Annotated in this window: 56 protein-coding genes and 1 other RNA gene (1 of these 57 running past the window's edge); 36 read left to right on the top strand and 21 right to left on the bottom strand. The window is 74.1% G+C overall.

What is annotated here, in order from left to right; genetic code table 11:
* The 4 genes from AB0C99_RS28655 to AB0C99_RS28640 all read left to right on the top strand — a co-directional run.
* Positions 1-1,208, top strand: the 3' portion of a protein-coding gene (locus tag AB0C99_RS28655) for a glycosyltransferase family 4 protein (RefSeq protein ID WP_362480920.1). The gene continues 136 nt to the left of window position 1, outside the view; only the last 1,208 of its 1,344 coding nucleotides appear in the window; the start codon falls outside the window, past its left edge; its stop codon occupies positions 1,206-1,208.
* Entirely contained in the window at positions 1,202-2,032 is an 831-nt protein-coding gene (locus AB0C99_RS28650; protein WP_362480917.1) for a class I SAM-dependent methyltransferase, read from the top strand. The genes AB0C99_RS28655 and AB0C99_RS28650 overlap by 7 nt, the downstream gene beginning before the upstream one ends.
* Positions 2,029-3,105, top strand: a complete 1,077-nt coding sequence (locus tag AB0C99_RS28645; RefSeq protein WP_362480914.1) for a prenyltransferase — start codon at positions 2,029-2,031, stop codon at positions 3,103-3,105. Before AB0C99_RS28650 ends, AB0C99_RS28645 begins: the two co-directional genes overlap by 4 nt.
* 110 nt (positions 3,106-3,215) lie before the next feature.
* Complete coding sequence (locus AB0C99_RS28640) at positions 3,216-4,097, top strand: DUF2690 domain-containing protein (protein ID WP_362480912.1); 882 nt, start codon at positions 3,216-3,218, stop codon at positions 4,095-4,097.
* Between the two features lie 259 nt (positions 4,098-4,356).
* On the opposite strand, the gene AB0C99_RS28635 is transcribed toward AB0C99_RS28640, so the two are convergent.
* On the bottom strand, positions 4,357-5,202 hold the full coding sequence (locus AB0C99_RS28635; RefSeq protein WP_362480909.1) for a helix-turn-helix transcriptional regulator: 846 nt from the start codon (positions 5,200-5,202) through the stop codon (positions 4,357-4,359).
* Between the two features lie 283 nt (positions 5,203-5,485).
* Between AB0C99_RS28635 and AB0C99_RS28630 the strand changes: the two genes are divergently transcribed.
* Together AB0C99_RS28630 and AB0C99_RS28625 are read left to right on the top strand one after the other, a co-directional pair.
* Positions 5,486-6,055, top strand: coding sequence for a hypothetical protein (locus tag AB0C99_RS28630; RefSeq protein ID WP_362480906.1), 570 nt, complete (start codon positions 5,486-5,488; stop codon positions 6,053-6,055).
* A 104-nt stretch (positions 6,056-6,159) separates the two neighbouring features.
* Positions 6,160-6,813 carry a flavin reductase family protein gene (locus AB0C99_RS28625; protein ID WP_362480903.1) on the top strand — a complete coding sequence of 218 codons (654 nt, stop codon included), beginning with the start codon at positions 6,160-6,162 and terminating at the stop codon, positions 6,811-6,813.
* A 53-nt stretch (positions 6,814-6,866) separates the two neighbouring features.
* On the opposite strand, the gene AB0C99_RS28620 is transcribed toward AB0C99_RS28625, so the two are convergent.
* The 3 genes from AB0C99_RS28620 to AB0C99_RS28610 form a co-directional block, all read right to left on the bottom strand.
* Positions 6,867-7,874 (bottom strand): LLM class F420-dependent oxidoreductase, encoded by a 1,008-nt coding sequence (locus AB0C99_RS28620; protein WP_362480900.1) that lies wholly within the window; start codon positions 7,872-7,874, stop codon positions 6,867-6,869.
* 104 nt (positions 7,875-7,978) lie between these two features.
* On the bottom strand, positions 7,979-8,827 hold the full coding sequence (locus tag AB0C99_RS28615) for a hypothetical protein (protein WP_362480897.1): 849 nt from the start codon (positions 8,825-8,827) through the stop codon (positions 7,979-7,981).
* Between the two features lie 197 nt (positions 8,828-9,024).
* Positions 9,025-9,945, bottom strand: a complete 921-nt coding sequence (locus tag AB0C99_RS28610; RefSeq protein WP_362480894.1) for an N-acetylmuramoyl-L-alanine amidase — start codon at positions 9,943-9,945, stop codon at positions 9,025-9,027.
* A gap of 114 nt (positions 9,946-10,059) precedes the next feature.
* On the opposite strand from AB0C99_RS28610, the gene AB0C99_RS28605 reads away from it, so the two are divergent.
* Positions 10,060-11,859 carry a hypothetical protein gene (locus AB0C99_RS28605; RefSeq protein WP_362480892.1) on the top strand — a complete coding sequence of 600 codons (1,800 nt, stop codon included), beginning with the start codon at positions 10,060-10,062 and terminating at the stop codon, positions 11,857-11,859.
* A gap of 101 nt (positions 11,860-11,960) precedes the next feature.
* Complete coding sequence (locus AB0C99_RS28600) at positions 11,961-12,959, top strand: arginine deiminase family protein (protein WP_362480889.1); 999 nt, start codon at positions 11,961-11,963, stop codon at positions 12,957-12,959.
* Here the strand turns inward: AB0C99_RS28600 and AB0C99_RS28595 are convergent.
* Both AB0C99_RS28595 and AB0C99_RS28590 read right to left on the bottom strand, forming a co-directional pair.
* Positions 12,946-13,590, bottom strand: a complete 645-nt coding sequence (locus AB0C99_RS28595) for a class I SAM-dependent methyltransferase (RefSeq protein ID WP_362480886.1) — start codon at positions 13,588-13,590, stop codon at positions 12,946-12,948. The two genes, AB0C99_RS28600 and AB0C99_RS28595, sit on opposite strands and share 14 nt — an antisense overlap.
* Before the next feature lie 50 nt (positions 13,591-13,640).
* The gene (locus AB0C99_RS28590) at positions 13,641-13,997 is read right to left on the bottom strand and encodes an ATP-binding protein (RefSeq protein WP_362480883.1); all 357 of its coding nucleotides are present in this window, start codon (positions 13,995-13,997) and stop codon (positions 13,641-13,643) included.
* 137 nt (positions 13,998-14,134) lie between these two features.
* Between AB0C99_RS28590 and AB0C99_RS28585 the strand changes: the two genes are divergently transcribed.
* Genes AB0C99_RS28585 through AB0C99_RS28575 form a run of 3 tightly spaced genes read left to right on the top strand, consistent with a single transcriptional unit; the run spans position 14,135 to position 15,635 of the window.
* Positions 14,135-14,974: a helix-turn-helix transcriptional regulator gene (locus AB0C99_RS28585; protein ID WP_362480880.1), complete on the top strand. Its 840-nt coding sequence runs from the start codon at positions 14,135-14,137 to the stop codon at positions 14,972-14,974.
* Positions 14,943-15,215 carry a DUF397 domain-containing protein gene (locus AB0C99_RS28580; RefSeq protein WP_362480877.1) on the top strand — a complete coding sequence of 91 codons (273 nt, stop codon included), beginning with the start codon at positions 14,943-14,945 and terminating at the stop codon, positions 15,213-15,215. Before AB0C99_RS28585 ends, AB0C99_RS28580 begins: the two co-directional genes overlap by 32 nt.
* Positions 15,216-15,221: 6 nt before the next feature.
* Positions 15,222-15,635: a hypothetical protein gene (locus AB0C99_RS28575; RefSeq protein ID WP_362480874.1), complete on the top strand. Its 414-nt coding sequence runs from the start codon at positions 15,222-15,224 to the stop codon at positions 15,633-15,635.
* On the opposite strand, the gene AB0C99_RS28570 is transcribed toward AB0C99_RS28575, so the two are convergent.
* On the bottom strand, positions 15,597-16,019 hold the full coding sequence (locus tag AB0C99_RS28570) for a DUF4259 domain-containing protein (protein ID WP_362480986.1): 423 nt from the start codon (positions 16,017-16,019) through the stop codon (positions 15,597-15,599). The two genes, AB0C99_RS28575 and AB0C99_RS28570, sit on opposite strands and share 39 nt — an antisense overlap.
* Before the next feature lie 113 nt (positions 16,020-16,132).
* Here AB0C99_RS28570 and AB0C99_RS28565 point away from each other — a divergent pair, with 113 nt between their 5' ends.
* Positions 16,133-16,486 (top strand): hypothetical protein, encoded by a 354-nt coding sequence (locus AB0C99_RS28565; protein WP_362480871.1) that lies wholly within the window; start codon positions 16,133-16,135, stop codon positions 16,484-16,486.
* A gap of 18 nt (positions 16,487-16,504) precedes the next feature.
* Here the strand turns inward: AB0C99_RS28565 and AB0C99_RS28560 are convergent, their stop codons facing one another.
* The gene (locus AB0C99_RS28560; protein ID WP_362480868.1) at positions 16,505-18,682 is read right to left on the bottom strand and encodes a DUF4157 domain-containing protein; all 2,178 of its coding nucleotides are present in this window, start codon (positions 18,680-18,682) and stop codon (positions 16,505-16,507) included.
* Between the two features lie 311 nt (positions 18,683-18,993).
* Between AB0C99_RS28560 and AB0C99_RS28555 the strand changes: the two genes are divergently transcribed.
* From AB0C99_RS28555 to AB0C99_RS28540, 4 genes are all read left to right on the top strand, one after another.
* Positions 18,994-21,174: an acyl-CoA dehydrogenase gene (locus AB0C99_RS28555; protein WP_362480866.1), complete on the top strand. Its 2,181-nt coding sequence runs from the start codon at positions 18,994-18,996 to the stop codon at positions 21,172-21,174.
* A 23-nt stretch (positions 21,175-21,197) separates the two neighbouring features.
* Positions 21,198-22,388, top strand: a complete 1,191-nt coding sequence (locus AB0C99_RS28550; RefSeq protein WP_362480863.1) for a lipid-transfer protein — start codon at positions 21,198-21,200, stop codon at positions 22,386-22,388.
* A gap of 76 nt (positions 22,389-22,464) precedes the next feature.
* Positions 22,465-23,919 carry an MFS transporter gene (locus AB0C99_RS28545; RefSeq protein ID WP_362480861.1) on the top strand — a complete coding sequence of 485 codons (1,455 nt, stop codon included), beginning with the start codon at positions 22,465-22,467 and terminating at the stop codon, positions 23,917-23,919.
* Positions 23,916-24,386: a hypothetical protein gene (locus AB0C99_RS28540; protein WP_362480858.1), complete on the top strand. Its 471-nt coding sequence runs from the start codon at positions 23,916-23,918 to the stop codon at positions 24,384-24,386. Before AB0C99_RS28545 ends, AB0C99_RS28540 begins: the two co-directional genes overlap by 4 nt.
* A 10-nt stretch (positions 24,387-24,396) precedes the next feature.
* Here AB0C99_RS28540 and AB0C99_RS28535 read toward each other — a convergent pair whose 3' ends face one another.
* Together AB0C99_RS28535 and AB0C99_RS28530 are read right to left on the bottom strand one after the other, a co-directional pair.
* The gene (locus AB0C99_RS28535) at positions 24,397-25,029 is read right to left on the bottom strand and encodes a response regulator transcription factor (RefSeq protein ID WP_362480984.1); all 633 of its coding nucleotides are present in this window, start codon (positions 25,027-25,029) and stop codon (positions 24,397-24,399) included.
* A gap of 60 nt (positions 25,030-25,089) precedes the next feature.
* Positions 25,090-25,398 (bottom strand): DUF6225 family protein, encoded by a 309-nt coding sequence (locus AB0C99_RS28530; RefSeq protein ID WP_362480855.1) that lies wholly within the window; start codon positions 25,396-25,398, stop codon positions 25,090-25,092.
* Positions 25,399-25,463: 65 nt separating this feature from the next.
* On the opposite strand from AB0C99_RS28530, the gene AB0C99_RS28525 reads away from it, so the two are divergent.
* From AB0C99_RS28525 to AB0C99_RS28505, 5 genes are all read left to right on the top strand, one after another.
* Entirely contained in the window at positions 25,464-25,688 is a 225-nt protein-coding gene (locus tag AB0C99_RS28525) for a hypothetical protein (protein WP_362480853.1), read from the top strand.
* Positions 25,689-25,764: 76 nt separating this feature from the next.
* Complete coding sequence (locus AB0C99_RS28520; protein ID WP_362480850.1) at positions 25,765-26,082, top strand: hypothetical protein; 318 nt, start codon at positions 25,765-25,767, stop codon at positions 26,080-26,082.
* A 104-nt stretch (positions 26,083-26,186) separates the two neighbouring features.
* Positions 26,187-27,356, top strand: a complete 1,170-nt coding sequence (locus tag AB0C99_RS28515) for a hypothetical protein (protein ID WP_362480848.1) — start codon at positions 26,187-26,189, stop codon at positions 27,354-27,356.
* A 58-nt stretch (positions 27,357-27,414) separates the two neighbouring features.
* Complete coding sequence (locus AB0C99_RS28510; protein WP_362480845.1) at positions 27,415-28,695, top strand: hypothetical protein; 1,281 nt, start codon at positions 27,415-27,417, stop codon at positions 28,693-28,695.
* A gap of 17 nt (positions 28,696-28,712) precedes the next feature.
* Positions 28,713-30,026: an MFS transporter gene (locus AB0C99_RS28505; RefSeq protein WP_362480842.1), complete on the top strand. Its 1,314-nt coding sequence runs from the start codon at positions 28,713-28,715 to the stop codon at positions 30,024-30,026.
* Positions 30,027-30,676: 650 nt separating this feature from the next.
* Here AB0C99_RS28505 and AB0C99_RS28500 read toward each other — a convergent pair.
* Positions 30,677-30,805: a hypothetical protein gene (locus AB0C99_RS28500; protein WP_362480839.1), complete on the bottom strand. Its 129-nt coding sequence runs from the start codon at positions 30,803-30,805 to the stop codon at positions 30,677-30,679.
* 20 nt (positions 30,806-30,825) lie between these two features.
* Here AB0C99_RS28500 and AB0C99_RS28495 point away from each other — a divergent pair, with 20 nt between their 5' ends.
* A complete protein-coding gene (locus tag AB0C99_RS28495; protein ID WP_362480837.1) occupies positions 30,826-31,116 on the top strand; it encodes a hypothetical protein in 291 nt (96 codons plus the stop codon).
* 11 nt (positions 31,117-31,127) lie between these two features.
* On the opposite strand, the gene AB0C99_RS28490 is transcribed toward AB0C99_RS28495, so the two are convergent.
* From AB0C99_RS28490 to AB0C99_RS28480, 3 genes are read right to left on the bottom strand one after another with little or no spacing between them, the layout of a single operon-like run.
* Positions 31,128-32,270, bottom strand: a complete 1,143-nt coding sequence (locus tag AB0C99_RS28490; protein WP_362480834.1) for a sensor histidine kinase — start codon at positions 32,268-32,270, stop codon at positions 31,128-31,130.
* A 36-nt stretch (positions 32,271-32,306) separates the two neighbouring features.
* On the bottom strand, positions 32,307-33,029 hold the full coding sequence (locus AB0C99_RS28485) for an ABC transporter permease (RefSeq protein ID WP_362480832.1): 723 nt from the start codon (positions 33,027-33,029) through the stop codon (positions 32,307-32,309).
* Entirely contained in the window at positions 33,026-34,018 is a 993-nt protein-coding gene (locus AB0C99_RS28480; RefSeq protein WP_362480829.1) for an ABC transporter ATP-binding protein, read from the bottom strand. The genes AB0C99_RS28485 and AB0C99_RS28480 overlap by 4 nt, the downstream gene beginning before the upstream one ends.
* Before the next feature lie 341 nt (positions 34,019-34,359).
* Between AB0C99_RS28480 and AB0C99_RS28475 the strand changes: the two genes are divergently transcribed.
* The 3 genes from AB0C99_RS28475 (at position 34,360) to AB0C99_RS28465 (ending at position 37,426) form a co-directional block, all read left to right on the top strand.
* Positions 34,360-35,241, top strand: a complete 882-nt coding sequence (locus tag AB0C99_RS28475; protein ID WP_362480826.1) for a MaoC/PaaZ C-terminal domain-containing protein — start codon at positions 34,360-34,362, stop codon at positions 35,239-35,241.
* A 45-nt stretch (positions 35,242-35,286) separates the two neighbouring features.
* Positions 35,287-36,363, top strand: coding sequence for a Zn-dependent alcohol dehydrogenase (locus AB0C99_RS28470; RefSeq protein WP_362480824.1), 1,077 nt, complete (start codon positions 35,287-35,289; stop codon positions 36,361-36,363).
* A gap of 118 nt (positions 36,364-36,481) precedes the next feature.
* A complete protein-coding gene (locus AB0C99_RS28465; protein ID WP_362480821.1) occupies positions 36,482-37,426 on the top strand; it encodes a 3-oxoacyl-ACP reductase in 945 nt (314 codons plus the stop codon).
* Between the two features lie 107 nt (positions 37,427-37,533).
* On the opposite strand, the gene AB0C99_RS28460 is transcribed toward AB0C99_RS28465, so the two are convergent.
* Both AB0C99_RS28460 and AB0C99_RS28455 read right to left on the bottom strand, forming a co-directional pair.
* Entirely contained in the window at positions 37,534-37,665 is a 132-nt protein-coding gene (locus AB0C99_RS28460; RefSeq protein WP_362480818.1) for a hypothetical protein, read from the bottom strand.
* A gap of 49 nt (positions 37,666-37,714) precedes the next feature.
* Positions 37,715-38,926, bottom strand: coding sequence for a hypothetical protein (locus AB0C99_RS28455; RefSeq protein WP_362480815.1), 1,212 nt, complete (start codon positions 38,924-38,926; stop codon positions 37,715-37,717).
* Between the two features lie 250 nt (positions 38,927-39,176).
* On the opposite strand from AB0C99_RS28455, the gene AB0C99_RS28450 reads away from it, so the two are divergent.
* The 4 genes from AB0C99_RS28450 (at position 39,177) to AB0C99_RS28435 (ending at position 43,596) form a co-directional block, all read left to right on the top strand.
* Entirely contained in the window at positions 39,177-40,217 is a 1,041-nt protein-coding gene (locus tag AB0C99_RS28450; protein ID WP_362480813.1) for an iron-siderophore ABC transporter substrate-binding protein, read from the top strand.
* Positions 40,218-40,351: 134 nt separating this feature from the next.
* Positions 40,352-41,221, top strand: a complete 870-nt coding sequence (locus AB0C99_RS28445) for a Nif3-like dinuclear metal center hexameric protein (protein WP_362480810.1) — start codon at positions 40,352-40,354, stop codon at positions 41,219-41,221.
* Positions 41,218-41,961, top strand: a complete 744-nt coding sequence (locus tag AB0C99_RS28440; protein ID WP_362480981.1) for a C4-type zinc ribbon domain-containing protein — start codon at positions 41,218-41,220, stop codon at positions 41,959-41,961. Before AB0C99_RS28445 ends, AB0C99_RS28440 begins: the two co-directional genes overlap by 4 nt.
* A gap of 12 nt (positions 41,962-41,973) precedes the next feature.
* The gene (locus tag AB0C99_RS28435) at positions 41,974-43,596 is read left to right on the top strand and encodes a bifunctional RNase H/acid phosphatase (protein WP_362480807.1); all 1,623 of its coding nucleotides are present in this window, start codon (positions 41,974-41,976) and stop codon (positions 43,594-43,596) included.
* Between the two features lie 12 nt (positions 43,597-43,608).
* Here AB0C99_RS28435 and AB0C99_RS28430 read toward each other — a convergent pair whose 3' ends face one another.
* Positions 43,609-44,229 (bottom strand): bifunctional 4-hydroxy-2-oxoglutarate aldolase/2-dehydro-3-deoxy-phosphogluconate aldolase, encoded by a 621-nt coding sequence (locus tag AB0C99_RS28430; protein WP_362480804.1) that lies wholly within the window; start codon positions 44,227-44,229, stop codon positions 43,609-43,611.
* A 74-nt stretch (positions 44,230-44,303) separates the two neighbouring features.
* On the bottom strand, positions 44,304-45,071 hold the full coding sequence (yaaA, locus tag AB0C99_RS28425; RefSeq protein ID WP_362480801.1) for a peroxide stress protein YaaA: 768 nt from the start codon (positions 45,069-45,071) through the stop codon (positions 44,304-44,306).
* Between the two features lie 165 nt (positions 45,072-45,236).
* Here yaaA and AB0C99_RS28420 point away from each other — a divergent pair, with 165 nt between their 5' ends.
* The gene (locus AB0C99_RS28420; protein ID WP_362480800.1) at positions 45,237-46,679 is read left to right on the top strand and encodes an RNB domain-containing ribonuclease; all 1,443 of its coding nucleotides are present in this window, start codon (positions 45,237-45,239) and stop codon (positions 46,677-46,679) included.
* Here AB0C99_RS28420 and AB0C99_RS28415 read toward each other — a convergent pair.
* Both AB0C99_RS28415 and AB0C99_RS28410 read right to left on the bottom strand, forming a co-directional pair.
* Complete coding sequence (locus tag AB0C99_RS28415) at positions 46,624-47,460, bottom strand: hypothetical protein (RefSeq protein WP_362480799.1); 837 nt, start codon at positions 47,458-47,460, stop codon at positions 46,624-46,626. The genes AB0C99_RS28420 and AB0C99_RS28415 overlap by 56 nt on opposite strands.
* Positions 47,457-48,200 (bottom strand): MerR family transcriptional regulator, encoded by a 744-nt coding sequence (locus tag AB0C99_RS28410; protein ID WP_362480978.1) that lies wholly within the window; start codon positions 48,198-48,200, stop codon positions 47,457-47,459. Before AB0C99_RS28410 ends, AB0C99_RS28415 begins: the two co-directional genes overlap by 4 nt.
* A gap of 144 nt (positions 48,201-48,344) precedes the next feature.
* Here AB0C99_RS28410 and AB0C99_RS28405 point away from each other — a divergent pair, with 144 nt between their 5' ends.
* The 3 genes from AB0C99_RS28405 to AB0C99_RS28395 all read left to right on the top strand — a co-directional run bounded on the left by AB0C99_RS28405 (position 48,345) and on the right by AB0C99_RS28395 (position 49,790).
* Positions 48,345-48,923, top strand: coding sequence for a Uma2 family endonuclease (locus tag AB0C99_RS28405; RefSeq protein ID WP_362480797.1), 579 nt, complete (start codon positions 48,345-48,347; stop codon positions 48,921-48,923).
* A 30-nt stretch (positions 48,924-48,953) separates the two neighbouring features.
* Positions 48,954-49,352, top strand: an RNA gene (gene rnpB / locus AB0C99_RS28400) — RNase P RNA component class A.
* A gap of 114 nt (positions 49,353-49,466) precedes the next feature.
* Positions 49,467-49,790 (top strand): nuclear transport factor 2 family protein, encoded by a 324-nt coding sequence (locus AB0C99_RS28395; RefSeq protein ID WP_362480796.1) that lies wholly within the window; start codon positions 49,467-49,469, stop codon positions 49,788-49,790.
* 35 nt (positions 49,791-49,825) lie between these two features.
* Here the strand turns inward: AB0C99_RS28395 and AB0C99_RS28390 are convergent, their stop codons facing one another.
* Positions 49,826-50,569 (bottom strand): SDR family oxidoreductase, encoded by a 744-nt coding sequence (locus AB0C99_RS28390; RefSeq protein ID WP_362480794.1) that lies wholly within the window; start codon positions 50,567-50,569, stop codon positions 49,826-49,828.
* Between the two features lie 134 nt (positions 50,570-50,703).
* Between AB0C99_RS28390 and AB0C99_RS28385 the strand changes: the two genes are divergently transcribed.
* From AB0C99_RS28385 to AB0C99_RS28375, 3 genes are read left to right on the top strand one after another with little or no spacing between them, the layout of a single operon-like run.
* Positions 50,704-52,338: an alkaline phosphatase D family protein gene (locus AB0C99_RS28385; RefSeq protein WP_362480792.1), complete on the top strand. Its 1,635-nt coding sequence runs from the start codon at positions 50,704-50,706 to the stop codon at positions 52,336-52,338.
* Positions 52,339-52,370: 32 nt separating this feature from the next.
* On the top strand, positions 52,371-53,666 hold the full coding sequence (locus AB0C99_RS28380; RefSeq protein WP_362480789.1) for a Bcr/CflA family multidrug efflux MFS transporter: 1,296 nt from the start codon (positions 52,371-52,373) through the stop codon (positions 53,664-53,666).
* A 9-nt stretch (positions 53,667-53,675) separates the two neighbouring features.
* Positions 53,676-54,656, top strand: a complete 981-nt coding sequence (locus AB0C99_RS28375; RefSeq protein ID WP_362480786.1) for a small ribosomal subunit Rsm22 family protein — start codon at positions 53,676-53,678, stop codon at positions 54,654-54,656.
* Positions 54,657-54,758: the final 102 nt, after the last annotated feature.

Genomic DNA, 54,758 nt, shown 5'->3' with positions numbered 1-54,758 from the left:
CCCGCGAGCTCGCCCGGCTCGGGCACAGCGTCGAGGTGCTCGGCTCCCAGCCGTACCCGACGCTCGACGAAGGCGTCCCGCTCACCGAGATCGCCAGCCTCGACCTCTACCGCCAGCCCGACCCCTTCCGCACCCCGAAGCGCGAGGAGTACCGGGACTGGATCGACGGCCTGGAGGTCGCCACCATGTGGACCGGCGGCTTCCCGGAGCCCCTGACCTTCTCGCTGCGCGCCCGCCGCGCCCTCGCCGCCCGGCGCGGCGACTTCGACGTCGTCCACGACAACCAGACCCTCGGCTACGGACTCCTCGGCGGCCCGCGCGCCCTCGGCGCCCCGCTCGTCACCACGATCCACCACCCGATCACCGTCGACCGGCAGCTCGAACTCGACGCCGCCGCCGACTGGAAGCGCCGCGCCTCGGTCCGCCGCTGGTACGCCTTCACCCGGATGCAGAAACGTGTCGCCCGCCGCCTGCCCTCCGTGCTCACCGTCTCCGGCACCTCGCGCCAGGAGATCGTCGAGCACCTCGGCGTCCGTGAGGACCGCATCGGCGTCGTCCACATCGGCGCCGACACCGAGCTCTGGTCGCCCGACCCGGCCGTCGCCGAGGTCCCCGGCCGGATCGTCACCACCTCCAGCGCCGACGTCCCGCTCAAGGGCCTGGTCCACCTGATCGAGGCCCTCGCCAAGCTGCGCACCGAGCACCCGGACGCCCACCTCGTCGTCGTCGGCAAGCGCGCCGAGGGCGGCCCGGTCGCCCAGGCCATCGAGCGGTACGGGCTGGCCGGCGCCGTCGAGTTCGTGAAGGGCGTCACCGACGCCGAGCTCGTCGACCTCTACCGCTCCGCCCGGGTCGCCTGCGTCCCGTCCCTCTACGAGGGCTTCTCGCTGCCCGCCGCCGAGGCCATGGCCACCGGCACCCCCCTCGTCGCCACCACCGGCGGCGCCATCCCCGAAGTCGCCGGACCCGACGGCGAGACCTGTCTGGCCGTCCCCCCGGGCGACGCGGGCGCGCTGGCCGCCGCCCTCGGTCGGGTCCTCGCCGACCCCGAGCTCGGCGCCCGCCTCGGCGCGGCCGGCCGCGAGCGGGTCCTGGCGCGCTTCACCTGGGCGCGGGCCGCCCAGGGCACCGCCGAGCTGTACCGGGCCGCGATCGCCGCGCAGGGCGCCCCGGCCTCCCTCCACCGCGAAAGCAGGAACCCGTGCTGACCGTCGACTTCACCCGCTTCCCGCTCGCCCCCGGCGACCGCGTGCTCGACCTGGGCTGTGGTGGCGGCCGGCACGCCTTCGAGTGCTACCGGCGCGGCGCGCAGGTCGTGGCGCTCGACCAGAACGCGGAGGAGATCCGCGAGGTCGCCAAGTGGTTCGCGGCCATGAAGGAGGCCGGCGAGGCCCCGGCCGGGGCCTCGGCCACCGCCATGGAGGGCGACGCGCTCAACCTGCCGTTCCCCGACGAGTCCTTCGACGTCGTCATCATCTCCGAGGTCATGGAGCACATCCCGGACGACAAGGGCGTGCTCGCCGAGATGGTCCGGGTCCTCAAGCCGGGCGGCCGGATCGCCGTCACCGTCCCGCGCTACGGCCCCGAGAAGGTCTGCTGGGCGCTCTCCGACGCGTACCACGAGGTCGAGGGCGGCCACATCCGCATCTACAAGGCGGACGAGCTGCTCGCCAAGATGCGCGGCGCCGGCCTCAAGCCGTACGGCACCCACCACGCGCACGCCCTGCACGCCCCGTACTGGTGGCTGAAGTGCGCCTTCGGCGTCGACAACGACAAGGCGCTGCCGGTGAAGGCGTACCACAAGCTGCTGGTCTGGGACATCATGAAGAAGCCCGCCCTGACCCGGGTCGCCGAGCAGCTGCTCAACCCGGTCGTCGGCAAGAGCTTCGTGGCCTACGCGACCAAGCCGCACGCGCCCGCGCTCCCCGTGGACGCCGCGCCCGTGGACGCCGCCGCCGAGGGCACGTCCTCCGAGGGCACCGCCGCCGAGGACGCCCCCCTGGACGCCGCCTCCGTGGACGCCGTCAAGTGACCTCTCCCGAGCGGATGGCCCAGCACCTGGTGCTGGAGGGCGTGCTGACCGCCGAGGAGGCCGCCGAGACCGTGGCCGGCATCCTCGCCGTGCAGCGCGAGGACGGCGCCATACCGTGGTTCCGCGGGCACCACCTGGACCCGTGGGACCACACCGAGGCCGCCATGGCCCTGGACACCGCCGGGGAGCACGAGGCCGCCGCGCGGGCGTACGCCTGGCTGGCCCGGCACCAGAACGCCGACGGATCCTGGTACGCGGCCTACCGCGACGGCGACCCCGAGGACGTCACCGACCGCGGCCTGGAGTCCAACTTCGTCGCGTACGTGGCCGTCGGCGTCTGGCACCACTACCTCTCCACCGGCGACGACGTCTTCCTCGACCGCATGTGGCCGGTGGTCTACGCGGCCGTCGAGTTCGTGCTGCGGCTCCAGCAGCCGGGCGGCGAGATCGGCTGGAAGCGCGAGCCCGACGGCACGCCGGTGGCCGAGGCCCTGCTGACCGGCAGCTCCTCCGTCCACCAGGCCCTGCGCTGCGCCCTGGCGATCGCCGAGGAACGCGAGGAGCCGCAGCCCGACTGGGAGCTGGCGGCCGGCGCGCTCGGGCACGCGATCCGCAGCCACCCGGAGCGCTTCCTGGACAAGTCCCGCTACTCCATGGACTGGTACTACCCGGTCCTCGGCGGCGCGGTGAGCGGGGCGCGGGCCGAGGCGCGGATCGCGGAGCGCTGGGACGACTTCGTCGTGCCGGGGCTCGGCGTGCGCTGCGTGGTGCCCAACCCCTGGGTCACCGGCGGGGAGAGCTGCGAACTGGCCCTCACCCTGTGGGCGATGGGCCAGTCGGACCGGGCGCTGGACATCCTCCAGTCCGTCCGGCACCTGCGGGACGCCGACGGCGCGTACTGGACGGGGTACGTCTTCGAGGGCGAGAAGGCGGTCTGGCCGGAGGAGCGGACCACCTGGACCGCCGGTTCGCTGCTGCTCGCCGTGGCGGCGCTCGGCGGCGACGAGGCGACGGTCGCGGTCTTCGGCGGCGAGCGCCTGCCGCGCGGACTCGACCCGGACTGCTGCGCCTGACGCTCGCGTGGATCGGTGCGCGGTGCACGTAAAACCGGTTGATCAACCGGCTCTAGTATGTCCACGTCCATGACTGGCATGGACATGCATATCGGGGAGAAACGGCCAAAATGGACCGTGCGGGGTCGAACACGGACCTTGCTGGCGAACTGCTCGCGCTGAAGAAGGCGTCGGGATCGAGCTTCGCCCAGCTCAGCGAGAAGACCCACTACGCCAAGTCGTCGTGGGAGCGGTGGGTCAACGGCAAGCAGTTCCCGCCGAGGGACGCCGTCGAGAGCCTGGCGCGGCTGTGCGGGACCGATCCCGCGCCGCTGCTCGCCCGCTGGGACGCGGAGGAGGCCGCCCGGTCACAGCCGGACACGACGGCGGAGGCCGAGGGCGAAGGCGAGGCGGAGGCCGAAGGCGACGGTGGCGGCGAGACCGGCGAGACCGGCGGTGGCGGCGGCGAGGCCCGGCCCGCCCCGGCCCGCAAGCGCCGCACCCTGTGGGCCTCCCTCGCCCTCGCCGTCCTCCTGGTCGTCGGCGCGTCCGCCTACGGCGTCCTCGCCCTCTCCGGCGGCTCCGGCGAGGCCCCGGCCCCGCCCAAGCCCGTGGTGAAGGTCGCGGGCCCGGCCGCCGGCTGCACGCTCACCGCCTGCGAGGGCAAGGACCCGAAGAAGATGAACTGCGGCGCCGACGCGGTCACCGTCCGCACCGGCTCCATCCCCAAGGACCTCGTCATCGAGCTCCGCTACAGCCGCGCCTGCAAGGCCGCATGGGGCCGTATCTCCTTCGCCGAGGTCGGTGCCACCGTCGTCGTCAACAACTCCGACGGCGCCGCCCAGGCCGACGTCGTCCACTACGACCGGGACGTCTACACCCCGCTGATCGCGGCGCCCGACGACGGCTCGGTCTTCGTCTGCGCCGCCCTCCCGAAGAAGAACGGCAAGGACAGCGTGCCCACCTGCACGGGCCGCTTCATCCCCAGCGCGGAGAAGTCCCAGGAGCCGTAGGCCGGACCCTGGAGCCCCTGGAAGCCCCTGGAGGCCCCGAGATCGTCCGGCGCACCCCTGTAGCGCCGGACGACCCCGCACGCGTACGCGAGTCTCGCAGCGGTCCCCGGCCCGCGTATTGGAGAAATCCGCCGCAGGCGATACGGGAACGGGCGCGGCTACGGGCAGGGATACGGGCACGGATACGGATACGGGCACACGGCTACGGGCACGGGTACAGGCACGGCTACGGGGACGGGCACAGGCCCAGGCCCAGGGCTCACCCCGCGATCCAGGCGCTGGCCGTCCCCCGGTCCGCCAGGAAGCGCCCCGGCGGCAGCCCGGTCATCGCCGTGAACTCGCGGCTCAGGTGCGCCTGGTCGTAGTAGCCGCAGCGGGCGGCGGTGTCGGCGGCCCGCTCGCCGGCCGTCAGGAGCCCGATCGCCCGGTTCAGCCGCAGCACCCGGGCCAGCCGCTTGGGGCCGAGCCCGATCTGCTCGCGGAAGCGGCTCTCCAGGTGCCGCTCGCTCCAGCCGGTCGCCGCCGCCACCTCGTGGACCCGCAGCGCGCCCGCCGACCGCTCCAGCAGCCGCCACGCCTCCAGGACCGCGGGCGCGGGCTCCGCCGCGGCGCCCCGCCGCTCCGCCTCCGCCGACCAGCGCAGCAGCGTCTCGTCGAGCAGCGCGAACCGCTCCGGCCAGCCCGGCGCCTCCGCCAGGGCCTCGGCGAGCGAGCGCACCCGGCCGCCGAGCACCTCCGCCGGGTCCGCGAGGGTGTCGGTGAGCTCGGCGAGCCCGGTGGCGCCGAAGAAGCGCCGGGCCGCCCAGGGGGCCATCGCCAGCTCCACGCCCCGCACGTCCCCGCCGTGCCCCAGCACCCGCGCCCGGGTGTGCAGGCCCGACACCAGGGACGTGTGCCGCCCCTCGGCGTCCGGGACCCGCAGCTCGCCGCCGAAGCCGATGAGCAGCGACACCCGGCCGCTCGGCACCACCAGCCGCTCCTGCGGCACCCCCGGCGCGGCCCGGAACCCCCGGTAGCCGCCGATGCCCCGGCCGAGCCGGGCGTCCGGCGCCCGGTAGAACCACTGACACCGACCGCCACCCGTACACACGCGGTGCCTCACCATCGGACTTCCGTACCTCCCCCGCCCGGAGCCGTCCCGGGCCGCGGATCCACTCTCAGGCGGGCGCGGGGGACGGACCAGACGCGACGGCGTCCCAGGGACACCGTGGGACGTCCCACGGCTCTGACCTGCGAAGACGTACGGAGAAAGGGACGGCGGGCGGGGGTCGGCGGCGGCGCCCGCGCCCCGTACGGGCCCACCCCGGTGGCGGCCCCGGGGGCCCCGGGTGAGGCTGGGCCCTGCCCGGCGGATCAGGCCCGGCGCCCCAGTCCCAGGGAGGTCCCTCGTGCCCAGCCTCGTCCGCGCGCGGCGCGCCCTCGTCGCGCTCTTCCTCTCCGGCGCGCTGCTCGCCACGACCGCCGCGTGCGGCGGCGACAGCTCGCAGTCGATGACGACGAGCGCCGACGCGAGTCCGGCGACCCCGACGAGCTCGGCGAGCTTCGAGCAGCAGAAGCTGGCCAAGACCCGGTTCGTGGCGAACGCGGGCCTGGCGGCGGGGGCGACCTACCAGTGGATCGTGAAGCCGTACCGCGCGGGCAAGTTCAAGAAGGGCGCGAACGGCCGCACCTTCGCGCTGGTCAAGGCCGGCCTCGCGGGCGCCTTCACGTACAACAGGCTCAAGGCGGCGGTGAACAACGCCAAGGGCGACCCGCTCCTGTCGAAGGCGGTGGCACCGCTGAGCGCGGGCATCGAGTCGCTGAAGGAACTCGGCACGAAGCTGCGCAAGGGCGAGGCGACCGACGGCGACATCGGCTCCTTCGACAGCATCATCAACCAGGTGAAGGAAGCGGGAAAGAGCGCGGGCGCCGAGGTCGTCGACAAGGTCCCCAGCACCTCCCAGCTCACCGGCGGCTGAGCGGGCTGCGGCGGAAGCGCGCGTCGTGGTTTCTCGTCGCCGTCCATCGTCCACCGGCGATCCTTCGGTGAGGTCCGAAGTGTCGTCGCCCTACGGTCGACTGCATGGAAACCGCTGCACACAGCACCGCACCCGCCGACACGTCGGCCGCCCATGTGGCCATCGAGCCGAGCATCCTGTACTTCGGCACCCCGGTCGTACTGCTCTCGACAGAGAACGAGAACGGGTCCTTCAACCTCGCGCCGATGTCCTCGGCCTGGGCGCTGGGTCACGTCATCGTCCTCGGGCTGGGCCCCGGGGGACAGACCGCACACAATCTCCGCAGCCGACCCGATCTCGTCATCAACCTCCCTGAGCCCGCCCAGTGGCCGGCGGTGGAGCGGCTGGCGCCCCTGACCGGACGTACCCCGATACCCGAGGACAAGCGCGGCACCTACCGTTTCGAGCCGGACAAGTTCGCCGCCGCCGGCCTGCGACCCGAGCCCTCCGATCTGGTCCGGCCGCCCAGGGCCGCCGAATGCCCCATCCAGTTGGAGGCCCGCGCGGCCCGGGTCCGACCCGATGCCTCCGGGGCGTTCCTCATCGTCGAGGCCCACGTGCTCAAGGTCCACGCCGATCCGCGTATCGTCGTCCCCGGCTCCCAGCACGTAGACCCGGCCTCGTGGAGCCCGCTGATCTACAACTTCCGTCACTACTACGGACTGGGCGCCGAACTCGGCCGCAGCTTCCGCTCCCGGACGCCCCGGCAGACCCGCTGACCGACCTGCGCGCCGCCATCCCCCAGTCAGTCGCCTGCCACGGGGACGCGCTCCTAGCCGTTCAGCTCCGCCAGGACCCGCAGCGTCTCCGGGTCCGGGGCCGTGACCAGGAGGTCGGTGACCGGGCCCGTGCGCCAGGCGGCGAGGCGTTCGGCGATGCGCTCGCGGGGGCCGATCAGGGAGATCTCGTCGGCGAAGGCGTCCGGTACGGCCAGTACGGCCTCCTCGCGGCGGCCGGCGGCGAAGAGTTTCTGGATGTGGCGGGCCTCGTCCTCGTAGCCCATGCGGCCCATGAGGTCGGCGTGGAAGTTGCGGGCGGTGTGGCCCATGCCGCCGATGTAGAAGCCGAGCATCGCCTTGACGGGCAGCAGTCCGGCGGCGACGTCGTCGCAGACCTGGGCGCGGACCATGGGGGCGACCAGGAAGCCCTCGGGGAGCGGGGGCAGGGCGTAGACCTCGGCCCAGCGGGCGGGGGACCAGTAGAGCGGCAGCCAGCCGTCCGCGATCTGGACCGTCTGCGCGATGTTCTTGGGTCCCTCGGCGCCCAGCAGCACGGGCAGGTCGGCCCGCAGCGGGTGGGTGATCGGCTTGAGCGGCTTGCCGAGCCCGGTGCCGTCGGCGCCCGCGTACGGGTGGGAGTGGTAGCGCCCGTCCAGCGCCACGGGCCCCTCGCGCCGCAGCACCTGCCGGATCACGTCCACGTACTCGCGCGTCGCGGTGAGCGGCGAGCGCGGGAAGGGGCGCCCGTACCAGCCCTCGACGACCTGCGGCCCGGACAGCCCGAGCCCGAGCGTCATCCGGCCGCCCGAGAGGTGGTCGAGGGTGAGGGCGTGCATGGCGGTGGCGGTCGGGGTGCGGGCGGCCATCTGCGCGACGGCGGTGCCGAGCCGGATGCGGCTGGTGTGGGCGGCGATCCAGGTGAGCGCGGTGAAGGCGTCGGAGCCCCACGCCTCGGCGGTCCACACCGAGTGGTAGCCGAGCCGCTCGGCCTCGCGGGCCAGGTCGAGGTGGGCGGCGGAGGGGCCGCGGCCCCAGTAGCCGAGGGCGAGTCCAAGGCGCATGACGGGCAACCTTTCTGACGATGTGTCAGATGTGTGGTGGCCTGGACTGTACGACAACGGCCCCCCGCCCGGAAGGGCGGAGGGCCGGTCGCGGGCGGGCGCGGTCAGCCGCGCTGGATGCCCGTGGTGTCCTGGAGGACGCCGCGGCGCCCGTCCTGCGTCTGCGCGACCAGGGCCGGACCGCGCTGGTCCACCGCGAGGTACCAGGTGCCCGGCGCCAGCTCCGCGATGGGCGCCGGCGAGCCGTCCTCCGCGTACAGCGGGCGGGCCACCGGCACGGCGAACCAGAACGGGGCGAAGTCCGAGGGCGCCGGAGCGGCGGCCTGCTGCGGCTGGGGCTGCGGCGCCTGCGGCTGCGGGGCCTGGTGCTGGCCCCCCGGCTGCCCGCCGAAGGGCTGGCCGCCGTGCGAGGGGTCCGGCTGCGCGCCGTACGGCTGCTGCGGGGCGCCCGGGTAGCCGTAGCCGCCGGGGACGCCCGGCTGGCCGGGCTGCATCCCGTACGGCTGCGGGGCCTGCGGCCTCGGGGCGCCGACCAGCGGGGCCTTCAGGGCCGGGACGAGCGGGGTGGCGACGGCCGCGCCGGCCAGCACGAGGGCGGCGATCAGGCCGAGGATGAGGCCCGCGCCCGCGTTGTCCGACTCGAACATCCACATCAGCAGCGTCCACGCCGAGGCGATGGCGAAGGCCGGGCCGACCTGGCCGAGCTCCAGACCTGCCACCTTGCGCGGCTGCGGCAGCGCGCGCGAGAGGACCGAGAGCGCGGCGCCCGCGATGCCGAGGAAGTAGGCGCCCCAGCCGAGCGGCGAGGCGTCCCACGAGTTCGGCAGGTCGACCTTGTCGCAGATCGCCGGGCCGGCGTCACAGCCGGAGATGCTGAGGAACGAGGCGATCAACAGCACCACCGCTGCACCGATCAGCACGCCATCGCCTCGGGTGAGGGAGCGGATATTCACGTCAGAGTCCTTCGTCGGGTCGTCTCGTCGGGGTGGCGCGGATCACGGGGGCGGCCCCCACGTACGGAGTGCCGTACGGTGCACGGGGCACGGTGCGCGGTGCACGGGGCACTGAGCCATCGTACGGAGTACGGAGTACGGGTTACGGAGTATGGAGTACGAAGCGAATCTATCGTCCGTGGCCCCCGGGCGCCGGGCTACCCCTTGAGGTAGGCCCCGATCCCGTCCGCGATCCCCTGCGCCGCCTTCTGCCGCCACCCGGCGTCGGTGAACAGCTTGGCGTCCTTCGGGTCACGCATGTTGCCGCATTCGATGAACACCTTGGGGACGGTCGAGAGGTTGAGCCCCCCGAGGTCCTTGCGCACGTCCAACCCCGTACCGGAACCGATGTAGTTGGCGGGCGCGCTGCCGGTCGCCCGGCCGAAGGACGCGACCAGCTTCTCGCCCAGCGCCCGCGAGGGCCCCACGATCTTCGTGGTGTCGGCGCCGCCGCCCTGCACCAGCGCGGGCAGGATCACGTGGAAGCCCCGGTTCCCGGAGGCCGAGCCGTCCCCGTGCACGGACACCACGGCGTCGGCCTTCGCGGCGTTCCCGATCCGGGCCCGCTCGTCGATGCACGGCCCGTAGGGGCGGTCCGCGTCGTGCACCAGGACCACCTTCGCGCCCCGCGCCTTCAGCAGGTCGCGCAGCCGGTGGGAGACGTCGAGGGTGAACGCCGCCTCGGTGTAACCGGCGTTGGTGGAGGTGCCCGTGGTGTCGCATTCCTTGCGGTTCGTGCCGATGTTCACCTTCTTGTTGATCTCGGCGGTGTGCCGGAAGTTGCCGGGGTTGTGGCCCGGGTCGATCACGATCGTCTTCCCGGCCAGCGGCAGCTTCCGCCCCGGCCCGGCCGGGATCGCCCCGGACTCCCGGGCGGCGGCCTGCGTCCGCGCGTCGGCTCCCGCCGGGGCGCCCGCCCGCGGGTCCGCCTGCGCGTCCGCCTGCGCTTCGGCGGTACGGGACGGGCCCTGCGCGGCCGTCCCGGCGGGGCCCCCGCAGCCCGCGAGGGCGGCGACGGCGGCCAGGGCCAGGGGGAGGGCCAGGGGCAGGGCGCGGAGGTTCCGGTGGTCGTTCGGCACCCCGCGACTGTAGGCCCTCCGGCCCCGGATTGCCCGTATCGGTGGACGTGTGTGGCCGGAGGGTGAAGGGTATGTGGGGGGCACCGCAGCAACGACCACAGAGGGGGAACACCTGTGGCGGGGGACGCACACGACGCGCAGGACGCTCACGGCCCGCAGGACGCCCACGGCGGACACGGCGCGCAGGACCACCACGACGACACAGCCGCCGGGGACCGGGGAAGACAGCCTTCCCCCTGGGAATGGACCGGACCGGGGGCCCAGCAGCCGCCCGGCCCGCCCCAGCGGCCGAATCCCTACGCGGACTCCGGCTTACCGCCGCAGCCGCAGCCGGGGCCGTACGGGCAGCCGCCCGCGCCCCCGAACCAGCCGCCGGTGATGCTCGCCACGCCACCGCCACCGCCCGGCCCGCCGCCGGGCCCGCCGAATCCGGCGCAGGCCGCCGCCGTCGCCCTCCTCAACCTCACCGGCCTCGGCCTCGGCTACGTCCTGCTCCGCCAGTGGGTGCCCGCGGCCGTCTGCTGGGCCGTGACGATCGCCCTGCTCGTCGTGGCGCTGCCCGCCGACCCGGACGGCGTCCCGCTCGGCGTCGTCGTCGGGTACGCGGTCCTCCTGCTGGCCTTCGCCGCCGACGGCTACCGCCGGGGCCTGCGCGCCGCCCCCGCCGCCCTGGAGGCCCCCGGCCGCCGGAAGCTGGTGCTGCCGGTCGCCCTCGCGCTCGTCCTGGCCGTCCCCGGCGGCGGCACCCTCGCCTACGCCGCCGCCCGCGACGAGGCGATCGAGCAGCAGCTCCTGGACACGCTGGCCGCCGCCGACGGGCTGGTGAAGCGGTCCGAGGGCCAGTCCTTCACCAGCGTCGAGGTGACCTACGACTCGGTCCTGGCGACCTACCGGGACATCGCCAAGGACCACCCCGGCTCGCGCGCGGCCAAGCAGGTCCCCGACCGGCTCGTGGCCTACTACGCCTCGGTCTCCGCCCCGTACGCGAAGAAGGACTACTGCGCCGCCGTCCCGGGCCTCAAGCACCTGCGCGCGCTGCCCGACAAGATCGACCGCGGCCTCCTCGGCGATCTGGCGGGCAAGGCCGACGAGCCGCTGGCCGAGTCCCTCTTCCAGTGCGGCACCACCACGATCGGCGCGGCCGGCGCGGAGACCTCCGCGACCGAGCAGCTCAACCTGCTCATCAAGACCTTCCCGCAGTCGCCGTACACGCAGAAGATCGAGCCCAACCTCCGCGAGGGCCTGCGCACCCGCGAGAAGGCGCTCGGCATCGCTCCCTGCGACGGGCTCATCGAGCTCGGCCGCTTCCGCAACGGTGTCACCGCGCTGCCGGCCGAGACCTACGGGGCGCTCGTCGCCGACATCAAGCGGGTCTTCCAGCGCGGCGACTTCGGCTGCGGGCTCGACCGCTTCAAGAAGAAGGAGTTCAGCGAGGCGGCGACCGCGATGACCGACTACGCCAAGACCTACCCGGACAGCCCGCAGACGGCCCAGGCGCGAAGCATCGCCATCGCCGCCGAGATCGCGGAGGAGACCCCGGCGGCGGGCAACAAGGTGCCCACCGGCGCCACCGTCGACGGCTCCGGTCAGGTCATGGTCATCAGCAACGACGGCCCCGGCGAGGTCGAACTCCTCTACACCGGACCGGTCACCGGCCGCCTCACCATCCCGTCCTGCGGAAGCTGCAAGAGCTACCCGACCCTGCTGCTGCCGGTCGGCGAGAAGGTCAAGCCGTGCTCCGGCCCCTCCTCCAAGTACCCCAAGCGGACCCTGATGCTCCCTCCGGGCAACTACCAGATGCTCCAGAAGCGCGCGGGCACCGGCACGTCGGCGGGCATGAAGAAGCCCAGCGACGCGAAGATCGAGTCGGGCTACAGCTACACCAACTGCCTGTACGTGACGTCGGGGTTCTGACCCGGCTCGCCTCGTGGCCCCGCCCGCGTTCCGGGCGGGGCCGCGTTATATTCGGACGGAAATACGTGCTGTTCGACCGGTACGCGCCGGAAGGGGAGTCGATGTCCGATTCGGCCGAGGTGGGCGAGACGCCCGAGGTGTACGTCGAGAGTGAGTTCGCCCCTCTGCGGACGGTCGTGCTGGCCCGGAGCGAAGTGGGGCTCCCCGCGTCCGCCGCCACCTCAAGCGACCTGCGGTTCCTGCCCGCGGACTCGCCCGCGAGGAGCGCGCGCGGCGGCGACATGCGGGACACCGACCCGGCCCGGCAGGCCCGCTGGGAGAAGGAGCGGGAGGAGTTCCGCACGGTCCTCGACCGCCATGGCGTACGGGTGCACAGCCCCCGGCTCCTCACCCCGGCGGAGAAGGCGTACGCGGGTGCCGACGGATACGCGAACTTCTTCGCCCGGGACCCCTTCTTCACGGTCGGCCGCCACGTCGTGGAGGCGTCCATGCGCTTCCTGCACCGCCGCCGCGAGGTGCTGCCGGTGCGCGAGGTGATCCGCGAGCACGTGTACCCCGCCGACTGCGCCTACGTCGCCGTCCCGATGCCCGAGGTCGCCGCCCCGGACGACCCGACCCTCGGCCCCGGGCCCTTCCTCGAAGGCGGAGACGTCCTGGTCCTGGGCCGGCGGGTCTTCGTCGGCACCTCGGGGCTCGCCTCCAACCGGCTGGGCATCCGCTGGCTGGCCAAGCTCCTGGAGCCGCACGGCTACACGGTGGAGACCGTCCGGCTGCACGAGCGGATGCTGCACCTCGACTGCGCGCTGGGGCTGGTACGGGAGGGCCTGCTGGTCGTCTGCGAGGAGGCGCTGCCGGACGGGCTCCCCGAGTCGCTGCGGGACTGGGACCGGGTCACGGTCGACCTGGAGCAAGCTGGCCGGCTGGCCACCAACGGCCTTCCGCTCAGCCCCGAGGTCTATGTCACCGACCCCGTCTTCGCCTCCGTGGGGAAGCGGCTGGAGGACTTCGGCGTCCACGTCGAGTACGTGGACTTCAGCGTCACCCGGTCCCTCGGGGGCTCGTTCCGGTGCAGCACCCAGCCGCTGCTCAGGACGGGCTGAGGCGCCGCAGCACGCGCAGCGAGTCGGTGACCGAGACCTCCTCGAAGTCGCCCGACCCGATCGCCCGCAGATAGATCCGGTACGGGGCCTGGCCGCCGTCCTCCGGGTTCGGGAACACGTCGTGGATGACCAGGGTCCCGCCGGGCGCCACCTTCGGCGCCCAGCCCTCGTAGTCGGCCGTCGCGTGCTCGTCCGTGTGCCCGCCGTCCACGAACACGAAGCCGAGCTGCCCCGCCCACACCTTCGCGACCTGCGGCGACCGCCCCACGACCGCGATCACGTGGTCTTCCAGCCCCGCTTTGCGCAGGGTCCGCCGGAAGGTCGGCAGCGTGTCCATCACGCCGACCTCCGGGTCCACCACGCTCGCGTCGTGGTACTCCCACCCCGGCTGCTGCTCCTCGCTGCCCCGGTGGTGGTCCACCGTCACCGCGACCGTCCCCGCCGCCCTCGCGACGTCCGCCAGCAGGATCGTCGAACGCCCGCAGTACGTGCCGACCTCCAGCAGCGGCAGCCCCAGCTCCGCCGCCCCGGCCGCCGCCGCGTACAGCGCGAGCCCCTCCTTGACGGGCATGAAGCCCTTCGCCGCCTCGAAGGCGGCGAGAATCTCGGGGGTGGGCTCGGTGGCGACCATGGTCGGCTCCTCCTACTGGCGGGTACGCGCTTACGGGCGCCCATGCTGCCCTACCCGTCGCACTCGAACCACACCGTCTTCCCCTCGGGCCCCGACATCACCCCCCACCGGTCCGTCACGGCCTCCACGAGCGCCAGCCCCCGCCCGCCCTCCTCCAGCGGCCCCGCCGCCCGCGCGACCAGCACCCCTGACACCCCGTCCGCCACCTCCACCCGCAGCCCGTGCGACTCGCGCAGGATCAGCACGGTGCAGCGGCTGTCCGGCACGTGCCGCACGACGTTCGCGACGAGCTCGGTGAGCGCGAGCCCACCGGAATCGGCCAGCTCGTCGAGCCCCCAACGGGCGAGGAACATGCGCAGGATGTGGCGGATGTGACCGGCGGAGTGCTCACCGACGGTGAAGCCCATCCGGTAACTGGCGGTAAGTTCCGCTGGGTAGAGGTCTGTTCCGTGATTCATGCCACCAGAGTGGAGTCGCTTCCCTACGCTCGGCTACGGAGTGGAATCAACGCATGGAAGCGTCCATTTGAGGGGGTGACCTCGCCGTGGCCAATGTCCGCAATCTCGACCCCAGCGCCTCGCCGCTGGACTACTTCGGCTCGGAGTTACGTCGGCTGAGGGAGGAGGCGAAGCTCAGTCAGGACCAGTTGGGCGACATCCTCTTCTGCACGGGTTCGCTGATCGGGCAGATAGAGACGGCCAAGAAGGTCCCCACTCGCCAGTTCTCGGAGCGGCTGGACGCCGCGCTGATGACGGGCGGCTTGTTCAGCCGCCTGATCGGCCTGGTGCTGCAAAGCCAGTTGCCGGCGTGGTTCCAGCCGTACGCGGTGATGGAAGCGAAGGCGACGTATATCTCGACGTTCCAATCCCAACTGGTGCATGGGTTGCTTCAGACGCCTGCGTACGCGCGGGCCGTGCTGAGCGTCGAGACCATCGACGGGCTCGATGACGTGGTCGCCGCTCGAATGGAGCGTCAGCGCATCCTGGAGCGGGCTACCCCGCCAGTGGTCTGCGTCATTCTCGACGAAGCAGTGCTGTATCGGGAGATCGGGGGAGCCAAGGTGATGCGCGAGCAGCTTGCCCATCTGATGGGCTTCCGCGACCACCCATGGATCCAGGTGCAGGTGCTGCCCTTCGGGGTCGGGCAGCACGCGGCGATGACCGGTTCGTTCAGCCTCCTGCGCTTCGATGACGACCCGGACATCTTCTACGCGGAGAGCTACGACTCCGGTCATATGACCGCCAATCCGCAAGTGATCAGGGAACGTTCCGTCGGATACGCTCGGCTCCAGGCATCGGCCCTCTCTCGGGAGGACACGGCGGCGCTGATCGCGCGCGTGATGGAGGAACGGTATGGGCACCAACCAGGACCTGCGGTGGCGTAAGTCCTCGTACAGCAGCTCCAACGGCGGCGAATGCGTCGAGTGCGCCCCGCTCGGTGCCGCAGCGTGGCGTAAGTCCTCGTACAGCGGCGACACCGGCGGTCAGTGCATCGAGGTCGCAGACCTCACCGCGCACGTCGCCGTGCGGGACTCCAAGCGGCCCGCCGGGCCCGTTTTCCTGGCCGCCCCGGCGGCCTTCGCGGCCTTCGTGACGGCCGCCGCCGAAGGCCGTCTCGGGCGCTGATCGGCGATGGAGCTCTTAGGGCCGATCGTCCTCGTCCTGATCCTGGTGCTCTGGGCGGGGATCGCCGCCACCCCCTGGCTGCGGCGGCGGCGCGGGCGCAAGGTGAGCGCGCCCGTGCCGGCGAGGCTCGCGACGTGGGTCGCCGTGCTCGCGGGGATCGCGGGCGCGGCGGTGCACGCGTACGGGCTGTCGTACCAGCCGTACCTCTTCCCCGAGGACGCCTGCTGGTTCAACGCGGGTGTGAAGGTGTCGCCGGACTCGTCCAGTGTGCTGCCGGTGAGTCTGGTGTGCGCGGGGCGGGAGGTCGTGCCGGGGTGGCTGAACCCGACGCTGCTGCTGCTCGCGGTGACCGTGGTGGCGGCGACGGCGGTGGCGGTGGGGCTACGCGTCCGCGCCCGCGCCCGCAAGGACCGCGCGTAGCCGCAGGATGACGGCCTTCCACTGGTCGCCGTCGGACTCCTCCCACAGCTCCTTGAGCTCGGACTCCGGGCCGAGGACGCGGTCGAGGGCGGCGACGGCGGTGGGGCGGAGGTCGGCGGGGAGGGGCGGCACGGGCTCCTTGGGGCCGTACGAGACGGTGACGGGATCGCCGCCGGGGCACTGCGCGGCGATGAGCGCGGCGGAGGCGATGGCCTCGACGGCGATGTCGGAGTCGAGGAAGTCGTCGTCGCCGGTCTCGGTGACCTCGCGGAGGGCGACGAGGAGGACGGCCGCCTTGGCGTCGGGGCCCTCGGCCTTGTCGATGCGGTACGAGAAGTCGGCGGCCGTGTCGTTGTCGAAGGGGCCGATGTCCCAAGTGCCCATGGTCTGCTCGCTCATTCACTCGGTGCCGGCGTTCCCGGCTGCTGCTCCACACCCTGGCACCCGCCACTGACAATCACCCGGGCCGGTAACTGTCGGTCCTCGCCGCGTGGAAGGTGCTGGACGCGGAGGTCAAGGATCTGACGGCGATCGCGGCGGCGACGGCGGGGTCCTACGGCGCGAACTACGAGCAGATGGGCGCGGTCTGGGGCATCACGCGCCAGGGCGCACGCAAGAAGTGGCCCGACGCGGTCCCCCGGCCGGCCGCCGGGACCAGGGCGCTCGCACTCTTCGGCGGCACGGCCGAACTGGTGCGGGACCAGGCGTCCGGCGGCTGGATCTGGACGGGCGAGGGCGCGGACGGAACGCGCGGTGCGGCGGCGGAGGGCGTCTGGTACGCCACGAGGGAGGAGGCCGCCGCCCACGCGGGCGCGTTCCTGCGAGAGCGGTCGAACCCGCCCCGCGACTGACCTGGAGTACCTGGAGTACTAGGCCCCCATGGCCTGCCCGTACGTGGCGACGGCTCTCGCGATCGGCCCGTTCACCTGCGCCATGCCGACGGCCCCCGCCCACTCGGTGAAGCGGGCGGCGATCTGCTGCACGTCGGCCAGGGGCCCTCCGTTGGCCATGACGTGCTCCAGCGCGGCGAGGGTCTCCGCAGGGCCCTGGGGGTTGCCGCCCTTCGTGGCGAGCACGCTCGCAACCTGGAGGAGGGGGGCGAGAGCCGCGACGGTCCGCTCCGTGGACCGCTGCTGGTATATCTGGCGGCACCGTTCCAAGGACTGCGTGAACTGCTGCTCGTACGACAGCTGGGGTGCCGCCTGGGGTGCGGCGGCGTGCCACGGGGCCGCTACCCCGATCGGCTCGTACGCGCGCTGTTCTTCTCCGCTGCGGGCCTTCGCCGCGGTCGCGTGCGCCGTCCTCGACCAGTTCTCCAGATGGCCGGCGTCCTGGCGGATGTCGTCGAAGCTCGCCAGGCCGACCCCGAAGCTGCGGAACTCCAGGGGGACGACCGGGACCCCGCCGGGGGAGTCCAGCGAGGTGAGCTCGGTCATGCCGCCGAACGCCCGCTCCTGCGGGCCCACCAGGCGGTTCGGGTCATCCGGGGTCGGGAGGAACTGGGCGATACCCGACAGGGCTTCGGTCAGGTACTGGTCGAGTTCCTGGACGTGCGCGTCGCTCATCGGCGGGACGTCCGGGCCGGTCCTCGGCGCCACCGCGTAGTAGTGCGCCCACATGTCGTTCCGGATCGCCTCGACGTCGTTGACGAGGTAGACCTTCGCGGAACCCGGCATCGACTGCTGGACCGTGCCGAGGCTCACCCGGGCCAGCACCGCGGTCTTGTTCTTCACCTGTCCCGGCGCCGTCTCGCCCGGCGGCGTCCCCGCACCGTCCGAGCGGAGCTTGTCCGCCAGCGCGGCGAACTGGGTGTAGCAGAGCGAACCGAAGCCGCGGACCTCCTGCGCGCCCACCGCGGCCTCGTGACCGGGAGCGGCGGCGGCGGCCTGTGACCCCAGGAACCGCGCGCCGAGTTCGTTCCCGACCTGGACCGACCGCACCAGGTGCTCGTGGGCCTTGCTCTTCACCAGGGCGCGGACCTTGCTCTGGGTCCTGCTCCGTGGCTCCGGCGTCTGCACGGCCGCCGCGAAGACGTCTGTCATGCCGTTCAAGGGAAGGCCCACGGTCTGGTGGACGAAGAGCCCCTGCCCCTTCCCTTCCTGGCCGTTCCGCTCGGCATGGGGCTTCTCCGGGGCGACCCTCGCCGTCTTGAAGCCGGGGGCCAGCTCGTATCCCTCCTTCTCGGGATAGAGCTTGTTCATCTGCTTTCCGGCCTTCGGGGTGTCGGCATCGGGGGTGTAGAGACGCCGGTGGGCTTCCTCCAGATGCCCGATGGTCTGCGCCAGCGTGCGCGGGAACCGCTGCTCCTCGCCGGGGAGCACCCCGCTGGGCTCGGCCACGAACTCGGCGTTCGTGTAGGTGCTCCGGCTGTCCGAGACCAGTTTGATGCCCTGGCCGGAGTGGCTCATCATCTCGATGCCCGTGCTGTTGCCGACCTTGACGTCCGTCCCGTCGTGCCGGACGACCGGCCGGTCGACTTCCACCTCAAGGCCGATCGCGCGCTGTACCGCCGGGGCCGGACGCGCCGCCTCCGGCGATGCCTCCGCCGGTGCCGTCGGCGCCTGCGGCGCGGGCGCCGGGCCCGTCAACACCCGCGTCGCGTTGGCCTCGGCCTCCCGCTCGAACCGGTCCGAGGGGTCGCTGACCCGGAGCCCCGAGCCGTTGTCCGTGCCCGCGACCGGGCCCTGGCGCTGCTGGATGACGTGGGTCAGCTCGTGGGCGAGGGTGTGCCGGTCGGCCCCGCCGTCGCCGATGACGACGTGGCTGCCGGAGGTGTAGGCGCGGGCGCCGACCTCGGCGGCGGAGGCCCGGGCGGCGGAGTCGTCGTGGACGCGGACGTCGGAGAAGTCGGCGCCGAGGCGCGCTTCCATGTCGGTGCGGGTGGCGTCGTCGAGGGGCCGTCCGGAGGCGCGCAGCACCTCGTGGACGGCGGAGCGCTGGACCGAGGGCTGTTCGGCCTGTGCGTTCTCCTGGTGTCCGCAGCCGGCCGAGTGCTGGTGCTGTTCCTGGGCCCAGGGGTGGCCCGCCTGGCGCAGGAGCTGGACCATCGCGCTGTTCCCGGCGGTGCGCTGGAGGTGCAGCGCACCGGACGCGGGGAGAGGGGCTCGGGTCGCCGGGGGCTGGTGTCGGTGTGCGGAATCCTGAGACCGGTCGGCTTCGCGAGCCATGGAGAGGGCGCCTTTCCGTGGGGCAGTCGGGTTCCACTCCACGACACCTCTTCTACCCGGCCGCAGGAATGCCTCAGCGGACAGGAGGGAGGGCAGCGGTCGCTGCCCAAGCGCCCCCGCGTGGCGCGCTCCGCGATCCGACCCGTATCTGACCTTCCGTCAGATTGAAACGTGTTCTAGTCTGCCGTGCCATGGGCATCGCCATCACGCACGAACAGCGGGAGCTCGCCCGATCCGTCCGCGGCTGGCTCACCCGCGCCGTACCGCCCGAGGACGTCCGCAAGCACCTCGACGCGCCCGGCGGCGCGGCGGGCAGGCCCGGGTACTGGGACGGGGCCGCCGCGCAGGGACTCCTCGGCATCCATCTGCCCGAGGAGTGCGAGGGCGGCGGCGGGGACCTCGTGGACCTCGCCGTGGTCCTGGAGGGGGCCGGCCGGGCGCTGCTGCCCGGCCCGTACCTCCCCACCGTCCTCGCCGCCGAGGTCCTGCACCGGGCCGGCCGCGCCGAGGACGCCACCGCGCTCGCGACGGGGGAGCGGACCGGGGCCGTCGCGCTCGGGCCCGGCAACCTGACCGCCGCGCCCGCGCTCGGCGCCGACGGCTACGTCCTCGACGGCACCGCCCCGCCGGTCCTCGGCGGCGCGCAGGCCGACCTGCTGCTGCTGGCCGCGCGGGCCCCGCACGGGACCGTGTGGCTCGCGGTGGACGCCGACACCCTCGCCGTACGGGCGCACGAGAGCGCCGACCCGACCCGGCCGACCGCCGAGGTCGCCGCCGACGGCGTCTTCGTACCCTCCGGCAGGATCGTCGCCGTCGGGGACCCGGCGCTCGTCGCCGACCTCGCGGGTGTCCTCTTCGCCGCCGACGCCTGCGGCACCGCCGCCCGCGCCCTCGACCTCGCCGCCGAACACGCCCGCACCCGCGTGCAGTTCGGCCGGCCCATCGGACAGTTCCAGGGTGTCAAACACCTCTGCGCCGACATGCTGGTCCGGCTGGAGCAGGCCCGCGCGCTCACCTGGGACGCCGCCCGCGCCGCCCGCGAGGACACCGTGGACGCCCGCTCGCTCACCGCCTCGCTCGCGGCGGGCGCCGCGCTCGACACCGCGTACGGGCTCGCCAAGGACTGCGTCCAGATCCTCGGCGGCATCGGCTTCACCTGGGAACACGACGCCCACCTCCACCTGCGCCGCGCGCTCGTCGCCCGGCAGCTCCTCGGCGGCGGCGACGGACACCGGATCGCCGCCGTCCGCCGCGCCGCCGCCGGGACCCGCCGCGAACTGCGCGTCGAACTCCCGCCGGAGGCCGAGGCGTTCCGCGCCGAGGCCCGCGCGGCGCTCGCGCCCGCCGCCGGGCTCGACCCGCGCGCCGCCCGCCGCGCCCTCGCCGGCACCGGCTACGCGGCGCCGCACCTCCCCGCCCCGTACGGGCTCGGCGCCGGGCCCGTACGCCAGCTCGCCGTACAGCGCGAGATGGACGCGGCCGGGGTGCGGCTCAGCCCGCTGTCCATCGCCACCTGGGTGGTCCCCTCGCTCCTCGCCTACGGCACGCCCGAGCAGCAGGCCCGGCACCTCGGGCCCACCCTGCGCGGCGAACAGCAGTGGTGCCAGCTCTTCTCCGAACCCGAGGCGGGCTCGGACCTCGCCTCCCTCCGTACCCGCGCGGAACGCACCGAGGACGGGACGGGCTGGCGGATCACCGGCCAGAAGGTGTGGACGAGCGCCGCCCAGTGGGCCGACTACGGCATCCTCCTCGCCCGCACCGACCCCGACGCCCCCAAGCACAAGGGCCTCGGCTACTTCATCGTCGACATGAAGAACACCCCCGGCATCGACATCCGGCCGCTCAAGGAGATCACCGGGGAGTCGCTCTTCAACGAGGTGTGGTTCGACGGCGCCGTGCTCCCCGCCGACGCGGTCGTCGGCGAGCCCGGCGACGGCTGGCGGGTCGCCCGCAACACCCTCGGCAACGAGCGCGTCCACATGGCCGACCAGGTCGCCTTCGACACCGGCCTGGAGGCGCTCATCGCGCGCGCGGGCGACGAGGACGGAGCCGTACGCGCCCGGATCGGCGCCCTCGTCGCGGAGGCGCACGCGCTCGCCTGCATCGGGCTGCGCACCACCCTGCTCCAGGTCTCCGGCCTCGAACCGGGGCCCGGCGCCAGCGTCCGCAAGCTCGTCCAGACCGTCCACCAGCAGAAACTCGCCGAACTCACCCTCGAACTCCTCGGCCCCGAGGGCGCGCTGCGCGAGGGCCCGGGGGAGCGGGCGGTGCACGGGCTGCTGATGTCGCGCTGCCTGACGATCGCGGGCGGCACCACCCAAGTACAGCTGAACGTCGTCGCCGAGCGGCTGCTCGGCCTGCCGAGGGACTGACCGAGGAAGAAGGAGGGGCTTCGATGAAGGCGTACATCGTCGGTGTGGGGATGACGAAGTTCGAGAAGCCGGAGACCCGGGACTGGCAGTACTGGGACATGGCGAAGGAGGCCGGGACCGCCGCGCTCGCGGACGCCGGGATCCCGTACGGGCTCGTCGAGCAGGTGCCCGTCGGCTACTGCTTCCAGGCGTCCACGGCCGGCCAGCGGGCCGTCTACGAACTGGGCCTGACCGGCGTCCCCGTCTACAACGTCAACAACAACTGCTCCACCGGCTCCTCCGCCCTCATGATGGCGCGGCAGCTCGTCGAGGGCGGTATCGCGGACTGCGTGCTGGCGCTGGGCTTCGAGAAGATGGCGCGCGGCGCCCTCGGCGGCGGCTCGGACGGCGGCGACTTCAAGACCTCGCCGGTCGCCCGCCACTACGGGATCATGGCCGCCGGGCACGGCTTCGAGATGTCCCCGCCCACCGCCCAGATCTTCGGCAACGCGGCCCGCGAGCACATGGACCGGCACGGCACGACGGAGGCGCAGCTCGCGGCGGTCGCCGCCAAGAACCACCGGCACTCCGCGCAGAACCCGAACGCGCAGTTCCAGGACGTGTACACGGTCGAGGAGATCCTGGCGGCCAAGACCATCCACCGCCCGCTGACCAAGCTCCAGTGCTCCCCGACCTCGGACGGCGCGGCGGCGGTGGTCGTCGTCTCCGAGCGCTTCGTCGCCGAGCACGGGCTGCGGGACCGGGCGGTGGAGATCGCCGCGCAGGCCATGACCACCGACACCGAGGAGTCCTTCGCCTCGGGGAGCTGCATCGACGTGGTCGGCCGCCCGATGTCGCGGGCGGCGGCGCGCAGGGTCTACGAGCTGTCGGGGCTCGGCATCGAGGACGTGGACGTGATCGAGCTCCACGACTGCTTCTCCATCAACGAGCTGCTGACCTACGAGGCGCTCGGCATGTGCGAGGAGGGCGCCTCGGGCAAACTCGTCGAGTCGGGCGCCACGACGTACGGCGGGCGATGGGTGGTCAACCCGTCCGGCGGCCTCATCTCCAAGGGCCACCCCCTGGGCGCGACGGGCCTCGCGCAGGCGGCGGAGCTGGTCTGGCAACTGCGCGGCGAGGCGGGCGGCCGGCAGGTGCCGGGGGCGGACGTGGGCCTCGCGCACAACATCGGGCTGGGCGGGGCGGCGGTGGTGACGCTGCTGCGGCGGGGGTAGGGGCGCTCTCGCCGCTGGACGGCTCTGCGTACGGGGGCGATGTACGGGGCGGGGCCCGTCTGCGACCATGACGGACATGCCGCGAACCGACACGAGTAAAGCCACCGACACAACGCCCCCCGGCATATCGGACACGGGGCCGGGCGGGGGGCCGGGCGCCCGCCTCTGGCTGGTGGTCCTGCTCGCCTGCGCCGGCCAGTTCCTGGTGGTGCTGGACGTGTCGGTGGTGAACGTGGCGCTGCCGTCGATGCGGACGGACCTGGGCCTGACGGCCGCGGGCCTGCAATGGGTGATCAACGCGTACGCGATCGCCTTCGCGGGCTTCATGCTGCTGGGCGGCCGGGCGGCGGACCTGTTCGGCCGCAAGCGGATGTTCGTGGCGGGCCTCGCGCTCTTCACGCTGGCGTCGGTGGCGGGCGGGCTGGCCCAGGAGGGCTGGCAACTGCTCGCCGCGCGCGCGGTGCAGGGCCTGGGCGCGGCGATCCTGTCCCCGTCCACGCTCACCCTGCTCACCGCCGCCGTCCCGGCGGGCCCGGCGCGGACCCGCGCGGTGGGCACCTGGACGGCGGTCGGGGCGGCGGGCGGAGCGGCCGGCGGCTTCGTGGGCGGGCTGCTGGTGGACCTGCTCTCCTGGCGCTGGGTGCTGCTGATCAACGTACCGATCGGGGCGCTGGTGCTGGTCGGCGCGTGGCTGTGGCTGGCCGAGAGCCGGGTGCCGGGCGGGCGGCGGCTCGACCTGCCGGGCGCGGTGCTGGTGACGGGCGGGCTGGCGACCCTCGCGTACGGGATCGTGCAGACGGAGGAGTCGGGCTGGGGCGCCCCCTCGACGCTCGCCCCGCTGGCGGCGGGCGCGCTGGTGCTGGGCGCGTTCGTCTGGTGGGAGACGCGGGCGGCGGCGCCGCTGATGCCGCTGCGGATCTTCCGGACGCGGGCGGTGTCGGCGGCGAACGCGTCGATGGCGCTGTGCGCGTCGACGACGTTCGGCTCGTGGTTCTTCATGACGGTGTACGCGCAGAACGTCCTCGGCTACACCCCGCTCCAGGCGGGCCTCGCGCTGGTCCCGAGCTCCGTGAGCGTCATCGCGGGCTCGAAGCTGGCGCCCCGCCTGCTGCCCCGCTTCGGCCCGCGCGGGGTCGCGGTCGCGGGCATCCTGCTCGCGTCGGGCGGCTTCGCCTGGCAGTCGACGATGACGCCGGACGGCACGTACGCGATGTCGATCCTGATCCCGGGCGTCCTCATCATGTTCGGCATCGGCGTCGGCTCCACCCCGCTCGCGATCCTCGCCACGACGGGCGCCCCGCCCGCCGAGGCGGGCCTGGCCTCGGGCCTCATCAACACCTCCCGCACCATGGGCGGCGCGCTGGGCCTGTCGATCCTCTCCACGGTCGCGGCGTCCTGGACCACGGACACCCCGACCCCGACGACCCTGACCGAGGGCTACGCGGCCGCCTTCCGCGTCGCCGCCTGCGTCCTCCTGGCGACGTCGCTCCTGATGGCTGTGTGGCTGCCGGGACGGGAGCGGGAGAAGTGAGCGCGATGAGCGTGGCGGGACGGAGCAGCTGGGCGCGCGTGCTTCCGGTGACGGTGGCTCTGCTGACGGCGACCTCCTGCCACTTCTGGGAGCCGGAGAAGACGGAGATCACGCGGGACGACCTGGTGGGAACGTGGGTGGGCGACGCCGGCGGACGGGTGACCTTCGGCGCCGACCACACCTTCCGGTTCGAGTCCGTCGGCCTGGACTCGTACACGTACCCGTCGTGCCCCGACGGCGACTCCAGCGGGAGCTGGGTGTTCTACGTCGAGCACGACGGCGGGGCGTTCGGGGACGAGACCGCCGCCTCGGGCGCCATGCTCGCCCTCCAATTCCAGGGGCAGGAGATGGGGGCGTGCATGCTCGACATCAACGTCATCGACGCCGGCGGCACCCTGTGCGTGAGCGACGACCCGGACTTCGTGTGCACGATGGACGAGCGCTACGCGCTGGAGCGGAAGAGCTGACGGGCGGCTGCTACAGCCAGCCCTGCCGGCGGGCCTCGCGGACCGCTTCCATGCGGTTGCGGGTGCCGGTCTTGCCGATGGCGGAGGACAGGTAGTTCCGTACGGTCGACTCCGAGAGGTGCAGGACCCCGGCGATGTCCGCGATCGTCGCCCCGTCGACCGACGCCCCGAGCGCGTCCCGCTCGCGGGCGGTCAGCGGATTGGGGCCCGCGCTGAGCGCGGCGGCGGCGAGGGCGGGGTCGATGACGGTCTCCCCCCGGAGCGCCTTCCGGACCGCCTCCGCCAGCTCCTCGACCGGCCCGTCCTTCACCAGGAACCCGGCCGCCCCCGCCTCCATCGCCCGCCGCAGATACCCCGGCCGCCCGAACGTCGTCAGGATCAGCACTCGGCAGTCCGGCACCTCGTCCCGCAGGTCCCCCGCCGCGTCCAGCCCCGACCGCCCCGGCAACTCGATGTCCAGCAAGGCCACCTCGGGCCGCGCGAGCAGCGCCGCGTCCACGATCTCGTCCCCGCGCCCCACCTGCGCGACGACCTCGATGTCGGGCTCCAGCCCCAACAGCAGCGCGAGCGCCCCGCGCATCATGCCCTGGTCCTCGGCGAGGAGGACCCGGATGCTCTTGGCGGGGCGGTGGTCCTGCGGCATCTCGTTCACGGGGAACAGCCTAGGCCGCCGGGTCCGTTGGGGCGCCCGCGAAACGGTGGGTCAGTCCTCGTCGGCCGGAGCGCCGCCGGAGCCTGCGGGGCGCACGTACCACTCCGTGCAGAAATCCGCCTGCACCACCAGCTCGTCCCGCCGTAGGTGGTCGGAGTCGTCCAGGACCACGCCGCACACGACGAACATGCTGTGGCCCGAGTCGAGGGAGTCCCGCATGGCGCCCGCCCTCGGCCGCACCGGCACGTCGACGCGGACCGGCGTGTCGGCGGGTAGCCCCGCGAGCGCCGCGCGCAGCTCACCCACCGTCAGCTCCACCGTCTCGTGCCGGTAGAGCTCAATGTCCTCGTCGTCCGCCACGCGGCCCAGGGTAGAACGCCGGAAGTCCCGGTGTCCCGGCCCCCGTCGGGCTCGTTGGGCGGGGCGTGAAGAACTCCCAGCGTGTCCTCGCCGCCCTCGCCCTCGCCGGGGCCGCCCTCTCCGTGACCGGTACCGCCCACGCCGACCCGACCGGGCTCCTCGGCCGCGGCGACACGCCCGACGTCACCGCCGAGGGCGTCGGCGGCCACGTCAACAAGGGCGTCGGCGAACTCGTCCTCAGCCGGCCGCTCGCCACCGTGGAGGGGGTCAACACCGGGCACATCATCTGAATCCGACCTGCCCGGACGGCTGCCTTCCCGACGGGCGGGGTGCGCAACCCCCTCCCCGCCCGCTCGTTGGCAGCCCATGAACCCACTCCGCACCTCCCGGCGCACCCTCGCCGCCGCCCTCCTCCTCGCCACCGGCGCCGCCCTCGGCGCGGGCTCCGGTGCCGCCCAGGCCGCGCCGCTCGACCTGCCCGGCGGCGGGCTCGCCGGGATCCTCGGCACCGGCGGTGACACCGGCGGTGGCGATGGCGGTGCCGGTCACGCCGAGCACGCGGGGCACGGCGGTCAGGGCGGCCACTCCGGTCACTCCGGTCACGTCGGGCGGCCCGGTGCCAGCGGTGACAGCCAGAGCGCCGTCATCGGCGGCAACGCGTCCGAGCAGAGCATCGGGAGCTGACCCGCCCGGCCGGCCCCGCCCGGTAAGCCCCGGCCCCGCCCGGCAATCCCCCCCGCCCCCGTAATCCCCTCGCCCCCTCCCGCCCTTCCGGGCATCATCGCCCGGTGCAGCTGACCACGCTCCTGGCCGCCGTCGAGCGCGGCGACGATCTCACCGTCTCCGAGTTCCTCGACGGCCACGCCCTCGCCCCCGCCGCCGCGCTCACCGACGACGACGCCACCACCCTCTTCTGGGCCGTCCTGCGGGCCGGCCGCGACGAGCTCGTCTCGGCGCTCGTCGGGCGGGTCGACCTGGACCGGCCCGGGCCCGCCGGGCTCGACCCGGTGACCTGGGCGGCGGCCCACGGCAGGGCCGCCGAGCTCCAGGCCATGCTGCCCGGGGAGCCCCAGGTGTCCGCACCCGGCGGTGGCCCCCACCGGCGCGCCCTCCGCGCCGCCCAAGACGCCCTCGACGCCGGGGCCCTGCCCCCGCCCGCCCACCGGGCGGTCGTCACCGACGTCGAGGCCGCGCTCGGCATCCACCGCCCGGCCGGCGAACTCCTCGCCCGCGCCCTGGTCTCCGGCGACCCCGGGCACGCCGACTGGTTCTCCTCGTCCTTCCGGCTGGGCCTGCGCTTCGACCGGGAGACCTTCGTCTGGGCCCGCGACCTCGCCCGCGACGGGGAGTCCCGCCTCCACCGGCTCTTCGGGACCGACACCCTGGGCAGCCTCGGACTCCCGCCCCAGATCAGCGTCGAGGACATCGAGGCGCCGTTCGCCGACGAGGCCGCCGACTTCCTGCGCCCGCTGCTGGACACCGAGTCCGACCCGTACGCCCTCCGGAGCGTCATGCGCGCCTTCGGCCTGCACTGCCGGCCGGGGGAGACGCGGGCCTTCCTCCGGCACGCCCGCCATCCCGACGCGGGGGTACGGCGGTACGTGGGCGGGGCGCTGCCCCATGGCCCCGAGGTCCTCGACGCCCTCGTCCGCCTCGCCGGGGACCCCGTACCCGACGTGCGGGTGCCCGCGCTGCAACGGCTGGTCTGGCTCCGCGCGGACACCCCGCGGGTGCGCGCCGCGCTGGCGGACCAGCTCGGGCACCCGGACGTGGCGGGGCGGATCGCCGCCGCGTCCGGGCTCGCCCTGCGCGGCGACGCGCGCGGCCGGGCCCTGCTCGAAGAGCTCCGCTCCGACCCCGTACACCGCAGGATCCTCGGGCCTGGCGGCCTCGGCGAGCTCCACCACGTGCTGCGCTCCGCGCCGGGGGGCGTCCGGGGCGGCGTACCCGGAACGTAGCGCCGTCCGCCCCCGCGGGTCGGCGAGGACATTCCGGGCGCGCCTAGGATCTCTGGCCATGCCACAGAAACCACGTACCCGCTTCGGCGTGCTCGGGGCCGCCCTCCTCGCCCTCGCCTCCTCCCTCGTCGCCGCCGCGCCCGCCCAGGCGGCCATGCCGTTCGCGGCCGTGGACGCCGCCACCGTCGGGAGCTTCGGGCTCCGCCCCGGCACCACCTTCACCGACAACGCCGCCGCCATCGAGGCCGTCGAGGCCCAGGGCGCCGTCGCCGTCCGCACCGCCACCCAGGTGCTCGCCTCGGGCGGGCGCACCGGGCGGGCCGGCCTGTGCCACACCACCGGCCTCGCCGCCTCCCTCAGCCCCTCGGGCTTCTGCTGGGACAAGGCCGACGACACCTCCAACTCGTACACCGACGCGGGCGGCTGGACCCCGCAGGGCCTCACCGGGTCCTACGACGCCCAGCCCGGCGGGCTGTGGGAGGGCCGCCCGGCCTTCCTCGCCTCCTGGCACTTCAGCCGCGGGCTGCAGACCGGCGGCGCCAAGGTCGCCAACGAGTTCAGCCGCCTCAGCCTCGTCAACGCCGAGGGCGGCCAGATCCGCTACAACCACCTGCTGCTCGTCCGCCCCACCCTCGACGCCGAGGGCAAGGGGAGCTTCACCGGCGTCTCCAGCCACAGCGACGGCGTCGTCTGGTACGGCGACAAGGTCTTCGTCGCCAACGGGCGCTGGCTCCAGGTCTACGACCTGCGGCACATCTGGAAGGTCAACTCCAGCGCCGAGGCCGTCGGCGGCTCCGGCACCACCTCGTCCGCCCGCTGGAGCTCCTACGCGCTGCCGATGATCGGCCAGTACGTCACCACCGCCGACGGCGGCGCCTGCTCCGCCGCCACCGGCGACCGGCCCTGCCTCAACTCCCTGAGCCTGGACCGCACCGGCGAACCCGGCCTCGTCTCCGCCGAGTACAAGCCGGGCGCCGCGGGCGGCCGGGTCGTCCGCTGGGCCCTCGACCCGGCCACCGGCATCCCGGCGGGGCACGCCACCGCCGCGTACGCGTCCCCGGTGTGGGCCATGCAGGGTGCCGCGACCGACGGCACCGACTGGTACCTCGCGGGCGACTGCCCCAGCGGCGTCGGCGGCGGCTCCGGCGACCCGTCGGGCGCCCCGTACTCCTGCGTCCACAAGGCGGCCCCGGACACCGCCCCGCGCGTCCTGACCACCGCGCCCGTCTACACCCAGAACCTCGGCTACGACCCGGCGCAGGGCCGGATCTGGGGGCTGAACGAGCGGATCAACTCCACGGTCGGCGTCCGGGTCGTGTTCTCCGTGAACCGGGCCTGACCGTGGGAGGACAGCCGATGAACGTCTCCGTGTCCGACGCCGCAGCGGCCTCGTCGGAAGTGGACACCGGGCGGCCCCGGTTCGCGCGGTTCTGGGCCGCGCAGACCGTGTCGCAGGCCGGCCAGCGCTTCGGCCTGGTGGCCCTGCCCGTGGTCGCGATCGACACCCTGCACGCCGGGGCGTCGGAGGTCGGCTACCTGACCGCCGCCCTCACCGTCTGCTACCTGCTGATCGGCCTGCCGGCCGGCGCGTGGGTCGACCGGTGGTCGAAGCGGACCACGATGATCCGAGCGGCCGTGATACGCGCCGTCGTGCTGGCCGCCGTCCCCGCGCTGTGGTTCTTCGACCGGCTGTCGCTCGGGTGGCTGTACGCCGTCGCCGTGGTCGTCGGGGTCGCCTCGGTCTTCTTCGACGTCGCGTACCAGTCGTACGTGCCGTTCATCGTCCCCGACGAGGGCATCGAGCGGGCGAACGCGCGGCTGGAGTCCTCGGCGCAGATCTCCGCCGCGGGCGGGCCGGCCGCGGCCGGACTCCTCCTGAAGGCGGTGAGCGCGCCCGTGGTGATCGCCTTCGACGCGGTGGCCTACGCGGTGTGCGCCGGTCTCCTCGCGACGGTCAAGGACTCCGAGCCGTCGCGCCGCGAGAAGGCGGCGGGGGACGCCCGGCTGACGCGGGACATCCTCGACGGGGTCCGGTTCGTCGTGGGCAGCGCGGTACTGCGGCGGCTGCTCGTCGCGGTGGGCGTGTCGAACTTCTTCGCCACCCTCACCATGACGCTGACGCCCCTGCTCATCCTGCGGACGCTGGGGCTCGGTTCCACGGTCATGGGCGTCGTCCTCGGCGTCGGCACCCTCGGCGGCCTGCTGGCCGCCTTCACCCTCCCGAAGGTCCGGGCCCGGCTCGACGCGGGCCGCACCATGACGGTCGGCCTGCTGCTCGCGGGCGTCTCCATGGCGGCCTTCCCGGCGGCCGGATCCCTGGGCGGGGCGGGCGGGGCCGCCGCCGCGATCCCGGTCGGCCTGCTCGTCCTCGGCCAGTTCGGCATGACGTGGGGCGCGGTGACCTTCAACATCGCGCAGGTGAGCGTGCGGCAGCGGGTCTGCCCCAGGAACATGCTGGCCCGGATGACCGCCTCGATCCGGTTCGTGGTGTGGGGAAGCATGCCCGTGGCGGCGATCCTGGCCGGCTGGCTCGGCTCGCGGATCGGCGTCGTGCCCTGCCTGTGGATCGGCGTGGTGGGCGGCTTCCTGACGGCCCTCCCCATCATCGGGATCGATCGGCTGATCCCCTCCGCCGCACCGGCCCCCGACTCCCGTGCCCGGGACGTGTGATCGGGACCAACGTCTCTGTATTCCGGGGCCTTTGGGGCCTGTCGGACGCGATATGGCGATGAATCACGAGGGAACGTCAGTCATCCGAAGTCGTGTGACCGATTCCTGCTCCGCCCTATCCGTTTCACAGTGTGCAAGGACGCATAGTGAGCACATCCGCACGGGAAACCGAGGAACAAGCAGAGACATCATCCGCCTGGTGGGCGGGCTGCCCTGGACGCCCTCGACGGCGTCATGGGCACCGTCCCGCAGTCCGGCGACCGCTTCCAGATCGTCATCGGCGGCGCCGTCGGGCGCCTCCACGCCGCCATCATGAACCTGCCCTCGATGGGCGGCGGTTCGTCGGGCGACACGTCCGGAGGAAGGGCCGGCGGGCGGTCCGGCGGGCGGTCCGACGCCGAGGTCAAGGCCGCCGTCCGGGCGAAGGGGCGGGGCCGTTACGCCCTGGTCGACGACTTCTTCGAGTACCTCTCCGACTCGTTCCGCCCCCTCATGGGCGTCCTGCTCGGCGCCTCGTTGATCATCGCCGGGACCGCCGTCCTGGAAGCCTTCGGCGTCATCGACACCCGCGCCGCCGACAAGTCCGCCACCTGGGTGTTCGTCGACGCGATGTGGCGCTCGGTGCTGTTCTTCCTCCCCCTCATGGTGGCCTACAACGCGGCCAGGAAGCTGCGGATCGACCCCTGGGTCGGCACCGCCGTGATGGCCGCCGTCATGACCCCGAACTTCACCGGCATGCTCGGCGCCGAGGGCAAAATCCCCGGCGTCACCTGCACCACTCAAGCGGATCTACCCGCGCATGGTCGTCGGCTGCCTGGTGGGCGGCGTGATCGTGGGCCCCCTCGGCGGCGTCGACGCCAACGCCTTCGCCTTCACCTCCCTGCTCACCATCCCGGTCTTCTCCCCGGCGGTGACCTACGCCATCGCCATCACCGCCGCCTTCTTCACCTCGATGACGCTGGTGTACTTCTCCGACTACCGCACGCCGGAACAGCGCGCCGAGATGAACGCCCTGCGCCACGCCGAGGAGCGCCGCGCCGAGGGGGCCGGGGGCGGTCTGTCCGCACCCGCGGCTTCGGGAAGCCGCTGATCCGCTGATCCCTAGCCGGCGGCGGCAGCCGGGTCCGGGTCCGGGGCCGGGTCCGCCGGGAGTTCCGCCGTCACGCGGAAGCCGCCGCGCGGGCCCGGGCCCGACTCCAGGGTGCCGCCCGCCGCCGCCACCCGCTCCCGCAGGCCCTTCAGGCCGCTGCCGGGGGCGCCCTCGGCCGGGCCGCGCCCGTCGTCCGTGACGGTCAGCCGGACCCGCTCCCCGCCGCCCGCCAGATCGATCTCGCAGCGGCGCGCCCCGCTGTGCCGCACCGCGTTGGTCACCGACTCGCGGACCACCCAGCTCAGCAGCGCCTCCGCCGTCGGCTCCAGCGGCGGGCCCGAGCGGCGCACCACCGCCTCGACGCCCGCGGCGGCGAGGGCGTCGCGCGCGCGGTCCAGCTCCGCCGCGAGGGTGGTCTCGCGGTAGCCGGTGACCGCCTCGCGGATCTCGGTCAGGGCCTGCCGCCCCACCGACTCGATGTCCGCGACCTGCGCCAGCGCCGCGTCCAGGTCGCGCGGCGCCAGCCGCCGGGCCGCCTCCGACTTGACCACGATCACCGACAGGGTGTGCCCCAGCAGGTCGTGCAGGTCCCGGGAGAACCGCAGCCGCTCCTTCTCCACGGCGGCGCGGGCCAGTTGCTCGCGGGTGGCGCGCAGTTCCTTCACCGTCTCGGAGAGGGTGAGCACGGCCGCCGTCACCATGGCCGAGATGAACGTCCCGTACGCGACGTTGATCGCGCCCCACCCGTCCCGCACCCCCGCCACCGTGCCCGCCAGCACGCACAGCGGGAACACGATCCGGCCCACCATCCTGCCCCGGACCACCGCGCCCACGGCGAGGCCGAGCAGCGGGAAGAAGAGGAGGTAGGGGCCGCCGTAGGCGAGGGCGAGGGCCAGCGTGACCGCGGTCATCGCGGCCAGCAGCCACCAGGTCGCGGGCGCCTCCCGCTTCGCGCGGTCGAAGGCGCGGAAGACGATGGTGATGTAGAGGGAGTTGAAGGCCAGCAGGCCGAAGGCGCCGATCCAGGGGTTGGGGGTGTGGCCCTGGAGGAGGTTCGAGACCGCCCCCATGCCCATCAGCAGCCAGGGCAGCATGGCGAAGCCGTTGGGCGGGCCCATCTGCTCCGGGGTCCGTTCGCCGCGTCGCTCGCGCATGATCGTTCAGCCTTCTTTCGGATCGCCGGTGCGGATTCAGGCCGTCCGTGCCGAACGACGGTACGAGACCGCCGCGTACGCCCCGAACAGCACCGCCCACGCCGCCAGGATCGCCAGCGCCGCCGCGCCCGGCATCGTGCCCTCCGTCAGGGCCCGGCCGAGTTCGGCGAAGCGGTTGGTCGGGGTGTACGAGGAGATCGCGCGCAGCCAGCCCGGGAACAGGTCCACCGGGAACCACAGCCCGCCGGCCACCGCGAGCCCCAGGTTGCAGGCCACGTTGACGACGCCGGTGGTCTGCGCGGACAGCCGGTAGCCGTTGCCGAGGCCCAGCAGGGTGAAGGGCAGCGAGCCGGCCCACAGGGCGAGCGCGACCGCCGCCCACTGCCAGGGCTCCAGCCGTACGCCGTTGACGAGGGCGCCCGCGAGCAGCACCGCGCCGATCGCGGGCAGCACCACGACCGTCCCGGTCAGGGCGCGGCCGGTGACCACCTGGCGCGGGGTCATCGGGGTGACGCGGAGCTGCCGCAGCCAGCCCGAGGACTTGTCCTCGGCGACGCCGGTGCCCAGCGACAGGGCGGCGCCCAGCGCCCCGTACGCGGCCATGCCGACCATGGCGGCGGCCTTGACCGAGGGGTCGTTCTGGCCGCCGAGGTTGGTGAAGAGCAGGTACATCAGGACCGGCACCGCGACCGAGGAGATCGCGAAGCCGATGTCCCGCAGGGTGCGGCGGACTTCGAGGCGGACGTAGGCGGTGATCATCGGGCCGTCTCCACGGTCGTGGCGGGGTGCGCGGTCTTCGGGGTGCTGTCGGGCGCGGGCGCGGTGCCGCTCCCGGTCCCGGGGGCTCCGGCACCCGCACCGGCGCCCCCGCCGGTCAGCGCGAGGAACGCGTCGTCGAGGGAGACCGGGGCGACCCGGAGGCCCCGGATGGCGTCCAGCGCGGCCAGCGCGCGGACGGTGGCGTCGGAGTCGTCGCTGCGCAGGTGCGCGCGGTCGCCGCGGATCTCGGTCGAGGTGACGCCGGGCAGCGCGTCCAGGCCCTCGGTCGGGCGGCCGGCCAGGTCGAAGGAGACCAGCGCCCCGCCGGCCCGCCGCTTCAGCTCCTCGGCCGTGCCGTCGGCGACCACCCGGCCCGCGTCGACGACGACGATCCGGTCGGCGCTGCTGTCGGCCTCCTCCAGGTAGTGGGTGGAGAAGAGCACGGTGTTGCCGCGCCCGGCGTAGGCCCGCATCGCGTCCCAGAACACCTGCCGGGCCTCCACGTCCAGGGCGGCGGTCGGCTCGTCCAGGACGATCAGCTCGGGGTTCCCGGCCAGCGCGACGGCGAAGCGGACCCGCTGGGCCTGGCCGCCGGAGAGCCGGTCGACGCGCCGGTCGGCTAAGGCGGTCAGCCCCGCCAGCTCCAGGGCCTCGGCGACCGGCAGGGGGGCCGGGTAGGCGCGGGCCACGAAGGCGACCAGCTCGCGGACGGTGACCCGGGGGACCGGGCGGGCGTCCTGGAGCATCGCGCCGACCCGGCCCGCCCCGACCGCGCGGGCGGGCGTGCCGCCGAAGAGGCGGACCCGGCCGCTGTCGGGGGTGTCGAGGCCGAGCAGCAGGTTGAGGGCGGTCGACTTCCCGGCGCCGTTGCGGCCGAGCAGCGCGACCGTCTCGCCGCGGCGGATCGTGAGGTCGACGCTGTCGACGGCGCGGACCGGACCGTACGTCTTGGTGGCCGCCTCGAAGGCGACGGCGGGCTCGTTCGTCATGGACAGGACGCTACGGAGGGGAGGGCGGGGCCGGGCAGGAGCGGGTGTACGGACCTGGCGGTGACAAATGTCCCGGGTGCCCCGGGCCGGGGGCCGGCGACGCGGTGATCTGACATGCCGTCAGGAGGGTTCCCAACGGCACACCCCTCCGCTATACATGGGGGTCACCGAACTGGAACAGGTTCTAGCTCTGGGGGATTCCGTTCCGGACTCGGTCCCCGCACGGCCTCGGCGCGGTCGACGGTGCGGACGACCGCGCCGAGGTCTTCCACCTCCAAGGTTCACCAAGGTCCACCACGGTGCGCGAAGGTTCACCATGGATCCCAAGGAGTCGCAAGCCGATGCCCATTGACGCCGCCAAGGCCGTCGCCGCCGAGCCCCGCAGCGCGGAGATCGGCTGGGACCACAAGGACGTCCAGCTCTACCACCTCGGCCTCGGCGCGGGCGTCCCCGCGACCGACCCGGACGAGCTGCGCTACACCCTCGAATCCCGGCTGCACGTGCTGCCCAGCTTCGCGACCGTCGCCGGGGCCGGCATGGGCGTCGTCGGCGGGCTCTCCGCCCCCGGCATCGACATCGACCTCGCCGCCGTCCTGCACGGCGGCCAGTCGGTCACCCTGCACCGCCCGCTGCCCGTCTCCGGCCGCGCCGTCTCCACCTCCCGCGTCGCCGCCGTCTACGACAAGGGCAAGGCCGCCGTCCTGGTGCTCCGCTCCGAGGCCGCCGACGCGGACGGCCCGCTGTGGACCAGCGACGCCCAGATCTTCGTACGCGGCGAGGGCGGCTGGGGCGGCGACCGAGGGCCCTCCGAGCGCCTGGAGCTCCCCGGCCGCGAGCCGGATGCCACCGTCGAGCGGCCCATCCGCGAGGAGCAGGCCCTGCTCTACCGCCTCTCCGGCGACTGGAACCCGCTGCACGCCGACCCCGAGTTCGCCAAGCTCGCGGGCTTCGACCGGCCGATCCTGCACGGCCTCTGCTCGTACGGCATGACCCTCAAGGCGGCCGTCGACACCCTCCTCGGCGGCGACGTCACCCGCGTCCGCGCCTACCGCACCCGCTTCGCCGGGATCGTCTTCCCGGGCGAGACCCTGCGGATCCGGATGTGGCGCCAGACAGGGGGGGATGGGGCCGAGGCCGGGGGCGGCCGGATCCAGATCGCGGTCAGCGCCGTCGAGCGGGACGACGCGCCCGTACTCGCCGACACCGTCGTGGACCACTCCTGACATCTCGCCAGAACTCCTGAGACAAGCCCCGAGGGGAGCCGCACCATGCGCGCAGCCGTACTGCACGAGATCGGCCAGGACAAGCTCGAAGTGCTCGACGACGTCGAGGCGGTGGGCTTCGGCCCCGGCCGGGTGAAGATCCGGGTCCGGGCCACCGGCCTGTGCCACTCCGACGTCTCCGCCATGAGCGGCGTGCTCCCGCAGCCCGCGCCCTTCATCCCCGGCCACGAGGGCGCCGGCGAGATCATCGACGTCGGCGACGGGGTCACCGGGCTGAGCGAGGGCCAGCGGGTGCTGCTCTGCTGGCTGCCCGCCTGCGGCAGCTGTCCCGCCTGCAAGCGCGGCCAGACCCAGCTCTGCCTGGCCGGCTTCATGAACGCCGGGATCCCCAACTTCAAGCGCCCCGGCGGCGACGTCTTCGGCTTCGCTGGCACCGGCACCTTCGCCGAGGAGGTCGTCGTCGACGCGGGCTGCGCCGTCCCGATCCCCGACGACGTGCCCTTCGACATCGCCGCCCTCATCGGCTGCGGCGTGACCACCGGCCTCGGCGCGGCCATCAACACGGCCAAGGTGGAGGCCGGTTCCTCGGTCGCCGTGATCGGCTGCGGCGGCGTCGGCATCTCCGCGATCCAGGGCGCCAAGCTCCAGGGCGCCGCCGAGATCGTCGCCGTCGACCCCGTCGAGTCCCGCCGCGAGGCCGCCCTCCGCTTCGGCGCCACCGAGGCCGTCGCCCCCGACGGCCTCGCCGACGCCAAGCAGCGGCTCACCGGCGGCGAGGGCTTCGACTACGTCTTCGAGGTCGTCGGCAAGTCCGCCACCGCCCGCACCGCGTACGAGACCACCCGGCGCGGCGGCACCCTCTGCGTCGTCGGCGCGGGCGCCCTCGACGACCACCTCCAGCTCAACATGTTCGAGCTGTTCTTCGACGAGAAGCGGATCCTGCCCTCCATGTACGGCGGCGGGGACGTGCTCCGCTCGTACGAACGGGCCATCGCGCTCTGGCGGGCCGGCCGCATCGACCTGGAGTCCCTGATCACGCACCGGGTGCCGCTGGCCGGGATCAACGAGGCGCTGGAGCAGATGCGGACGGGTGTCGCGCTGCGCACCTGCATCGAGATCTGACCGGCACCGGCCATCCGGACCCGGCGACCGGCCGCCCGCCTTCGGCCCCTGCCTTCGGCCCCTGCCTTCGGCCCCCGGCTCCGGCCCCCGGCACCCCACCTGAGAGGACCTGATCCCCATGTCACTCCCGCTTGAGGGACTGAGCGCGATCGTCACCGGCGCCGGCCGCGGGCTCGGCCGGGCCGAGGCGCTCGAACTGGCGCGGCTCGGCGCGGCCGTCGTCGTCAACGACTACGGGCAGCCCGGCCGGGACGGCTCCGGCGAGGCGTCGGCGACCCCCGCCGAGGAGGTCGCCGCCGAGATCCGCGCGGCGGGCGGCCGGGCCGTCGCCCACCTCGGCGACATCGCCGACTTCGAGACCGCCCGCGGCCTGGTCGGCCTGGCCGTGAGCGAGTTCGGGAAGCTGGACGTCCTCGTCAACAACGCGGGCATCCTGCGCGACCGGATGGTCTTCTCGATGAGCGAGGAGGAGTGGGACTCGGTGATCCGGGTCCACCTCAAGGGCCACTTCAACACCACCCACCACGCCGCCGTGCACTGGCGGGGCCGGGCCAAGGCGGGCGAGAGCGGCGTCTACGGGCGGATCGTCAACACCTCGTCCGAGGCGTTCCTCGCCGGTTCCGCCGGACAGCCCAACTACGCGGCGGCCAAGGGCGGCATCGTCGGCCTCACCACCTCCACCGCGCTCGCCCTCGCCAAGTACGGCGTCACGGCCAACGCGATCTGCCCCCGGGCGCGCACCCGGATGACGGAGGACGTCTTCGCGGGCTTCGCCGAGCCGACGGCCGAGGACGCGCTCGACCCGCTGTCGCCGGAGCACGTGGCCCCGCTCGTCGGCTACCTGGCCTCCCCGGCGGCGGCCGGCGTCAACGGGCAACTGCTCGTGGTCCACGGCGGCATGGTGGCGATCGTGGACCGCCCCAAGGTGGCGGCCAAGTTCGACACGGCGAAGGACGCCTTCACCTACGAGGAGCTCGACGGGCTGCTCACGCCGCACTACGCGGCCCGCCCGGCGGGGGAGACCTTCGCGGCGGCGGAGGTGCTGGGGCTGAAGAAGGGCTGACCGCGCGGGGGTGCGGCCGGGGAACGCGTACGGCCCCCGGGGTTCTCGGAACCCCGGGGGCCGTACGCGTGCCTACTGCCTACTGCCTACTGCGTATTGCGTACCGCTTACCGTGCGTCCGGCTCGCGGCGGTGCCGGCCGTGCGGCGCCGTGGTCGTCGACGCCGGGTCCTCGGCGCCCGCCGAGTCGCCCCGGTGCTTGCCCGAGCCGTTCGGCTCCTGCGGGTCCATGTCGCTCATGGTGGAACTCACCCCGTTGTTCTCGCTGCTTGCCTTGCGGCCCGTGAGTCTAACGAGCGGGTCGGCGGTCCGTCAGCGGAGCCTGCTGCAAAGGCACCGGACGGCAGACCTTGAAGGCACCCGTCGCCGCCCCCGTCGCCCCCGTCGCCGCCGGATCGGGCGCGCGCGGCGGCCCCTCGGGCTCCGGCGGCTCCTCGGGCTCCGCCAGGGCCGTGAGCCCGCAGGGCGTGCCGGGGGTCGCGTACGGGAGGCGGAGCAGCCCCTGGGGCGTCCACAGGCCCGTGCCGGCCAGCCAGCCGGGGGGCGCGGCCAGGTGGGCCATCCGGCGCGCGGAGGGCCGCCACGTGCCCACCCAGCTGCCCGCGGCCGTGTCGATCCGCAGCGCCACCCCGCAGCCCTCCGGCAGCAGCACCTGCCCCGGCTGGGTGGCGAACGGCGTCACGGCCGCGTCGTCGATCCGCAGGCAGTCGGGGAAGCGCACGGGCAGCAGGCTGCCCAGCACGCCCCAGCCGAGCCGGTCGCGGCCCGGGGAGGGCGCGTCGGAGCGGATCAGCAGCAGCCCGCTGTCGGGGTCCGCGAGGAGCAGCCGGTCGTGGCTGTCCTCGGTGATCTGGAGCAGCGGGGTCACCTCGCCGCCGCGCTCCAGGTCCACCGCGACCGCCTTCACCGGGCCGTCGTCCAGGCGCCGGTCGAGGGCGAGCATCCGGCCCGTACGGTCCAGCCAGACACCGCCGGAGCAGCGGCCCTTCACCTCGGCGACCTGCTCGGGCCCGAAGGCGCCGCCCGCCACCAGCCACAGCGTGGTGGTGTCCTGGCCGACGCACATGGCGTACGCGCAGATGCCGTCCGGCGACGGCGGCAGCAGCACGAGACCGCCGGGGCCCGCGTCGGGACCGGGGCCGAATCCCGGGCCGGGCGCCTCGACGGCGCCCAGCATCAGCTCGCCCGTCCCGGGCCCGGTCGGGTACAGCAGCGAGAACGTGTGCCGCCGCCCGTCCACCCGGCGGGCGACCAGCACCCGCCCGTCGGCCAGCGGCAGCACGGGCGTGCCGCGCTCCTCGGGCTGGGCGAGCGGCAGCGGCACGGCGTACGGCTCGGGGCCGTCGAGCGTCCAGCGCTCGGCGTACAGCGCGTCCCCGGTCCCCGCGATGCGGGCCGCGTAGGCGCCGTTCGCGGTGATCGTGAACGACCCCCGGTCCGCGGGTGCGGGCCGGCCGGCTCCGCCGTTCCCGGCCGCCGTCTCGATGGCACAGGCTGTCATCGACTCGTCACCTCCGGCCACGAAGCTAGTTTTCGCACTTCCAGCCGAACAACGCGTGCCGACCCACTTCACCCCAAAGGGTGGCCCTCCGGCGGTTCCGCCCGCCGGAGGGGGCCGGTTGTGCTGAAGACGCCAGGGGTAGGTAAGGTAAGGTGACCCTAAGTGGAAGATCGTGCTCCGCTACGGGGTCGGTGGCCGTCCCCGCAAGCCATCCCGTAAGCCGTCCCCGTACGCGTACAGGAGAGCCCTCATGTCCTTCCGCCGCCGCGGCACCGCCGCCGCCGCCCTCAGCCTCGCCGCCGCGCTCACCCTCGCGGCCTGCGGAGGCGGTGACGGCTCCTCGGACGGGGCCGCGAAGGACGAGGGCGGCAAGAAGAAGGACGTCGCCGTCGGCGGCAAGGACTTCGGCGACGCGGCCGCCAAGACCGCCGCGCTGGGCACCGACGCGAAGCCGGGCCAGTTCCCGCGCACCCTCACCCACGCCCTCGGCAAGACCGAGATCCCCGCCGCGCCCAAGCGGGTCGTCGTCCTCGACGTCGGCGAGTTCGACAACGTCGTCTCCCTGGGCATCAAGCCCGTCGGCTACGCCCCCTCCGAGGGCGACGACGGCATCCCCGGCTACCTGAAGAAGGACGCCGGACAGCCCAAGTCCGTCGGCACCATCAACAACCTCAACCTGGAGGCCATCGCCGAGCTCCAGCCCGACCTCATCCTGGGCAGCCAGCTCCGCGCGGCCGACAAGTACGACGAGCTGTCGAAGATCGCGCCCACCGTCTTCTCCATCCGGCCGGGCTTCACCTGGAAGCAGAACTACCTGCTCAACGCCGCCGCCCTGGACAAGAGCGCGGAGGCGAAGGAGAAGCTGGCGGCCTACGAGACCAAGGCGAGGCAGCTCGGCACGGACATCGGCCCGAACAAGCCGACCGTCTCCATGGTCCGCTACCTCCCGGGCAAGATCCGGCTGTACGCGAAGGCGTCCTTCATCGGCACCATCCTGGAGGACGCCGGCCTGCCCCGGCCCGCCGGCCAGCAGGTGAACGACCTCGCCGTCGAGGTCAGCCCCGAGAAGATCGACCAGGCCGACGGCGACTGGATCTTCACCGGCGTCTACGGCGACCCCAAGTCCACCAAGCGCGACACCGCCCAGGCGAACCCGCTCTGGAAGAACCTGAAGGCCGTCAAGGCGGGCCAGGCCAAGGACGTCCCGGACGAGACCTGGTACCTGGGCCTCGGCGTCACCGCCGCGAACAGCGTCCTGGACGACCTGCGCGCGGACCTCGTCAAGAAGTAGGACCCGGCGGCGCCGCCGTGGGCGGCCGGCGGGCCCGGGCGGCCGGAGCGGACGGTCCGGTCCGAAGCGGCAGGCCGGAGTGGTTGTCCACAGGCCAGAACGGTGGGGCACGGAGGGCAGGTAGCCTTTCCTCCGTGCCCCGTCTGTCTGAAGTCATCGCCGAGCTCGACGCCCTCTGGCCCCCCGAGCGGGCCGAGCGGTGGGACGCCGTCGGCACCGTCTGCGGCGACCCCGACGCCGAGGTCTCCCGGGTGCTCTTCGCCGTCGACCCCGTCCAGGAGATCGCCGACGAGGCCATCGCCCTCGGGGCCGACCTGGTCGTCACCCACCACCCGCTCTACCTGCGCGGGACGACGACCGTCGCCGCCTCGCACTTCAAGGGCCGGGTCGTGCACACCCTGATCAAGCACGACATCGCCCTGCACGTGGCCCACACCAACGCCGACACCGCCGACCCGGGCGTCTCCGACGCGCTCGCCGGCGCCCTCGGCCTGCGGGTCACCGGACCGCTCGTCGCCGAGAACGGCCTCGGTCGGATCTGCGAGCTGGACCACCCCGAGACCCTCGCCGAGTTCGCCGCCCGCGCGGCCCGGCGGCTGCCCGCCACCGCGCAGGGCATCCGCTACGCGGGGGACCCCGGCATGATCCTGCGCCGGATCGCCGTCAGCGGCGGCTCCGGCGACAGCCTCTTCGACGACGTGCGCGCCGCCGGCGTGGACGCCTTCCTCACCGCGGACCTGCGCCACCACCCCGTCTCCGAGGCCACCCAGCACTCTCCGCTCGGACTCGTCGACGCGGCCCACTGGGCCACCGAGTGGCCCTGGTGCGAGCAGGCCGCCGCCCAGCTCGACACGGTCTCCGACCGCCACGGCTGGGACCTGCGCGTGCACGTCTCCAAGACGGTCACGGACCCCTGGTCGGCCCATGTCGGCCCGGCCGACGCCTTCCCCGGGAGCGCCCCGAGCGCCCCTTCCGAACCCACCTCTCCTGGAGCCCCCAACTGAACGCCGCGCCCGCCGACCAGATCCGACTCCTCGACGTCCAGGCCCTGGACGTGCGCCTCCAGCAGCTCGCGCACAAGCGCCGCTCGCTGCCCGAGCACGCCGAGATCGAGTCGCTGAACAAGGACCTCACCCAGCTGCGCGACCTCCTCGTCGCCGCGCAGACCGAGGAGAGCGACTGCGCCCGCGAGCAGACCAAGGCGGAGCAGGACGTCGACCAGGTGCGCCAGCGCTCCGCGCGCAACCAGCAGCGGCTCGACTCCGGCGCGGTCTCCTCGCCGAAGGACCTGGAGAACCTCCAGCGCGAGGTCACCTCGCTCGCCAAGCGCCAGGGCGACCTGGAGGAGATCGTCCTGGAGGTCATGGAGCGCCGCGAGTCCGCCCAGGAGCGGGTCGCCGAGCTGACCGAGCGGGTCGACGCGGTGCAGGGCAAGACCGACGACGCCACCGCCCGCCGGGACTCCGCGCAGGCGGAGCTGGACGCGGAGAGCGCCTCCGTCGCCAAGGAGCGCGAGCTGGTGGCGGGCTCCGTCCCGGCGGACCTGATGAAGCTCTACGAGAAGCTCCGCGAGCAGCAGGGCGGCGTGGGCGCGGCCCGGCTGTACCAGCGCAAGTGCGAGGGCTGCCACATCGAGCTGAACATCACCGAGCTCAACGAGGTCCGCGCCGCCGCCACGGACACCGTGCTGCGCTGCGAGAACTGCCGCCGGATCCTGGTCCGCACCTCCGAGTCCGGCCTGTAGGGCCCGCCCGCGATGACGCAGTCGAGGGAGCTGATCGTCGAGGCCGACGGGGGTTCCCGGGGCAACCCGGGACCCGCCGGCTACGGGGCGGTGGTCCTGGACCCGGTGACGGGGGAGACCCTGGCGGAGCGGGCCGAGTTCATCGGCGTCGCGACGAACAACGTCGCCGAGTACAAGGGCCTGGTGGCGGGCCTGAAGGCCGCCCGGGAGCTGTTCCCCGACTGCGTGGTCCATGTGCGCATGGACTCCAAGCTGGTGGTCGAGCAGATGTCCGGCCGCTGGAAGATCAAGCACCCCGACATGAAGCCGCTGGCGGCCGAGGCCGCCCGCGTCTTCCCGCCGGGCCGGGTCCGCTACGAGTGGATGCCCCGCGAGCGCAACAAGCACGCGGACCGGCTGGCGAACGAGGCGATGGACGCGGGCCGCCGGGGCGAGCAGTGGAGCCCCGCCGCGTCGACCGCCGCCCTGGCCCCGACCGCCGACCTGGCCGCCGCCCGCGCGGCGGCGGGCGACCAGACGGCGGGCGCGGCGAAGGCCCGGGCGGCACTGACGGGCGGCCGAGGGGGCGGGGCCGCGCCGGCCGCCGGCCTTACGCCGTCCGCCGCCTCCCCGGCCTCCGGCGGCCCCGCGGCCGAGGACAGCGGGTCGGCCGTGGTCGACGACGGCCTGTTCGCGGCCTCCGACGACGGCCTGTTCGCCGCCGTAGAGCCCGGCACTCCCGCCGTCGAGCCCGGCTCCCCGGCCGTCGAGCCCGGCGCCCCCGCCATCGGGGCCGTGACCCCGGACGAGGGCCTGTTCGCGCCCGACCGGGCCGTGGCCGCGCGGGCCCGCGCCTCGCTGGCCGCCGCCGCCACGGCGGAGCGGGAGTCGGCGTCGGCACCGGCGTCGCCCACGGCACCGGCGACGGGCGACTTCGAGGCGGAGGCGGCGCACGGCACCGCGTCGGCCGCAGCGGCGGCCCCCGCCACGCCGTCCACGCCGTCGGCCCCCGGCTGGTCCGCGCCCGACATGGGCGCCCCCGCCACCTTCGTGCTGCTGCGGCACGGCGAGACGGCCCTCACGCCGGAGAAGCGCTTCTCCGGCAGCGGCGGCGCCGACCCCGAGCTGTCCCCGGCCGGCCGCCGCCAGGCCGAGGCCGTGGCCGCCGCGCTCGCCGCGCGCGGCACGATCCAGGAGATCGTCAGCTCCCCGCTCGCCCGCTGCCGCCAGACCGCCGAGGCCGTCGCCGCCCGCCTCGGCCTCGACGTGCGGATCGAGAACGGGCTGCGCGAGACCGACTTCGGCGCCTGGGAGGGCCTGACCTTCGGCGAGGTCCGCGAGCGGTACAAGGACGACCTCGACGCCTGGCTGGCCTCCGCGAAGGCCGCCCCGACCGGCGGCGGCGAGAGCTTCGCGACCGTCGCCCGCCGCGTCGCCGCCACCCGCGACCGGCTGACCGCCGCCTACGCGGGCCGCACGGTCCTGCTGGTCACCCATGTGACCCCGATCAAGACCCTGGTGCGCCTGGCGCTGGGCGCCCCGCCGGAGTCCCTGTTCCGCATGGAGCTCTCGGCGGCGTCGGTCTCGGCGGTGGCGTACTACGCGGACGGCAACGCCTCGGTCCGCCTCCTCAACGACACCTCGCACCTGAGGTAGCGGGGAGACCCCCTACGAGCGGTCGAGCCCCGCCGCCTCGCGCGCCAGCGTCTCGACGCGGGCCCAGTCGCGGGCGGCGAGGGCGTCGGCCGGGAGCATCCACGTACCGCCGACGCAGCCGACGTTCGGCAGGGCCAGATAGGCCGGGGCGGAGGCCAGCGAGACGCCGCCCGTGGGGCAGAAGCGGGCCTGGGGGAGCGGGCCCGCCAGCGACTTCAGATACGGCACGCCGCCCGCCGCCTGTGCCGGGAAGAACTTCATCTCCGTCACGCCCCGCTCCAGCAGCGCGACGACCTCCGAGGTCGTCGACACGCCCGGCAGGAACGGGACACCAGAGCCCCGCATGGCCGCCAGCAGCGCGTCCGTCCAGCCGGGGCTCACCAGGAAGCGGGCCCCGGCGCCGACCGCGTCCGCGACGTGCCCGGGGGACAGGACCGTGCCGGCGCCGACCACCGCCTCCGGGACCTCCGCCGCGATCGCCCGGATCGCGTCGAGGGCGGCCGGGGTGCGCAGGGTCACCTCGATCGCGGGCAGACCGCCGGCCACCAGGGCACGGGCCAGCGGTACGGCGTCGGCGGCGTCCTCGATCACGACGACCGGGACGACGGGGGCAAGCTCAAGCACGCTCGTCATGGCCCCCATCCTGCCGACGGCAAGCGAGGAGCGCAACGAGCGTTGCGTATGCTGCAATAGCGACTGGGGGGAGGCTAGTGGATCTCGTCGACGAGCACGTCGAGCACGCCCGCCTTGCCGCCCTCCTCCACCACGTACCCCAGGTCCCGCAGCGCCTCCGTCAGCTCCGCGCGGCCCGCCGGCTCCGCGCCCGCCTCCAGCAGGCTCCGCACGATCCGCCCCTTGGTCGCCTTGTTGAAGTGGCTGACCACCTTCCGCGTCGGCGCGTGCAGCACCCGCACCGTCGCCGTACGCTCCGCCACCTCCCCCTTCGGCTTCCACGCCGTCGCGTACGCCGAGGAGCGCAGGTCCAGCACGAGCCCGTCCCCGGCCTCCGCGGGCAGCACCGGGGCCATCACCCCGCGCCAGTACGCCCCCAGCGCGCCGAGCCCCGGCAGCTTCACGCCCATGGAGCAGCGGTACGAGGGGATCCGGTCGCCGACCCGTACCGCGCCCCACAGCCCCGAGAACACCAGCAGCGAGCGCCCGGCCCGCGCCCGGGCCGCCGCGTCCAGCGTCGCCAGGCCCAGCGCGTCGTACAGCACGCCGGTGTAGACCTCCCCGGCGGGGCGCGCCCCGGCGGTCCGCAGCTCGGTGTTCTTGGCGACCTCGCCCCGCAGGCCCTCGCTCAGCCCGAGCACCTCCCGCGCCTTCTCCTCGTCGGCGGCGCACAGCTCGACGAGCTCGTCGAGCACCGCCGCCCGCGCCTCCGCGAGCCCCGGCAGCGACAACGACTCCGGCTTGAGCGGCGCCCCACGCCCCGAGGTGGCCTTGCCTTCGGAGGGCGGCAACAGGACGAGCACGGCGGTTCTCCTTCGTACGTACGGGGGTGGGGGTGCGGCCCCGGTGCCCAGCGTACGAGGTCGCCGGCCGCCCAACGGCCGCACGACGACGGCCGCAGCGACCCCTGGCGCCTGCTCCGCCCCCAACGCCATGCGGCCCCCCGCCCCCCGTCCTACGCTCGGTCCATGCCCCGCCGACACCTCCACGTGACCGCCGCAGCGGACGCCCCGCTGTCGGCCGCGCTCCGCGCCCTGCGCACCGAGCTGGCGATCCCCGACGCCTTCCCGCCCGCCGTCCTCGCCGAGGCGGAGGCCGCCGCCGGGGCGCCGCGGCTCCCCGGCCTGGACGCCACCGACCTCCCGCTCCTCACCATCGACCCGCCGACCTCCCTGGACCTGGACCAGGCCCTGCACCTGGCCCGCCGCCCCGGCGGCGGCTACCGCGTCCACTACGCCATCGCCGACGTCGCCGCCTTCGTCACCCCCGGCGGCGCCCTCGACACGGAGGCGCACCGGCGGGCCACCACCCTCTACCTCCCCGACGGCAAGGTGCCGTTGCACCCCGCCGTGCTCTCCGAGGGCGCCGCCAGCCTCCTCCCCGACGTCACCGCGCCCGCCCTGCTCTGGCGGATCGACCTGGACGCCGACGGGCGGCAGGTCGCCGTGGACGTGCGCCGGGCCCTCGTCCGCAGCCGCGCCAAGCTCGACTACGCGGGCGCCCAGGCGCGGATCGACGCGGGCACCGCCGAGGAACCGCTCGCCCTCCTCGCGCGCGTAGGACCGCTCCGCGAGCGCCTGGAGGTGGAACGCGGCGGGATCTCCCTCGACGTACCGGAACAGGAGGTCGTCGAGACCGACGGCCGCTTCACCCTGCACTACCGCGCCCCGCTGCCCGTGGACGGCTGGAACGCCCAGCTCTCGCTCCTCACCGGCATGGCCGCCGCCGGCCTGATGATCGAGGCGGGCACCGGCGTGCTGCGCACCCTGCCGCCCGCCCCCGACGGGGCCGTCGCCCGGCTGCGGCTGTCGGCCAGGGCGCTCGGCATCGACTGGCCGCACCACGTCTCGTACGCGGAGCTCATCCGCACCCTCGACCCGGCGAGGAGCCGGCACGCCGCCTTCCTCCAGGAGGCCACCGGGCTGCTGCGCGGCTCCGGCTACACGCCGTTCACCGGCGGACACGTGCCCGCACCGGCGGCGCACGCGGCGGTCGCCGCCCCGTACACGCACTGCACGGCCCCGCTGCGGCGGCTCGTCGACCGGTACGCGGGCGAGCTGAGCCTCGCCGCCTCCGCCGGGACCCCGCCGCCGGAGTGGGTGCTGGCGGCGCTGGACGCGCTGCCGCAGGACATGGCGAAGGGGACGCGGCTGGCCAACCGGGCCGAGCGGGAGAGCGTCGACCTCGTCGAGGCGGCGCTGATGAGCCACCGGATCGGCGAGACGTTCGACGCGATCGTCATCGACGTGCAGGAACACGCGCCCGACGTCGGCACCGTGCACCTGCCGGACCCGGCCGTCGTCGGCCGGGTCGAGGCCGCCGGGGTGCCGCTGTCGCTCGGCGACCCGCTGCGGGTCAGGCTGACGCAGGCGGATCCGGGACGGGCGAAGGTGCTGTTCGCGCCCGCGTAGCGGACCGGTCGAGGGCCTCGCGCAGCGCGCGGACGAGGGCGCGGGCGTCGTCCGCGTGGAGGCGGACCGTGCGCACCGGGCGGGGCGGGCCGAGCAGCCGGGGCGCGGGCACGGGCTCGGTGAGCTCCAGGGTGACGGAGGTCTGGGAGCCGACGGGCAGGTCGAGCACGCCGTCCGCCTTCTCGTGCGAGAACAGCGACTCGTGGCGGACGGCGGCGATCAGCTCCAGCGGGACGCGGACGTCGACGTGGGCGGCCTGCCGGACCCGCAGCGCGTCCTCGGTCAGCAGGTGCGGGCGGGTGGCGGAGGCGGCGTGCAGGCCGAGCACGAAGAGGACGGTGTACACGTCGAGGACGAGGACGACGGCGTGCGCGACGGGCCAGTCGGCGAGCAGATAGGACATGCCGACGGTCTCGACGACGCAGACGAAGACGAAGCCGTACATGAGCGCGGCCTGGTCGCGGGCGTGCGGGAAGGCGGTGACCCCCGGCCGCCCGGCCCCGTGGGGCCGCCGCCCCACCCAGCGCACCAGCCCGGCCATGAGCCGCAGCTCGTGCCCGGCCAGCCGGAGTACGGGCTCGGGGACGAGGCGCCCGACGGCGGCCCGGCGGGACAGCCCGCGCCGCCGCAGCCGCAGGTAGGCGAGGAGCTCGGCGGCGAGCAGCGCGGCGACGGCGGCCTCGGCGAGGAGGAGGACGGCGGCGGGTATCCGGACCCCGGCGACGAGACAGACGAGGAGCGCGAACTCGGCGGGCAGCACGGCGTAGACGGCGTATCTCATCGGGCCCGCTCCCACACCAGCCGCAGCGCCTCCCGTACGGCGGCGGCCTGGGCGGGCGCGAGGTCGCCGAAGAGCACGTCGGTGAGCCCGCCGTCCTCGGGCGGGCCCGCGACCATGCCGTCCGGCAGGCAGGCGGCGAGCTCGGCGGCGGCCTCGGCGACGCGCGGGTCGTCGGGCGCCGCGTCCGCGAGCGCGTCGAGGCGCGCGTACACCGGCCCGGCCTTCCCGGCGGTCTCCCGCATCAGCTCCATCAGGCGGGCCCGCTCGTCGGCCGGGACGACGGTGTCGAGGAGGGTGAGCAGCTCCCGGTCCTTGGCGGCCATGGGGGACGCGGCCAGCGCCGGGTCCTCGCCCAGCTCGGCGAGGAACGCGGCGAGCTCGGGGGAGAGCGGCCCGTCGGCGGCGAGCCGCCCCTCGCGGGCCTCGGCGAGCAGCCCCGCGAGCCGGGCCCGCCGCTCCCGGATCACGCCCTCCTGCCGGGCCAGGTCCCCGTCCAGCTCCTCCAGCACCTCCACCAGCTCCCGCCCCGCCTCGTCCGCGAGCACGTCCCGCACCTCGTCGAGCCCGACCCCCAGCTCGGTCAGCCGCCGGATCCGCGCGAGCACGACCGCGTCCCGCACCCCGTACTCCCGGTACCCGTTGGCCCGCCGCACGGGCTCGGCCAGCAGCCCGAGGTGGTGGTAGTGCCGCACGGCCCGCGGGGTGACCCCGACGAGCGCGGCGATCTCGCCGATCCGCATCCCTTTGCCCATGCCCTCAGTAGAAACCTTGACGCGGCGACAAGGTCAAGAGGAGTCCGGAGTCCGGAGTGGGGATGTGACACGATCGAGGGGACGACCTCGATCACAGGGACGGCGAGTGCCCCGATGGCCGACGATCACGACATGACTGCCATGCCGCACGCACCACTCACGCAGGAGGAGATCCTGCTGGAGGGCTTTCTGGCGCTGGACACGCCGGAGGGCTTCCGGGCGGAGCTGATCGAAGGGGAGATCGTCGTGACGCCGCCGCCGGACGGGGACCACGAGAAGTACATCAGCCGGATCACCCGGCAGGTGATCCGCCGGGCGCTGACCGACATGGACGTCTCGGGCAACAAGGGCCTGCGCCTGCTGAACGGAGCGGGGCTCCCGCGCGACCACGTCATCCCGGACGTCACGTTCGCGCCCGTCGCGCTCGACCTGTTCGGCGGCGCCGAACCGTGGATGCCGAGCGACGGCGTGTCGATGGTCCTGGAGGTCACCTCCACGCGCCCGCACAAGGACCGTGAGGCCAAGCGCCGCGGCTACGCCCGCGCCGCCATCCCCCTCTACCTGCTGGTGGACCGCGACACGTCCACGGTGACGCTCTTCAGCGAACCGGAGGACGGCGAGTACGTCCACCGCGCCCTCATCCCCTTCGGCAAGCCCCTCGCCCTTCCCGTGCCCTTCGGCTTCGACCTGGAGACGGCCGACTTCGAATGAATCGGCAGGTAGCATGGGCGGCACGGCAGACGAGCCGGGCGGGCGGCCGCGTGGAGACCTTCGGGTCTTCCCGAGGAACGTCCGGGCTCCACAGGGCAAGGTGGTGGCTAACGGCCACCCGGGGTGACCCGCGGGACAGTGCCACAGAAAACAGACCGCCGGGGACCTCGGTCCTCGGTAAGGGTGAAACGGTGGTGTAAGAGACCACCAGCGCCTGAGGTGACTCAGGCGGCTAGGTAAACCCCACCAGGAGCAAGGTCAAAAGGGAACACCCCGGTGTTCCTGCGCGGACGTTCGAGGGCTGCCCGCCCGAGTCCGCGGGTAGACCGCACGAGGCCGGCGGCAACGTCGGCCCTAGATGGATGGCCGTCACCCCGACGACCGCGAGGTCCCGGGGAACAGAACCCGGCGTACAGCCCGACTCGTCTGCCCCACCTCCTCCAGGCCCTTCCGGGTCCCTCTGCGCGGGACCCGCTCGTCCGGCCGGGCGAGCACGTCGCGTCGCTCCCCGCCGCAGGCCCCCTCCCGGTGTACCGGTGGGGCATGACCATTGCCGTGGAGCAGCTCAGTGAGCCCACCGTGCGGGCCTTCGTCGCCGCGCTCAACGCCAACGACCGGGCGGCCTTCGCCGCCGTGCTCGCGCCCGGGGCGACCATGTCCGACGACGGGTCGGAGCGGGACGTCGCCGACTGGACCGAGCGGGAGATCTTCTCGTCCGGGGGGCACATGGACGTCGAGGCGGAGGCGGACGGCGGGCTCGCGCTCGTCGCCGACTACCGCAACGACACCTGGGGGGCCATGCGGACCGCCTGGCGGTTCACCGTGGACGGCGGGAAGGTCACCCGGTTCGAGACCGGGCAGGCTTGACGGGTCCCGGACCGGGCCCGACCGGGCGGGTGCGGTCAGCCGCGGCCGATGTACGGCATCGTCGTCGCCATCACCGTCGCGAACTGCACGTTCGCCTCCAGCGGCAGGGCCGCCATGTGGACCACCGTCGCCGCCACGTCCGCCGCGTCCATCACCGGCTCCGGGGCCAGTTCGCCGTTGGCCTGGAGGATGCCGGACTGCATCCGGGCCGTCATGTCCGTGGCCGCGTTGCCGATGTCGAGCTGCCCGCACGCGATCCGGTACGGGCGGCCGTCGAGGGAGAGGGACTTGGTCAGACCCGTCATCGCGTGCTTCGTCGCCGTGTACGCGATCGAGTGCGGGCGCGGCACATGCGCCGAAATCGAGCCGTTGTTGATGATCCGGCCGCCTTGTGGCGACTGGTCCTTCATCGCCCGGAACGCCGCCTGTGCGCACAGAAATGCGCCCGTCAGATTGACGTCCACCACCGCGCGCCAGGTCTCCGGGTCCAGGTCCTCCACCGGAACCCCGCCGCCCGCGAACGTACCCGCGTTGTTGAACAGCAGGTCGACCCGGCCGAAGTGGCCCCGTACGGCCTCGAAAAGGGCCGCCACCTGGGCCGGTGAGGTCACGTCCGTCGGGACGCAGAGGGTGTCCGACGGGGGGAGCGGCGCCGCCGTCTCCCGCAGCGCCTCCAGGCGGCGGCCCGCCAGGGCCACCCGCCAGCCGGCCGCCGACAGGGCCCGCGCGACACTTCGGCCGATTCCCGATCCCGCTCCCGTGACCACTGCGATGCTCATGGGCGCGCAGCGTACGGCAGACCCGCGTGCCACGAACTCATCCGTCCGACACGTGGACGTTCGGTAACCGACAACGTGAGGTCGTCCCGCCCCCCTGCAATACCTGCGGACACCATTTGTCAGGGGAGGGTTACATGACCGCCGATCAGACCCACACCGATGAAATCCGTGCCGTCGCGCGCCACTTGGCGCGCCGTCGCTTCCTCACCGCCACCGGTGCCGCCACCGCGCTCGCCTTCGCCGTGAACCTGCCCGCCACGGGCACGGCCGCCGCCGCCGAGCTCGCCCCCCGCCTCGTCGCCGAGAACCCGTTCACCCTGGGCGTGGCCTCCGGCGACCCCCAGCCCGGCTCCGTCCTGCTGTGGACCCGGCTCGCCCCCCGCCCGTACGAGCCCGGCGGCGGGCTGCCCGCCCGCAGCCGGGTCGACGTCCAGTGGGAGCTCGCCCAGGACGCCCGCTTCACCCGGGACGTCCGCCGCGGCAACGCCCCCGCCCACCCCGAGTTCGACCACTCCGTGCACATCGAGGTCCTCGGGCTCGCCCCCGGCCGCGTCTACTACTACCGCTTCCGCCTCGGCCGCTGGATCAGCCCCGTCGGCCGCACCCGCACCGCCCCCGCGCCCGGCGCCACCGTCTCCCGGCTCCGGCTCGCCGCCGTCTCCTGCCAGGCGTACCCCGACGGCTACTTCACCGCCCACCGGCACCTCTCCCGCGAGGACGTCGACGTCGTCTTCCACCTCGGCGACTACATCTACGAGTACCCCATCGACTCCACCGCCGCCGACCGCCACTACAAGCCCGGCACCATCCCCGCCGTCTACGACCACGAGACGGTCACCCTCGACGACTACCGGCTGCGCTACGCCCTCTACAAGTCGGACCCCGACCTGATCGCCGCGCACGCCGCCCACCCCTTCGTCGTCACCTGGGACGACCACGAGACCGAGGACAACTACGCCGGCGCCGTCTCCCAGGACCAGGTGCCGCCGGAGGAGTTCCTCATCCGCCGCGCCGCCGCCTACCGCGCCTACTGGGAGAACCAGCCGCTGCGCGTGCCCCAGCGGCCCGCCGGCCCCGACGCCCGCCTCTACCGGCGCCTGAGCTGGGGCCGGCTCGCCCAGTTCGACATCCTCGACACCCGCCAGTACCGCTCCGACCAGGCGTACGGCGACGGCTGGCAGAACCCCGGACCGGCCATCGACGACCCGGCCCGCACCCTCACCGGCGCCACCCAGGAACGCTGGCTGGCCGACGGCTGGCGCACCTCCCAGGCCCTGTGGAACGTCGTCCCGCAGCAGGTCATGTTCTCCGAGCGGCGCAACGTCCCGACCAGCGCGTACAAGCTGTCCATGGACGCCTGGGACGGCTACCGGGCCTCCCGGCAGCGGGTCCTCGCCGGCGCCGCCGCCGCCGGCGTCGCCAACCTGCTGGTGCTCACCGGCGACGTCCACGTCGCCTTCGCCTGCGACATCAAGGCCGACTTCCGCGACCCGGCGTCCCGGACCGTCGGCACCGAGATCGTCACCACCTCCATCGCCAGCGGACGCGACGGCGCCGACAAGCCCGGCAACCACGCCGCCCTGCTCCAGGCCAACCCGCACATGAAGTTCTACAACGGGCGCCGCGGCTACGCGCTCGTCACCCTCGACCAGCGCGGCGCCCGCGCCGACTTCCGCACCGTGTCGGCCGTCACCACCCCCGGCGCGCCCGTGACCACCGCCGCGTCCTTCGTCACCGAGGCGGGCCGGCCCGGCCTCACGCCCGCCTAACATAGGGAAGGATTCAACGAAACGGAGCAGCGATGCCGGAGAGCGGCCGGACCACCACCAAAACCCATATAGCCGGCACACCGGCCGCCACCGCCGCCCGCAGGGCCGGGCTGCTCGTGACGCTGGTGCTCGGCGGTCTGACCGCCCTCCCCCCGCTCTCCATGGACATGTACCTCCCGGCCCTGCCGGAGGTCACCGAGGTGCTCCGCGCACCCGCCGCCACCGTCCAGCTCACCCTCACCGCCTGCCTCGCCGGCATGGCGCTCGGCCAGCTCGTCGTCGGCCCCATGAGCGACCGATGGGGCCGCCGGCGCCCGCTGCTCATCGGCATGGCCGTGTACGTCCTCGCCACCGCCGTCTGCGCCCTCGCCCCCTCCGCCGGGCTCCTCATCGGCTTCCGGCTGCTCCAGGGCCTCGCGGGCGCGGCCGGCATCGTGATCGCCCGCGCGGTCGTCCGCGACCTGTACGACGGCGTCGAGATGGCCCGCTTCTTCTCCACCCTGATGCTGATCTCCGGCGTCGCCCCGATCGTCGCCCCGCTGATCGGCGGCCAGATCCTGCGGATCACCGACTGGCGGGGCGTCTTCTACGTCCTCACCTGCGTCGGACTCCTCCTCACCCTGGTCGTCTGGCGCTTCCTGCCCGAGAGCCTGCCGCCCGAGCGGCGGCACGCGGGCGGCGTCGGCGAGGCCCTGCGCACCATGCGCGGACTCCTCGCCGACCGGGTCTTCACCGGCTACACGCTGACCGGCGGCCTCGCCTTCGCCGTCCTCTTCGCGTACATCTCCGCCTCCCCGTTCGTCGTCCAGGAGATCTACGGGGCCTCCCCGCAGACCTTCAGCCTGCTCTTCGGGCTGAACTCCATCGGCCTCGTCGTCGTGGGCCAGATCAACGGGCGGCTGCTCGTCGGCCGGGTCAGCCTCGACAAGGTCCTCGGCTGGGGCCTCGGCGTCATCCTGCTCGCCGCCGTCGCCCTGCTCCTGATGACCACCGGCGTCTTCGGCGAGCCCGGCCTGCCGGCCGTCGCCGCCGGGCTGTTCGTGCTGATGTCCGCGATGGGCCTGGCCATGCCGAACACCCAGGCCCAGGCCCTGATGCGGACCCCGCACGCGGCCGGTTCCGCCTCCGCCCTGCTCGGCACCACCTCGTTCCTCATCGGCGCGATCGCCTCCCCGCTGGTCGGCATCGCGGGCGAGACCACCGCCGTCCCCATGGCCGTCGTCCAGACCGGCTGCGCGGTCGCCGCCGTCGCCTGCTTCCTGCTGCTGTGCCGCCCCTGGCGGCGGGCCGCCGAGACGCCCGCCGAGACGCCCGCCGAGCCCGCCTAAAATGGGCCGGTGAACGCCTCCCACCCCTCCGCCGACTCCCTGCGCGCCGCGCTCGCCACCGTCCTCGACGGGCTGCCGCCGCGCCAGGCCGCCCAGGCCGTCGAGCGGCTGATCGCCAACTACCGGGGGGACACCCCGACCGACGCGCCCGTGCTGCGCGACCGGTCCGACGTCGCCGCCTACGCCGCCTACCGGATGCCCGCCACCTTCGAGGCGGTGCGCGCCGCGCTGTACGGGCTCGCGGACGCCGCCCCCGACTGGGCGCCCGCCACCCACACCGACGTCGGCGGCGGCACCGGCGCGGCGGGCTGGGCCGTCGCCGAGGCGTGGGAGGGCGCGGCCCGCACCACCGTCCTGGACTGGGCCGAGCCCGCCCTCGCGCTGGGCCGGGAGCTCGCCGCCGGCGCCTTCGAGGCCGAGTGGCGCCGGGAGCGGATCGGCGGGGCGCTGCGGCTCGCCGACACGGACCTGGTGACCGTCTCGTACGTCCTGAACGAGCTCACCGAGGCCGACCGCACCGCGCTCGTCACCGAGGCCGCGCGCGCCGCGCGGGCCGTCGTCATCGTCGAGCCGGGCACCCCCGACGGCTACGAGCGGATCATCGCCGCCCGCACCCTGCTCGTCGAGGCGGGCTTCACCGTCGCCGCGCCCTGCCCGCACAGCGGCGCCTGCCCGATCGCGCCGGGCACCGACTGGTGCCACTTCTCGGCCCGGGTCAGCCGCTCCTCGCTGCACCGCAAGGTGAAGGGCGGCTCGCTGCCGTACGAGGACGAGAAGTACGCGTACGTGGCCGCCGCGCGCTTCCCCGTGACCCCCGCCCCCGCCCGCGTGGTGCGCCGCCCGCAGATCCGCAAGGGCCTGGTGCAGCTGGAGCTCTGCGGGCCGGACGGGCTCGGCCGCGACACGGTCACCAAGCGCCACGGGCCCCTGTACAAGCAGGCCCGGGACGCCGAGTGGGGCGACGCCTGGCCGCCGGAGGAGACGGCCTAGGGCCCGCCTAGGTCCTGTCGTCAAATGTCACGTCCACATCAGGAGTGAGGCGAGGGTGACGGCGGCTTCGTAGGACTGGGCGGTTTTGTCGTACCGGGTGGC

It is taken from the genome of Streptomyces sp. NPDC048659, assembly GCF_040650575.1.
Lineage (GTDB): Bacteria > Actinomycetota > Actinomycetes > Streptomycetales > Streptomycetaceae > Streptomyces.
The sequence above is the reverse complement of the archived record's forward strand: the minus strand, read 5'-3'. Positions and strand labels throughout refer to the sequence as shown.

Coding starts and splice junctions, on each gene's coding strand:
- AB0C99_RS28550 (WP_362480863.1), top strand. CDS start 21,198: ATGAAGGCGTACATCGTCGGTGTGGGGATGACGAAGTTCGAGAAGCCG.
- AB0C99_RS28570 (WP_362480986.1), bottom strand. CDS start 16,019: ATGGGCACTTGGGACATCGGCCCCTTCGACAACGACACGGCCGCCGAC.
- AB0C99_RS28590 (WP_362480883.1), bottom strand. CDS start 13,997: ATGGGCTTCACCGTCGGTGAGCACTCCGCCGGTCACATCCGCCACATC.
- AB0C99_RS28480 (WP_362480829.1), bottom strand. CDS start 34,018: ATGACGAACGAGCCCGCCGTCGCCTTCGAGGCGGCCACCAAGACGTAC.
- AB0C99_RS28450 (WP_362480813.1), top strand. CDS start 39,177: ATGTCCTTCCGCCGCCGCGGCACCGCCGCCGCCGCCCTCAGCCTCGCC.
- AB0C99_RS28485 (WP_362480832.1), bottom strand. CDS start 33,029: ATGATCACCGCCTACGTCCGCCTCGAAGTCCGCCGCACCCTGCGGGAC.
- AB0C99_RS28415 (WP_362480799.1), bottom strand. CDS start 47,460: ATGAGATACGCCGTCTACGCCGTGCTGCCCGCCGAGTTCGCGCTCCTC.
- AB0C99_RS28475 (WP_362480826.1), top strand. CDS start 34,360: ATGCCCATTGACGCCGCCAAGGCCGTCGCCGCCGAGCCCCGCAGCGCG.
- AB0C99_RS28600 (WP_362480889.1), top strand. CDS start 11,961: ATGTCCGATTCGGCCGAGGTGGGCGAGACGCCCGAGGTGTACGTCGAG.
- AB0C99_RS28465 (WP_362480821.1), top strand. CDS start 36,482: ATGTCACTCCCGCTTGAGGGACTGAGCGCGATCGTCACCGGCGCCGGC.
- AB0C99_RS28555 (WP_362480866.1), top strand. CDS start 18,994: ATGGGCATCGCCATCACGCACGAACAGCGGGAGCTCGCCCGATCCGTC.
- AB0C99_RS28520 (WP_362480850.1), top strand. CDS start 25,765: ATGAACCCACTCCGCACCTCCCGGCGCACCCTCGCCGCCGCCCTCCTC.
- AB0C99_RS28535 (WP_362480984.1), bottom strand. CDS start 25,029: ATGCCGCAGGACCACCGCCCCGCCAAGAGCATCCGGGTCCTCCTCGCC.
- AB0C99_RS28405 (WP_362480797.1), top strand. CDS start 48,345: ATGACTGCCATGCCGCACGCACCACTCACGCAGGAGGAGATCCTGCTG.
- AB0C99_RS28460 (WP_362480818.1), bottom strand. CDS start 37,665: ATGAGCGACATGGACCCGCAGGAGCCGAACGGCTCGGGCAAGCACCGG.
- AB0C99_RS28575 (WP_362480874.1), top strand. CDS start 15,222: ATGGAGCTCTTAGGGCCGATCGTCCTCGTCCTGATCCTGGTGCTCTGG.
- AB0C99_RS28470 (WP_362480824.1), top strand. CDS start 35,287: ATGCGCGCAGCCGTACTGCACGAGATCGGCCAGGACAAGCTCGAAGTG.
- AB0C99_RS28510 (WP_362480845.1), top strand. CDS start 27,415: ATGCCACAGAAACCACGTACCCGCTTCGGCGTGCTCGGGGCCGCCCTC.
- AB0C99_RS28640 (WP_362480912.1), top strand. CDS start 3,216: ATGGACCGTGCGGGGTCGAACACGGACCTTGCTGGCGAACTGCTCGCG.
- AB0C99_RS28380 (WP_362480789.1), top strand. CDS start 52,371: ATGCCGGAGAGCGGCCGGACCACCACCAAAACCCATATAGCCGGCACA.
- AB0C99_RS28620 (WP_362480900.1), bottom strand. CDS start 7,874: ATGCGCCTTGGACTCGCCCTCGGCTACTGGGGCCGCGGCCCCTCCGCC.
- AB0C99_RS28385 (WP_362480792.1), top strand. CDS start 50,704: ATGACCGCCGATCAGACCCACACCGATGAAATCCGTGCCGTCGCGCGC.
- AB0C99_RS28410 (WP_362480978.1), bottom strand. CDS start 48,200: ATGCGGATCGGCGAGATCGCCGCGCTCGTCGGGGTCACCCCGCGGGCC.
- AB0C99_RS28435 (WP_362480807.1), top strand. CDS start 41,974: ATGACGCAGTCGAGGGAGCTGATCGTCGAGGCCGACGGGGGTTCCCGG.
- AB0C99_RS28545 (WP_362480861.1), top strand. CDS start 22,465: ATGCCGCGAACCGACACGAGTAAAGCCACCGACACAACGCCCCCCGGC.
- AB0C99_RS28580 (WP_362480877.1), top strand. CDS start 14,943: ATGGGCACCAACCAGGACCTGCGGTGGCGTAAGTCCTCGTACAGCAGC.
- AB0C99_RS28625 (WP_362480903.1), top strand. CDS start 6,160: ATGGAAACCGCTGCACACAGCACCGCACCCGCCGACACGTCGGCCGCC.
- AB0C99_RS28495 (WP_362480837.1), top strand. CDS start 30,826: ATGGTCGTCGGCTGCCTGGTGGGCGGCGTGATCGTGGGCCCCCTCGGC.
- AB0C99_RS28595 (WP_362480886.1), bottom strand. CDS start 13,590: ATGGTCGCCACCGAGCCCACCCCCGAGATTCTCGCCGCCTTCGAGGCG.
- AB0C99_RS28430 (WP_362480804.1), bottom strand. CDS start 44,229: ATGACGAGCGTGCTTGAGCTTGCCCCCGTCGTCCCGGTCGTCGTGATC.
- AB0C99_RS28560 (WP_362480868.1), bottom strand. CDS start 18,682: ATGGTCCAGCTCCTGCGCCAGGCGGGCCACCCCTGGGCCCAGGAACAG.
- AB0C99_RS28390 (WP_362480794.1), bottom strand. CDS start 50,569: ATGAGCATCGCAGTGGTCACGGGAGCGGGATCGGGAATCGGCCGAAGT.
- AB0C99_RS28420 (WP_362480800.1), top strand. CDS start 45,237: ATGCCCCGCCGACACCTCCACGTGACCGCCGCAGCGGACGCCCCGCTG.
- AB0C99_RS28395 (WP_362480796.1), top strand. CDS start 49,467: ATGACCATTGCCGTGGAGCAGCTCAGTGAGCCCACCGTGCGGGCCTTC.
- AB0C99_RS28635 (WP_362480909.1), bottom strand. CDS start 5,202: ATGGTGAGGCACCGCGTGTGTACGGGTGGCGGTCGGTGTCAGTGGTTC.
- AB0C99_RS28455 (WP_362480815.1), bottom strand. CDS start 38,926: ATGACAGCCTGTGCCATCGAGACGGCGGCCGGGAACGGCGGAGCCGGC.
- AB0C99_RS28490 (WP_362480834.1), bottom strand. CDS start 32,270: ATGCGCGAGCGACGCGGCGAACGGACCCCGGAGCAGATGGGCCCGCCC.
- AB0C99_RS28505 (WP_362480842.1), top strand. CDS start 28,713: ATGAACGTCTCCGTGTCCGACGCCGCAGCGGCCTCGTCGGAAGTGGAC.